Here is a 56,777-nt window from a genome sequence, read left to right as displayed (position 1 = left end):
GAAGGAGCAGGGCAACTCTTTCAAGAAGGTCGGCCTGATCGAATTTCCGCGCGCGGGGACCTGGGCGTTGGTCTTCGTCTCGACGGACGCGAAGGGCGAGATTGCTGCGAAGCTCAATCAGGACGGCGAGGAGATGGTGGCGGTCTTCCTCGCGCCGACCCCGGTGCCAACCGCCGGCTTTCTGATGTTCGTGCCGCGCAGCAAGCTGATGCTGCTCGACATGAGCCCGGAAGAGGGGGTGAAGCTCTTGATCTCGGCCGGTCTTGTCACGCCGGAGTATAAGCCGACCGTCGCGGACGCCATGGCGGCGTTTCAGGATCTCGCGGCTGACGATCCGGTCGAGCCGCCCAAGCGTGCCGGCCGTTCCTAAATACGTCTTTCCTCACCCCGCATGCAGGAAGCGGATCGCTTCGTCTCGGCGGTGGAGATACAGCAGTGTTCTGACAGCTTCTCCCCGCTCCGAAGTGAGTTCCGGGTCTCGATCCAGCAGATAGGCAGCATCCTTGCGGGCGATCTCCAGCAGGTCGCCATGATGTTCGAGGCTGGCAATCTTGAAGCCTGGCGTGCCCGACTGGCGGGTCCCCAAAAGCTCGCCTTCACCGCGCAGCTTCAGGTCCTCTTCGGCAATCAGGAAGCCATCCTCCGAATCGCGCAGGATCGACAACCGCGCCTTGCCGGTTTCCCCGAGCGGGCCCTTGTAGAGCAGGATGCAGCTCGACGCCTCATCGCCGCGGCCCACGCGACCGCGCAGCTGATGCAGCTGGGCAAGGCCAAAGCGCTCGGCATGTTCGATGACCATGATCGTCGCATCGGGCACATCGACACCGACCTCGACCACTGTGGTGGCCACCAGCAGCCGCGTCTCGCCGTTTTTGAAGGCAAGCATGGCAGCGTCCTTCTCCGGCCCCGCCATGCGCCCATGCACCAGCCCGATCGGCGCCTTGATAAACTGCGCCAGCACCGCTTGCCGCTCCTCGGCCGACATCAGCTCGCTTTCTTCGGTTTCCTCGACCAGCGGGCAGATCCAGTAGGCCTTCTTGCCTTCCGCGATTGCCGCCCGCAGACGCTCGATGACATCGGGTACGCGCTCGGTCGGTACTGTCACCGTCTGGATCGGCTTGCGGCCAGCGGGCTTTTCCGTGAGCTTGGAGACGTCCATGTCGCCGAAGGCGGCGAGCACCAGCGTGCGCGGGATGGGTGTTGCAGTCATGACCAGCATATGCGGCGAGATACCCTTGGAGGTCAGTCGCAGACGCTGATGCACGCCGAAGCGATGTTGTTCGTCGACCACGGCGAGTGTCAGGTTCTTGTAGACAACGGCGTCCTGGAAGAGCGCATGGGTTCCGATAACGATCTGTGCTTCGCCGGATGCAATCCGCTCCAGGATCGCCTCGCGCTCCTTGCCCTTGGTGCGGCCGGTCAGCACCTCGATCCGGAGGCCAGCCGGCGCGCCGAGCTTGGCAAGGGTCGCATGATGCTGGCGCGCCAGGATTTCCGTCGGTGCCATCAGCACGGCTTGTCCGCCGGCCTCGACGGCGGCTGCCATCGCGAACAACGCCACAAGCGTCTTGCCGGCGCCGACGTCGCCTTGCACCAGGCGCAGCATACGCTGGTCGGAGGCCATGTCCTTCAAGATATCGTCGATCGCCGCCAGCTGGCTGTTGGTCGGCGTGAAGGGCAGGGTGGCGCGGATCTTGTCGCTGATCTCGCCCGTCGGCTTGATCGGCGTGCCCGGCACCCGGCGCAGCTTCTGCCGCACCAAGGCGAGCGACACCTGGCCGGCGAGGAATTCATCATAGGCGAGCCTGCGTCTGGCCGGCGCTTGCGGGTCGATGTCCTTCTCGTCGCGCGGATTGTGGAGCGCAACCAGGCTCTCGCGCACGCTGGCGAAACCCTGTTTCGTCACAAGCGGCGCATCCGCCCATTCCGGCATATCCGGCATGCGCTCGACAGCCGCCTCCACGGCCTTGCGCAGCACCTTGGGGCCGAGCCCTGCGGTCAGCGGATAGACCGGCTCGACCAGTGGCAGGTTTTCGGCCTCGCTTGCCTTCACCATCAGGTCGGGATGGACCATGGAGGCGCGGCCATTGAACCAGTCGACTTTCCCTGAGACCATGACGATCTCGTCGATCGGCAGTGCCTTTTCCAGCCAGTTGCCCTTGACCCGGAAGAAGGTGAGCGCCAGTTCCCCCGTCTCGTCATGCAGCATCACGCGGTAGGGCAGGTTGCTCTTGCCCGGCGGCGGCGGCATGTGGCGGTCGACCCGGCCGGTGATCGTTACCAGCGAGCCTTGTTGTGCATAGGCGATGCCCGGCTGGTGGCGTCGGTCGATCAGACGGTGTGGGGCGAGGAAGAGCAGGTCGACGACCCGCGTATCCTCGGCATCCTCGCGCCCGAGCAGCGTGGCGAGAAGTTGGGCGAGCTTGGGGCCCACTCCGCTGAGCGAGGCGACGGAGGCGAACAGGGGATCGAGAAGATGGGGACGCATGATCAGGGCAAAATGCCTCGTTATTTGCCCCTTTGGCAAGCTGACATTTGTCGGACGCTGCTCTATAGAAGCGCAAGAATTGGAAGGATGCCAAGATGACTGGACTGGTGAAAAGCAGTGCCGACCTCGATCCGCGCCGTCGGCGCATCCTGTTCCGCTGCTGGCATCGCGGCATCCGGGAAATGGACCTGATGCTCGGCCAGTTCTGCGAAGCCCATATCAGCGAGCTCTCAGACGAGGAGCTCGACGAGCTGGAGCGCATCATGGTCGAGGAAGACAATGACCTCGTCCGCTACATCACCGGGGCCGAGCCCGTGCCGGCCCATCTCCAGACACCACTCTTCGAACGCATTGCCGCCCTGCGCCCGGATTTCTCACCGGTCACGGGCGATGAATACGCTGCAAAGTAACTGATATGCCTCTGATCGATGTGAAGCGGATTGTCGGCGCACAATCCGCGCTGACGCTTTCCCATGTGCCCGACGGCATGGATGCCTTCATCCTCGCCGAACTGGCGCGTGAGGGGAAACCTGTCGCCTATGTGGTATCCGACGGGCAGCGGCTGCAGAATCTCGAGCAGACACTGAGCTTTGCAGCGCCCGACATTCCGGTCTTAAGCCTGCCGGCCTGGGACTGCCTTCCTTACGACCGCGTCTCGCCGTCCGCAGATGTTTCGGCCCGGAGATTGGCGGCACTGTCGGGTCTGATTGCGCTTTATCTCAATCCGCATCCTGCCATCGTGCTGGTGACGGTCAATGCCATGCTGCAGAAGGTGGCACCAGCTGATGTGATCGACAGCCTCGGCTTTTCGGCCAAGCCCGGCAATCAGGTGCGCATGGATGACATTGCCGCACGTCTGGAGCGCAACGGTTTCGACCGGGTTGCGACTGTGCGGGAGGTCGGTGAATTCGCCGTGCGCGGCGGCATTCTCGATGTCTTCGTGCCCGGTGCGGAAGAGCCCGTGCGTCTCGACTTCTTTGGCGATACGCTCGAAAGCATCCGCTCCTTCGATCCGGCAAGCCAGCGCACGATCGCCCAGGTCCGTTCGCTTGATCTCAACCCGATGAGCGAGGTGACACTGACGCCGGAGAGCATCAGCCGGTTTCGCAAGAGCTATCTCTCGCTCTTCGGCGCCGCCACCCGCGACGACGCGCTCTATGCGGCGGTCTCGGAGGGGCGCCGCTATGCCGGCATGGAGCACTGGTTGCCCATGTTCTACGACAAGCTGGAGACGACCTTCGATTATCTGCGCGGCTTCCGTATGGTCACCGACCATACCGTGCGTGAGGCAGCCGAAGAGCGCGCCAAGCTGATCCGCGACTACTACGAGGCGCGCCTTAACTCGGCGACGCCCGGCAAGGGCCATCTCGCCCAAGGCACGCCGTACAAGCCGGTTCCGCCGGAGCGGCTCTATCTCGGTGCCAGCGAGTTCGGCGCCAACCTCGACGCTTTCGACCCGATCCGGATCACCCCCTTTGCCGAACACGGGGGTGAAAGCCGTGTTGTCATCGAGGTGGATGCCCGGCCGACGCCGCGCTGGGCAAAGAGTGCCAACGAAGCCAGCGAAGACGGCAATCGCGCCAATGTCTTTGGCCAGGCGGTCACCTATATCGCCGACAAGCGCGCTGCTGGCGCCAAGGTCGTCGTCTCCGGCTGGTCGGAAGGTTCGCTCGATCGCCTGCTGCAGGTGCTCAATGAGCACGGCCTGGAGCGGCTTGTGCCGGTCGCGGCCCTCAAGGATGTCGACAAGCTGAAGAAGGGCGAGGCGGGCACCGCCGTCCTCAGCCTCGAAGGCGGCTTCGAGACCAACGGGTTCGTCATCATCGGCGAACAGGACATTCTCGGCGACCGCATGGTCCGCCGCTCCAAGCGCCGCAAGCGCGCCGCCGATTTCATCTCTGAAGTTGCGGGCATCGATGAAGGTTCGATCGTCGTTCACGCCGAACATGGCATCGGCCGTTTCGTCGGTTTGCGCACCATAGAGGCCGCCGGCGCCCCGCATGCCTGCCTCGAACTGCAATATGCCGATGAGGCCAAGCTCTTCCTGCCGGTCGAAAACATCGATCTGCTCTCCCGCTATGGCGGCGAGGCGACGGAAGTGCAACTCGACAAGCTGGGCGGTGGCGCCTGGCAGATGCGCAAGGCGAAGCTCAAGAAGCGCCTGCTCGACATGGCAGGCGCCTTGATACGCATTGCCGCCGAACGCATGACACGGACGGCTCCGGTATTGACCACACAGGAAGGTCTCTACGACGAGTTCGCCGCCCGTTTCCCCTATGACGAGACGGAAGATCAGGAGACCGCGATTGAATCCGTCCGCTCGGACCTCGGCGCCGGCCGTCCCATGGACCGCCTCGTCTGCGGCGATGTCGGATTCGGCAAGACGGAAGTGGCGCTTCGTGCCGCCTTCATCGCCGCGATGAACGGTATTCAGGTCGCTGTCGTCGTGCCGACCACGCTACTGGCCCGCCAGCATTTCAAGACTTTTTCCGAACGTTTCCGGGGGCTGCCGATCCGCGTCCAGCAGGCCTCGCGTCTTGTCGGCACGAAGGAACTGAACCTCGTCAAAAAGGAAGTGGCCGAAGGCAAGACCGATATCGTCGTCGGCACCCATGCGCTGCTCGGCTCTGGCGTCAATTTCGCCAATCTCGGGCTTCTCATCATCGATGAGGAGCAGCATTTCGGCGTTAAGCACAAGGAGCGCCTGAAGGAGCTCAAGTCGGACGTTCACGTCCTGACCCTTTCCGCCACGCCCATCCCGCGGACGCTGCAGCTTGCCATGACCGGGGTGCGCGAACTCTCGCTGATCACCACGCCGCCGGTCGACCGCATGGCAGTGCGCACCTTCATTTCGCCCTTCGATCCGCTCGTCATCCGCGAGACGCTGATGCGCGAGCATTATCGTGGCGGACAAAGCTTTTATGTCTGCCCGCGCCTTGCCGATCTCGCGGATGTGAAAAGTTTCCTCGACGAGAACGTGCCGGAACTGAAGGTGGCGATCGCCCATGGCCAGATGGCTGCCGGCGAGCTCGAAGACATCATGAACGCCTTCTACGAGGGCCGCTATGACGTGCTGCTCTCGACGACCATTGTCGAATCCGGCCTCGATGTGCCGACAGCCAACACGCTGATCGTCCACCGTGCCGACATGTTTGGCCTCGCCCAGCTCTACCAGATCCGTGGCCGTGTCGGTCGCTCCAAGGTCCGCGCCTTCGCGCTCCTGACGCTCCCGGTCAACAAGGTGCTGACGGCGGGTGCCGAACGGCGCCTGAAGGTCCTGCAGTCGCTCGACACGCTCGGCGCCGGCTTCCAGCTTGCCAGCCACGACCTCGATATCCGTGGCGCCGGCAATCTGCTCGGCGAGGAACAGTCCGGCCATATCAAGGAAGTCGGCTTTGAGCTCTACCAGCAGATGCTGGAAGAGGCGGTCGCCGAGGTGAAGGGTGTCGATGAAGTGGTCGATACCGGCTGGTCGCCGCAGATCCAGGTCGGCACCTCGGTCATGATCCCGGAAAACTACGTGCCGGATCTGCATCTGCGCATGGCACTCTATCGCCGCCTCGGCGAGCTCGACGACCTCAGAGAGATCGACGGATTCGGCGCCGAATTGATCGACCGCTTCGGTCCCATGCCGATCGAGGTCCAGCACCTGTTGAAAGTCGTCTACATCAAGGCGCTGTGCCGTACGGCCAATGTCGAAAAGCTGGAAGCAGGCCCCAAGGGCGTCGTCGTCCAGTTCCGCGGCAAGCAGTTCCCGAACCCGGCGGCGCTGGTCGGCTATATCGCCAAGCAGGGCAGCATGGCCAAGATCAGGGCAGACCACTCGGTGTTCCTCACCCGCGACCTCCCGACGCCGGAAAAGCGGCTTTCGGGGGCCGCGGTGGTGATGACGCAACTGGCGGAACTGGCGAAAGCTGTTTGAGACGAGGGAGGGGCCATAGCATCTATCAGGCCACTCGACTGCTGATGACCGAACGACATGCGGCAATTCATGCGGGGCAACCTAAACGTTGGCCAACATATCATCTCCGTCGCTGTCGAACGACGCAGACCACTAGGACGATCGCGAATAGCACGACAATGGCTACCGTGCCGTTTGCCTCCGCCTGAAGGCCCCAGAGATTAAGCTTAAGTATGTCAGGAGATTGCATAGGCGCACCTTTCACCAAAATGAATCGGTGCTGCCTGCTGCCGCATTAGAGCGCGAATAGTGGGAAAAGCAAACGCGAAGGCCTCTCAATCAACGTAATTCGGATCAGCCGCCGAAAGGGCCTTCGCTAGCTTGGGATAACCGGGGTAACTATCATCTTCGAGTCTTAGTACAAAATTCGCGGCAATACGGGGTATACTGCCAATATTCGCTCAGTTTGTATCGATTTAAACGGTTGTTCTATCTGAAAGCATTGCTGCTCGCAGGTGATTGAACAGTGCGATTGCATCAGAATGGGCGCATTTAAACGAAAGCGTTGCAATAGCTCGAAAACGATGTAGCAGCCGAAAACGGCACTGATTCTCTCGGGGATCAGTCTTCAGGCCTGATCGCCAGTGCCGCATCCGTCTTGCCGGCCACCGGTGGCGGAAGCGGCGTGTCGCGTTTGCGCTCGCGGATCAGCGTCAGGAGCCCTGACCCTACGATCAGCACGATTCCGATGCCCATCGGCCAGTCGACCTTGTCGCCGAAGACGAGATAGCCCAGCAGGATGGCCCAGAGCATCTGGCTGTACTGGATCGGCCCGACGATTGGGGCAGGGGCATAAAACGACGCCAGCATCATGAAGATATTGCCGACGGCGGCGAGCAGGCCGAAGGCGGCAAGAAGCATCAGGTCGTAGCTGTCGGGCGCCTGGAAGTCCGGCAGCGAGAAGGCCGCGCAGATGATGACGCTGCCGAGCAGACCCGCACCATAGAGCGAGATGTTCTTCTCCTGCGGGCCCATGGCGCGGAAGATGATGATCGTGACGGCGCCGGCAAAGCCTGAGATCAGTGCTGCGAGGTGCCCGATTTCCAAATCGCGAAAGCCCGGACGCAAGACCACCAGCACGCCGAGGAAGCCGATCAGGACGGCTGCCCAGCGCTTCATGCCCACCTCTTCCTTGAGGAAGATCACCGACATGATCGTTGCAAAGCTCGGCAGGAGGAAGATCAGGCAGAAGGCCTCGGCCATGGAAAGCTGCGTGAAGGCAATGATACTGCCGACGGTGCCCACGGCAGAACAGACGAAACGCAGGCCCCAGAGAGGCCAGTTCGTGCTGCGCACCAGATCCGTATAACGATCACCGCGCTTCATCAGGAAGGGGATTGCCAGGAAGCCGAAGAGGCTGCCGATGAAGCCGGCCTCGAAGGCAGGCACGCGGCCTTCCACCATTTTCACGGCAGCATCACTGAAGGAATAGGCGGCAAAGCAGATGAAGGCGAAGATGACGCCTTTGAAAGTGGTGTCGGCGGACAAGGTGATGATCCCGGGGAGGAGGTTACCTCACCGGGATACGAGTGTTCGTTACAACCGTCAATTCAGATCGCGCAGCGCCTCGGCCTTCGCCTTGGCGATTTCGCGCAAGGCATTGGCAAGTTCCGCCGGCGGCTGGGCACCGCTGACGGCATATTGCTGGTCGAAGATGAAGAAGGGCACGCCGTTCACGCCCATTTGCTTGGCGGCTTCCACCTCTGAGAGCACATGGTTCACATCGGCATCGCCTGCCAGCAGCGATTCGATCACCGGACGCGACAGCCCGGCTTCGGTCGCGATGTCGAGCAGCGCGGCGGTGTCGCCGATATTGCGGCCCTGTTCGAAATTCGCCTTGAACAGGAGATCGACCACGCGGGCCTGGGTCTCCCGGCTTTCCTGGCCGGCCCAATGGATCAGCCGATGCGCATCGAGCGTGTTCGGGCCGACCTTGATGGCTTCGAAATCAAAGGCAATGCCGACCTCGGCGCCGAGCGACTTCAAATGCGCATGCGCCTGCTCCATCTTGTCCTTGCCGCCCAGCTTCTTCGCCAGTTCGATCTGCTGGTCGACACCTTCAGGCGGATAGTCGGGGTTGAGCTGGTAGGGCCGCCAGTTGATGTCGACGCTGACTTCGTCCTGCACTTCGGCGATCGCAAGCTCAAGCCGCGCCTTGCCAAGATAACACCAGGGGCAGACCACGTCGGATACGAGGTCGATGGTGATGCGGTCCATGGTGTCATCCTTTTCTGGCATTCGTGTCGATCGTCCTTAAAGCAAAGCAGGCCGGAGACAAGCTCCGGCCCGGAAACACAGCGTCAAACGCTTGGGGGTTATTGCATCCGTGCGTCGAACCATGTGGAGCGCTGGTAGCCATAGAGTGGGGCTGCGTCGGGTCGTCCGATATGCTTCCAGCGGGCGACCCACTGCTCGCCGATATGATAGAGCGGCACAACATAATGGCCGGCAACCAGGAGCCGGTCATAAGCGCGCACGGCTGCCTGGAAATCGGCCGGGTCGCGGGCCTGCAGCAATGCCTCGATCATGCGGTCGATGTCGGGGTCGGCCACGCCAGCATAGTTGAAGCTGCCCTGGGCATCTTTCGCTTCGGATGCCCAACGATTGACCTGCTCAGCGCCGGGCGAGAGCGACGAGGTGTAAGCCTTGATGATCATGTCATAGTCGAAGCTGTTGGAGCGCGCCTGATACTGCGCGTCATCGACGGTGCGGATCGCCATGTCGATGCCGATCATTTTCAGCGTCCGCTGAAACGCGATGGCCATCTTCTCCTGACCTTCGTTCTGGGTCATCACCTCGAAGGCGAGCGGCTTGCCGGCGGCATCGATCATCTTGCCGCCCTGGATCTTGTAGCCCGCTTCCTGGAAGAGCCTGACGGCCGTGCCGAGCGCCTTGCGATCACCGCCGGATCCGTCCGTGGCCGATTGGCTGTAGGTGCCAGCGAGGATCTCCGGCGACAGTTTCTCTTTCGCAGACCCGAGCAGCGCCAGCTCCCTCTCGTCTGCGGCATTGCCGAAGGCGCCGAGTGCCGAATTCTGCCAATAGCTTTGCGTGCGGGTGAAGGCGTTGCCGAAGAGGGTCTTGTTCATCGCTTCGAAGTCGAAGGCGGTGCTGATGGCCTCCCGGACCTTGACGTCCGCAAAGATCGGGCGTCGCGTGTTGAAGACGAAGCCCAGCATGCCGGAGGGGAGCCCAGGCTTGAAGGCTTCCTTCACGACATCGCCATTCTGCGCGGCCGGGAAATTGTAGGCCCGCTGCCAATGGTTCGAATCGCCATCCGGATAGATGTCGATCTCGCCCTTCTTGAAGGCTTCGAACAGCGTTGCCTCTTGGAGGAAATAGGTGACGCTGATTTCGTCGTAATTGTCGAAGCCGACCTTCGACGGAATGTCCTTGCCCCAATAATCGGGATCACGCGCCCAGGTGACCTTCTCGCCGGGTTTCAGCTCCTTGATCCTGTAGGGGCCCGAACCGATCGGGATGTTGAGCCCGCCCTGATCGAAGGTTTCCGGATCGATCGCGTGTTTCGGCAGGATCGGGGTCGAGTTGGCGAAGATCAGCGGTGTCTCGCGGTTGGCCTTCTCGTTGAAGGTGAACTTGATGCCGTGCTCGCCGACCTTCTCCATGCTGGCGACTGCATTGAGCCGGCCGTTGAAGGGCGGGCGTCCCTTGTCGCGCAAAAGCTCGAAGGTGAAGATCACATCTTCGGGAGTGACCGGCTTGCCGTCATGCCAGCGCGCTTTGGGGTTGAGATTGAACTGCACATAGGTCCGGTCCGCATCCCATTCGACGGTTTCGGCAAGCAGGCCGTAGAGCGTGAAGGGTTCATCGGCAGACCGGGACATCAGCGGCTCGTAGAGCAGATTGCCGAATTCCGGATCCCAGACGCCGCGCGCCGTGGTGCGCATGCCCTTGAGGACAAAGGGGTTCAGCGCGTCATAGGTGCCGACCACACCGTAATTGACCTTGCCACCCTTTTTCACCTCCGGATTCACGTAGCGAAAATGCGTGTAGTCTGCGGAGAGGGCAGGCTCTCCATGCATGGCAATGCCGTGCATGGGTTCTGCCGCAGCGACAGAGGCGAAGGGCAGCAGAAGCAGAGTAAACAAGAGACGGCGCAAGGCGGCGATCCTCCTCGAATTAGAATCTCGAACGTGCCGGGACGCTAGCACACTCACCATAAAACCAACACAAGCGGGTGAGAATGAGGAGATGTGAGTCGATCCGGCGTCAAAGAAACGCTGGATATTCTGGCCGCCGCGATGTAACAGGTGAGCCAGATCGCAGGGTCATGTATTTGCCTCATTTGAACGACAGGTGGGGGCTGACAAGACCGGTGAATGACGCGGCAAAAAAGTCTGCGCGACAGGGGTTTTCAGGAGACGGAATACGTATGATGTTCAAACTTAGCAACGCAACGCGGACGGCTGTGTCTGCAATCGCACTGTCCTTTGCGGCAACCGCCATGCCGGTCGTCGCCCAGGCACAGGAAGCCGCCGCGCCTTCCGAGGCGAAGTGGTTCAAGACCTGCGCCAAGCAGGAAGAGTCCGACGTCTGCGTCGTCCAGAACCAGCTCGTCGCCGCAAACGGTCAGCTGATCACCGCGGTCGGCCTGATCACGGTCGAAGGCAAGGTCAACCGCAAGCTGCTACAGGTCACGGTTCCCTCGGCCCGCCTCATCCCGCCGGGCGTGATGATGCAGATCGATGGCGCTAAGGGCACCAAGCTCGACTATGCCGTCTGCCTGCCGGACCGCTGCACCGCCGAAATCCCGCTGACGGACGCGATCATCGCGAGCCTGAAGAAGGGCAACGAGGTCGTCTTCACCTCGATCAACTTCCGCCGCGCGCCGAACCCGATCAAGATCCCGCTGACCGGCTTCACCGGCGCCTTCGATGGCGAAGCGATGTCGCAGTCGCAGGCCGAAGAGCGCCAGCGCATGCTGCAGGAAGCCATGCAGAAGAAGCAGGAAGAGCGTAACAAGGCGATCACCGACGCCCAGAACGCTGCCAAGCAGGGCAACTGATCCCCCGCGATCAGCTCTAGATACAAGAAGCCCGCGTCATCAGACGCGGGCTTCTTTGCATTGAGGTATCAGGTGGCTTAGTGGGCGAAGTTCATCTTCGGCTTATAGCGGCCCGTCTGCTGCGGTTCGAAGATCTGCTGGATCTGCGGATTACGCAGGGGCTCCTGGCTCTGATCCCGCTCCAAATTCTGCTCGGAGACATAAGCGACGTATTCCGTTTCGGAATTCTCCGCGAGCAGATGGTAGAAGGGCTGGTCCTTGTGGGGCCGGACCTCGGCGGGGATTGCATTCCACCACTCCTCGGAATTGGCAAACTCCGGATCAACATCGAAGATCACGCCGCGGAACGGAAAGAACTTGTGCCGTACGACGTCCCCGATACCAAATTTAGCGCTTCGTTGTTTCATGGTTTGACTTCCTTTCCCTGTCATATTTGGGAAGAAAGCCCGGCAAAATCAAGGGATGGTGTGTGACAGTGTGGCCAACTGCCAGACCTAGGCCGTTTTTCGGCCCGGTGCTGTTGCAAGGACGAGCCCGCCGGTGACCAGAACTATGCCGATGGCGTGATAGTGCTCGAAACGTTCGCCGAGGAAGACGACCGCCATCAAGATCGACATCGGCGGCATGAGGTAGAGGGTCATTCCGGCGATCCCGGGCCCGAAGACCTGGACGGCGTGCTGGAAGCAGTAGAAGGCGGCAAGGGACGCAAAGAGGATGATCCCGGCGAGCTTGGCGAATTCCATCCAAGTATCGGGCAGGGGGGCTCCCGAGGCCATTTCGATCAGTCCCGGCGGGATGAGAACGACCGCGCCCGACAAAGCCAGCAAGGCGAACAGAGGCAGCGGCGGCATCGCGCGGACGGAAGGGCGCCGCAGCAAGAGGGAGTAGGCGGCAAAGGCAATTGCAGCCACGAGAATTGCGAGATCACCGATGTTGAAGGTGAGTTCAAGAAGCGCTTCGGGATGCCCCTTCAGGACGATTGCGACGACGCCGCCGAAAGCGATGATCATGCCGAGAAGTTCGCGACCGGTGATGGCGCGCTTCTGAAACAGCCACTGGAACAGGATGATGAAGAGCGACGAGGTCGTGTAGATCAGCGTCGCGTTCGATGCGGTGGTGAGGGTCAGCGCCCAGTAGACCACGCCGCCGCAAATGCCCATGCCGAGAATGCCAAGCGTCAGCCAGAGGGCGGTGTGTTGCCGGACGAAGGCAAGGCAGGCCTGGCGCTCGCGCCAGATGAAGGGCGACATCAGGAGCGCGGCTCCGACCCACCGCAACAGCGCAGTCGTGAATGGCCCGACCTCGCCTGATATCCCTCGACCGAAGATCAGGTTCGAGGAAAAGAACAAGGGCGCCAGCAAGAACAGCAGCCAGTCGTAAAGGCGCGGATCGGTGGTCTGGTGTGGAGCGGGCATGGGGATCGCTATCGGCGGAGGGAAAGGACTGTCCAAGTGCTAACGTGCGGCCATCCTGGGCGAAAGCGGCATTTCTTCGAAATGGTACCGAGACAAACGAAAAACGCCGGCGGATCTCTCCGCCGGCGCTTCTGGTCGGCAAAACCTGATGATCAGGCCGAGTAGTACATGTCGTATTCGACCGGATGCGGGGTCATTTCAAAGCGCATGACTTCCTGCATCTTCAATTCGATGAAGGAATCGATCTGATCGTCGTCGAACACGCCGCCAGCGGTCAGGAACTTACGATCCTTGTCGAGGCTTTCAAGCGCTTCACGCAAGCTGGCGCAGACCGTCGGGATCTTCTTCAGCTCCTTCGGCGGCAGGTCGTAGAGATCCTTGTCCATGGCCTTGCCCGGATGGATCTTGTTCTTGATGCCGTCGAGGCCGGCCATCAGCATGGCAGCGAAGGCGAGGTAGGGGTTCGCCATCGGATCCGGGAAGCGGACTTCGACGCGCTTGGCCTTCGGGTTGGTGCCGAAGGGAATACGGCAGGACGCTGAGCGGTTGCGGGCCGAATAGGCCAGCAGGACCGGGGCTTCGTAACCCGGGACCAGACGCTTGTAGGAGTTGGTCGACGGATTGGTGAAGGCATTGAGTGCCTTGGCATGCTTGATGATGCCGCCGATGTAGTAGAGGCAGCTCTCGGACAGGCCGGCATATTCGTCGCCGGCGAAGGTCGGCTTGCCGTCCTTCCAGATCGACTGGTGCACGTGCATGCCCGAGCCGTTGTCGCCGAAGATCGGCTTCGGCATGAAGGTCGCGGTCTTACCATAGGCATTGGCGACCTGGTGCACGACATACTTGTAGATCTGCATCTTGTCGGCGTTGCGCACCAGGGTGTCGAACTTGATGCCGAGTTCGTGCTGAGCAGCTGCCACTTCGTGGTGGTGCTTTTCGACGACGACGCCCATTTCGCCGAGGACCGTCAGCATTTCGGAGCGCATGTCCTGCAGGCTGTCGATCGGCGGAACCGGGAAGTAGCCGCCCTTGACGCGCGGACGGTGGCCGAGGTTGCCGGTTTCATATTCGGTGTCGTCGTTCGACGGGAGCTCGGTCGAATCGAGCTTGAAGCCGGTGTTGTAGGGGTCGGCCTTGTACTTCACGTCGTCGAAGACGAAGAATTCCGCTTCCGGACCGACGAACACGGTGTCACCGATGCCCGATGCCTTGAGATAGGCTTCGGCCTTCTTGGCGGTGCCGCGCGGGTCACGGTTATAGGCTTCGCCCGAAACCGGATCGAGGATGTCGCAAAGGATGACCATCGTCGACTGTGCGAAGAAAGGGTCCATGTGGACGGTTGCCGGATCCGGCATCAGCACCATGTCGGACTCGTTGATGGCCTTCCAGCCGGCAATCGAGGAACCGTCGAACATGACGCCATCGGCGAACATGTCTTCGTCGACGCAGGCAATGTCCATCGTGACGTGCTGCAGCTTGCCCTTCGGATCGGTAAAGCGCAGGTCGACGAACTTGATGTCGTTGTCCTTGATCTGTTTCAGGATATCGTTTGCGGTCGTCATATTCTTATGTTCCTCGCGTGAGCTGACGATTTAAACCCAACCTCCCTTGGTGTCGGGTCCGATTAGATGGCGTCGATACCGGTTTCGCCGGTTCGAATGCGGACGACTTCTTCGACGTTCGAAACGAAGATTTTGCCGTCGCCGATGCGGCCCGTCTGGGCTGCATTGCGGATGGCGTCGATGACGGCCTCCACGTTTTCGTCGGCCAGTACAACTTCGACCTTCACCTTGGGCAGGAAGTCCACGACATATTCGGCGCCGCGATAGAGCTCGGTATGGCCCTTCTGGCGACCGAAACCCTTGGCTTCCGTCACGGTGATACCCTGCAAGCCGACTTCCTGAAGGGCTTCCTTCACTTCGTCGAGCTTGAAAGGCTTGATGATCGCTTCGATCTTTTTCATGAGAAAATTTCTCTCCGCTTCCTCAGTAAAGCAGGATGAGCCCCGCCCGCCGGGCTGGATGCAGGGAATGTGCCAGTTTTTCGCGAAAATCGCGCGAAAACCGACGCCTCCTCCGTCCGACAGGGCAAATCTCCTGCAAAATGACCGGAAAAGCCAGCCCGTTTCCTACAAAATATCGATTTTCGCCAATCTTTTTTCGGGCGCAGCGAAATCACTAAGCCGCTGGCCTCCTTGCGCAATTTGTTATGCGCAAGCCTTCAAAATAGGCATTTGCATAGAAAGACATCAATCTTCTCTGCCTAAAATCGTGCAGCGTTGCGCAAGGCGTGGATTGTGCTCTAACCTTGACCCATGACCCGCCCCAGCACCCAGCTCCACCCCGAGATCCTCTTGCCACCGGATGCCATGGCCCGCGTCGACGCGGCGGCCGCAAACTCGGGGATCGATAGCTTCGGGTTGATGTTGCGTGCGGGTGAGGCGGTCGCGGCAGCGGCACTTCGCCACTTTCCCGGGGCTCTTCGTTTCGTGATCCTGTGCGGGCCAGGGAACAATGGCGGCGACGGATATGTCGCGGCGTCAGCCTTGGCACGGGCAGGCGCCGAGGTCTGCGTCTACAGTCTGGTGGAGACGGCGGCGCTCAAGGGAGATGCCGCGCGCGCCCAGGCCGCTTGCAAACTTCCGGTGATGGCGATCGAGCGGTTCGAACCGAAAGCGGGCGAGGTGATCATCGATGCGCTGTTCGGTGCAGGACTGGCGCGTGAACTTCCTGCTACCGTGCAGGCACTCATCCGCACGATCGGCGAGGCGGGGCTGCCGGTGCTGGCCGTTGACCTTCCCTCCGGTATCGATGGGGCAACGGGAGAGAGCAGGGGCGAAGCCTTCGAGGCAAGTCACACTGTGACTTTCATGACCAGGAAGCCCGGTCATGTGCTGCTGCCCGGACGACTTCATTGCGGGAGCCTCGAGGTTTTCGACATCGGTATTCCCCGGAGGATCGTCGGGGCTGAAGCTCGTTCGCTCTGGATCAACGGTCCTGCGATCTGGGCGGGGCATGCTCGACACAGTTCGGCGCATGACCACAAATACCGCCGTGGCCATGTGACTGTGTTTTCCGGTCCGCAGACGGCGACGGGGGCAGGGCGCCTTTCTGCGGAGGCTGCTTTGCGGGCTGGAGCTGGACTGGTGACGCTCGCATCCCCATCGGAGGCGCTCTCGACCAATGCCGCCCACTTGACGGCGGTCATGCTGAGCGCGATCGACGATGCGGGCGATTTTTCGGAATGGGTGGCCGACACGCGCCGCACCACGTTCGTGCTTGGCCCGGGTTTCGGTGATCGGCAGCGTGCCCGCGCGTTTGCGGAGATGATCGGCGAGGCCGGACGCAAGCTTGTCCTCGATGCCGACGGAATTACTGCTTTTGTGGGTGCTGCCGAACGGTTGAACGCCATCTTCGGTTCCGATGAGCCGCGGCTGGTGGTCACGCCGCATGAGGGCGAGTTTTCACGTCTTTTTCCGGAGATTGCAGCGGACCGCAGCCTGGGCAAGGTGGAAAAGGCACTCGCGGCGGCGAGGGCACTAGGCGGCATAGTCATCTACAAGGGAGCGGATACCGTGATTGCCGCACCGGACGGGCGCGCGGCCCTCGAGGAAAAGGCGCCAGCGACTCTGGCAACGGCAGGATCGGGTGACGTGCTTGCCGGCATCATTGGTGCGAGGCTGGCTAATGGGATGCCGGCTTTCGAGGCGGCCTGTGCCGCTGTCTACCAGCACGGTCAGGCAGCGCTCCGTGCCGGTCGCACGCTAACGGCCGAAGACCTGATCATCCATATCCAGCCTGACTAGGCGTTAAGGACCCCCACCTCAGCGTTCAGAGCTCGGCCGGCTGCATGAGTCGGTTGCGCCGCAACATGCCTTCGCCCTCGAGAAGAGGATAGGCGATCGAGACGAAGAGGGAATTGATCTCCTTCAGATCGCGCATGGTGTCGATATGCAGCGAGCTCGATTCGAAACTTGCGGCATTGCCCTGACGCAGGCGCTGCAGATGACTCTCCTCGCTGATCTTCACCAGATTGCGGATCGCTTCCTTACGGGCGACAAGCTGGCGCGCATGCTCGAGATCGCGGGTGACGAGCAGGTTGAAGGCGAGATGGGCGTTCTGCACCACCTCGTTGTGCATGGCGCAGAGCTCTGCCCAGCCCTCGGCCGAGAAAGCGACGTTTCGCTCCTTCTTCTTGCGGGCGCGGGTCAGCATGTTCTGCGAGATGATGTCGGCTGCCTGCTCGATCTTGATCGTCGCGCCCAGGAGGTTCTGGCATTGCGCGGCCGAGGTCTGGTCGAGGGCCGTTGCGGAAATGCGGGCGAGGTAGAACTTGATGTCGCGATGGATCGTGTCGATCTGGTCGTCGAGCGTTTCAATCCGCTCCATCTTCTTTGGATCCCAATGCTCGAAGAGATCGAAGATACCGTCCAGCATGACTTCGGTCTTGTCGCAGACGGCCAGAACTTCGCGGGTCGCATTGGAGATCGCCTGCTGCGGATTGCCGAGATCCATAACGTTCAGGGCCGAAAGGCGATCGTCATTGGCCGGGCGCTCTTCGCTGCGGGCGAGCATGCGCTCCAGAAGGCGTGCCACGAGGCCGGCAAAGGGCAGGCCAAGGACCAGAACAGCGCCGTTCATCGCCAGATGCACCATGACGACGGCATCTCCGGGAAGGGCGGCAAAGACCGTCGGGCTGATCGCAAACACAAACTGGGCCGCGAGCGCGGTCAAAGTCATCATCCCGCGGATCACGACATTGCCGAGCGGCACGATCCTGGCATTCGGCGCGGCATTCTTGGTCAGCAGTGCCGCGATAATGGCGGCGCCGAAATTGATGCCGAGCACCAGCGGAATGATCAGCGCATCCGGCAACAAATGCTGGTCAGCGAGCGAGGCGACCAGAAGGACGGCGGCGACGCTGGAATGAAAGGCCCAAGCGAGCAGTGCCGCGAGCGCAAAGGCACTGATCCAGTCGCTGGCGAGATAGTTGAAAAGAACGGGCAGGATCCGGCTCTCGCGCAGTGGTTCCGACGCCTCGCTGATCAGTCTGAGGGACAGGAGCAGCAGGCCGAGACCGAACAGGATGCGGCCGATCTGTCGCCAGCCGCGCGCCTCGGATGTCCGGAAGGCGACGGTGCCCGCGAGAAGCAGAACGGGAACAAGCAGTGAGAGATCGTAGCGCAGAATGCGCACGACAAAGGCCGAGCCGAAGTCGGCACCAAGCAGGGTCGCGACACCCATGGCCGGCAAAACATAACCCGCCGCCGAAAAGGACGAGACGATCAATGCGACGGCCGTTGCGCTTTGCAGCGCCACGGCAAAGAGAAAGCCCGCGAAGGCAGCCGAAAAGCGGTTGCCGACGGCATGCCGGAGCTTGTCCTTCAACACGCCGCCATAGGCGCGCTCGATCCCGGTGCGCACCATGCGGGTCGCCCAGAGAAGCAACGCAACGGCGCCGGCGAGATGAATGAAGACGGCAATGCCCGACATGAATGTGCCCCGAAAATTCGCAATGATGGACGTGCACGTCCAAAACGGGAAGCATGCCGGCCGAAGTCGCGGTCTTGTCCGCGACTCTGCGACCGAGCCTAGTCCAAATTCGCCATTGTCACAAATCGATGCCTGTCAGTCGGCTGGAGCAATCAGCCGAACTTCTTTTGCAACTCCATCGCGCCGCGTGGTGCATTGACCTTGCCGCCGGAGATGAAGAAGGCAAAGACGTCACGCGGTTTTTCCTCTGACTTCTGGTCTTTCGCAATCAGCGGGAGATCGTCGGGCACACCGCCTGCCGCGTAGGTCTTCAGCCGTTCAGCCCAGGCATCGAGTTCCGCCGACGGGTAACAGGTAGGGGTCTCGTCCGTGCCCTCTTGCAGCCGTGCATAGACGAAGTCGGCGGTCGGATCGGCGAACATCGGATAGTCGTGATGATCGGCACAGACGGCGGCCACGCCATGGCGCCTCAGCATCTCGATGAATTCCGGTACCTGGAAGGAGGCATGACGCGGCTCGACGACATGGGTAAGGGCGCGGCCCTCCAGGGTCTTCGGCAGAAGCGCCAGAAATGCCTCGAAATCCTCGGGCTCAAACTTCTTCGTCGCCATGAACTGCCAGAGGATCGGCCCCAGATGATCCCCGAGTTCGGCAATGCCCTGGTTGACGAATTTCTCGATCGACGGACCGGCCTCGGCCAGCACCTTGCGATTGGTGCAATAGCGGCTTGCTTTCAGCGAAAAGACGAAACCATCCGGTACCTCCGATGCCCATTTGGCGAAGGTGGCCGGCTTCTGGCTGGAATAGTAGGTGCCGTTGACCTCAATCGCGGTCAGCTGACGGCTGGCATAGTCGAGCTGTCGCTTCTTCGGCAGATCGGAGGGGTAAAAGCTGTCGTCCCAGGGATCGAAGGTCCAGCCACCGATGCCAGTGCGGATCGTACCTGACTTTGTCATGGCTTGAATGCATCCTGTTCAGTTTCGCCAAATCCCGCGGTCTGGCCGACATCTTGAAGGATCAAGCGATAAACCCGGCCTTCACGCGCGGCGGCAGGCAGATCCCCACGTCGCAATGCCTCTCTCGCACGATCGAGTTTGCGGATCTCATCAAGGCCAACAGACAGCCCCCATGAACCGGCTGCATCATCCATCGTGACTAAAACCTCGACCGCGAAATCTCCCTCCCGCACCATCTGTAGCGTCGTTGTCATCTCACGATCCTCCGCGAAAAATGATCCGTCCAACGATCCGGATCGGGACGATAGGCTGTCACCAGAACGGCAGGCTCTTGAGCGCCTGCCGGGAGGCCCCAAACCAGATGAATAGGCATTCCCTGTGTGTCGAACTGCAAGACCAGCACAGCAGGTCCCTTGAAATAATCAGGATAGTCCTCGACGAGGATAGCCTCTGAAATCCCTTCGATCAGTGGCTCAATCAAAATACCATCGGCAATCAGCTTCTGTAACGCATGAGCAGAAACCCTTAGCTTTCTGTCGCCGATGAGGCTGACGATGCGCTGAAGTGTTTCGCTCATCCGTTACTCCGCTGCCTGCACCTTCTTCATCGGGCGCCGCTCCAGCAGCTCCTTGAGGAACTGCCCCGTATAGGACGCCTCGACCTTCACCACCTCTTCGGGCGTGCCCTGGGCGACGATCTGGCCGCCGCCATCGCCACCTTCCGGACCGAAGTCGATGATGTAGTCGGCCGTCTTGATGACCTCGAGATTGTGCTCGATGACCACGACACTGTTGCCCTGGTTCACCAGCTCCTGCAGCATTTCCAGAAGCTTGGCCACATCGTGGAAATGCAGACCGGTGGTCGGCTCGTCGAGAATGTAGAGCGTGCGGCCGGTCGAGCGCTTCGACAACTCCTTGGCGAGCTTGACGCGTTGCGCTTCGCCCCCGGACAGGGTGTTCGCCTGCTGGCCGACCTTGATATAGCCGAGGCCAACATCGAACAGCGCCTGCAGCTTGTCGCGCACCGCCGGAACCGCCTGGAAGAATTCGACGCCTTCCTCGACCGTCATATCCAGCACGTCGGCAATCGACTTGCCCTTGAAGGTTACGTCGAGGGTCTCACGGTTGTAGCGCTTGCCATGGCACACGTCGCAGGTGACGTAGACGTCCGGCAGGAAGTGCATCTCGATCTTGATCACGCCGTCGCCCTGGCAGGCCTCGCAGCGTCCGCCCTTGACGTTGAACGAGAAGCGCCCGGCCTGATAGCCGCGTGCCTTGGCTTCCGGAAGCCCGGTGAACCAGTCGCGGATCGGCGTGAAGGCGCCCGTATAGGTGGCCGGGTTCGACCTCGGCGTGCGCCCGATCGGTGACTGGTCGATGTCGATGACCTTGTCGATGAACTCGAAGCCGTCGATGCGCTCGTGCTCAGCCGGATTTTCGCGCGCACCCATGACGCGACGGGCCGCTGCCTTGTAGAGCGTCTCGATCAGGAAGGTCGACTTGCCACCACCGGATACGCCAGTGACTGCGGTGAACACGCCGAGCGGGATCGCCGCCGTGACGTTTTTCAGGTTGTTGCCTTTGGCGCCAACGACCTTGATCTGCTGGCCCTTTTTCGGCTTGCGCCGCTGAGCAGGGACACTCACACCCATTTCGCCGGTGAGGTACTTGCCCGTCAGCGATTTCGGATTGGCCATCACGTCCTGCGGCGAGCCCTGAGCGATCACCTGGCCGCCATGAATGCCGGCTGCCGGGCCGATATCGACGACATAATCGGCGGTCAGGATCGCATCCTCGTCATGCTCGACGACGATCACGGTATTGCCGATGTCTCGCAGATGTTTCAGCGTGTCGAGCAGTCGCGCATTGTCACGCTGATGGAGGCCGATCGATGGCTCGTCCAGCACATAGAGGACACCCGTCAGGCCGGAGCCGATCTGCGATGCCAGACGAATGCGCTGGCTTTCGCCGCCTGACAGCGTACCGGAATTGCGCGACATCGAGAGATAGTCGAGGCCGACGTCGTTGAGGAAGCGCAGGCGCTCGCGGATCTCTTTCAGGATACGTACGGCGATCTCGTTCTGCTTGTCGGTCAGCTTGGCCGGGAGGTCCTCGAACCACGAGCCGGCATTGCGGATCGCCATCTCGGTTACCTGGCCGATATGCAAGCCATTGATCTTGACGGCGAGTGCCTCCGGCTTCAGGCGGAAGCCGTTGCAGGCCGGGCAGGGGGCGGCCGACATGAAACGCTCGATCTCCTCGCGGGCCCAGGCGCTGTCGGTCTCCTTCCAGCGCCGCTCGAGGTTCGGCACGATGCCTTCGAAGGTCTTCGTCGTCGTGTAGGACCGTGCGCCGTCGGCATAATGGAAGTCGATCTTCTCTTCCGTGCCGTGCAGGATCGCCTTCTGCGCTGCTTCCGACAGGTCAGACCATTTCGAGGTCAGCTTGAAGCCGAAGGCCTTGCCCAGCGCTTCCAAGGTCTGGTTGTAATAGGGCGAGCTGGATTTGGCCCAGGGCGCGATCGCCCCGTCGCTCAGCTTGCGATGCACTTCGGGAACGATCAGCGCCTCATCGATCTTCTGCTGCGACCCGAGACCGTCGCAGGTCGGGCAGGCGCCGAAGGGATTGTTGAAGGAGAAGAGACGCGGCTCGATTTCCGGAATGGTAAAGCCGGAAACGGGGCAGGCAAATTTCTCGGAGAACAGGACGCGTTCGTGCGTTTCGTTCAGCGACTTGTTGGCCGAACCGCCGGCCGACGTTTCCTCCGGTGGCAGCGGCTTGTCTGCAAACTCGGCGACCGCCAACCCGTCGGCGAGCCTGAGGCAGGTCTCCAGACTGTCGGCCAGTCGGCTCGCGATGTCAGGGCGCACCACGACACGGTCGACCACCACGTCGATGTCGTGCTTGTATTTCTTGTCGAGCGTCGGCGCCTCGGCGATCTCGTAGAACTGCCCGTCGATCTTGACGCGCTGGAAACCCTTCTTCATCAACTCGGCGAGTTCCTTTTTGTACTCGCCCTTGCGACCCCGGATCATCGGCGCGAGGATGTAGAGACGGGTGCCTTCCTCGTAAGCGAGGATCCGGTCGACCATCTGGCTCACCGTCTGGCTCTCGATCGGCAAGCCCGTCGCCGGCGAATAGGGAACGCCGACACGCGCAAACAGCAGGCGCATGTAGTCGTAGATCTCGGTGACCGTGCCGACCGTCGAGCGCGGGTTGCGCGAGGTCGTCTTCTGCTCGATCGAGATCGCCGGCGAAAGACCCTCGATCTGGTCGACGTCGGGCTTCTGCATCATCTCGAGGAACTGGCGGGCATAGGCCGAGAGGCTCTCGACATAGCGCCGCTGCCCCTCTGCATAGATCGTGTCGAAGGCGAGCGACGACTTGCCTGAGCCGGACAGCCCGGTCATCACGATCAGGCTGTTGCGCGGCAGATCGAGGTCGACGCCCTTCAGATTGTGCTCGCGCGCACCACGGATGGAAATGGTCTTGAGTTCGCTCATGTCAGGCTCTGATCGGCAAAGGGAAGGGGACTGTCCTTGGGAGAACTGTCCTTATGTAGGCAACCGCGCCCTTGAGTCGAGGCACAAGGCGCACCGGCTGTGGAATTTCGATTCTGTTGACAGGATCATAGAGAAATACTAGAACAAATAAAGAACATTTTCGCTGTGGATTTAGCCGCCTGTTCTCCCACTCGCGGGAACGGATGGGATAAGGTGGCATTTGATTGGATTTTGAACGCCGCGGCGGCGCGGCAGTAAGGTGAGTGTCATGGCTGGTAGCGTCAACAAGGTCATTCTGATCGGCAATCTCGGTGCCGATCCCGAAATCCGCCGGACCCAGGACGGACGGCCGATCGCCAACCTGCGCATCGCGACTTCGGAAACCTGGCGCGACAAGAACAGCGGCGAACGCAAGGAAAAGACCGAATGGCATTCGGTCGTGATCTTCAACGAAGGTCTCTGCAAGGTCGCCGAACAGTATCTGAAGAAGGGCTCGACCGTTTACATCGAGGGCCAGCTCCAGACCCGCAAGTGGCAGGACCAGAGCGGTGCCGACCGTTATTCGACGGAAGTCGTTCTGCAGGGCTTCAACGGCAATCTGACCATGCTCGGCGGTCGCGGTGATGGCGGCGGAGCCTCGCGTGGCGGCAATGACTTCGGCGGTGCCGATTACGGTGGCGGCGGTGGTGGCTATGACGGCGGTTACGGTTCGCCGGCGCCTTCGCGTGGCGGCGCGTCGGGCGGCGCAAGCCGTGGCGGCAGCGCTCCTTCCGGCGGCTTCTCGCGTGACCTGGACGACGACATTCCGTTCTGAGAACCAGAGCGGACTTGATGAAAAATGGGGGCTACGGCCCCCATAATCATTTGCGGTCAATACTGGTCTGCAAGTCGCCTGTCCGAAGGTGGGTCGGCAATTGGCGAATTGCCTTCGGGGCCTGTCAGCCAGCGAAGGCGGACTTCACGCCATCGACGACAAACTGGACCGAAAGCGCGGCCAGCAGCACGCCCAGCAGACGCGTCAGCAGCGCGCGGCCAGTCACGCCGAGGAACTTGTTCAGTCTTTCGGCGAGGTAGAGCGACACCAAGACCAGGCCGAGCACCACGGCGATGACGGCAATCAGCTGCAGCTTGCCGATCCATCCGTCCATCGTGCCTGAGATCAGCACGGTGGCCGATATGGCGCCGGGGCCTGCGATCAGCGGAATGGCGAGCGGAAAGACCGCGAGGTTGTGGATGTGATCCTTGGTGATGGCATCGCCTGTCGTCTTTTCCTTCCGCTCGTTGCGCTTCTCGAAGATCATCTCGAAGGCAATGGCAAACAGCATCAAGCCGCCGGCGATGCGGAAGGCGCCCATGGAGATGCCGAGCGCGCCGAGAATGGTGGCGCCGAACAGCGCAAAGACGGTCAGGATGGCGAAACCCATCACGGAGCCGCGAATGGCGACCTGCTGGCGCTGCGCGCGGGTCATGCCCTGGGTGAGGCCGAGGAAGAGCGGGGCAAGCCCCGGCGGATCGACGGTGACCAGCAGGGTCGTCAGCGCGCTGATCATCGTTTCGGTCATCGCCATGGTGTATCTTTCTCCTGTCCAAGCATGCATAAAGCCGAAGCGCTGGTAGGCTTGCAAGCGGCGCACCCAAGATATTGAGGAAAATGCCTTTCCCAGGCCGTAAAAGCCTGTTTATAACCGGGCTCGAAATTGGCGCTTTCGCGTATGTTCCGCTATAGATTTCCCAGTGATTCCGAACAGAGATCGTGACCTGATTTGACTGAGCAAAGCACTCCCGGCGGCGGCAAGTTCCCGCAAGGCATCGAGCCTATTTCCATCATGGAGGAAATGCAGCGGTCCTATCTCGATTACGCGATGAGCGTCATCGTGAGCCGCGCACTTCCCGATGTGCGTGACGGGCTCAAGCCCGTGCACCGCCGTATCCTTTACGGCATGAACGAGCTCGGCCTCGACTGGAACAAGAAATACGTCAAGAGCGCCCGCGTCACCGGTGACGTCATGGGTAAGTATCACCCGCATGGCGATGCTGCGATCTATGACGCGCTCGCCCGTATGGCGCAGCCCTGGTCGCTGCGCATGCCGCTCATCGACGGCCAGGGCAATTTCGGCTCTGTCGACGGCGACCCGCCGGCCGCCCAGCGTTACACGGAATGCCGCCTTCAGAAGGTCTCGCACGCGCTGCTCGACGACCTCGACAAGGAAACGGTCGATTTCCGCGACAACTATGACGGCACGATGTCGGAGCCGGTCGTCGTTCCCGCGAAGTTCCCGAACCTTCTGGTCAATGGTGCGGGCGGTATCGCCGTCGGCATGGCGACGAACATCCCGCCGCACAACCTGGTTGAGGTTCTCGACGGCTGCACGGCACTGATCGACAACCCGGCGATCGAACTGCCGGAACTGATGCAGATCATTCCGGGTCCCGACTTCCCGACTGGCTCGATGATCCTCGGTCGTTCGGGCATCCGGTCTGCTTATGAGACGGGCCGTGGCTCCGTGGTCCAGCGCGGTGTCGCCCGCGTCGAGCCCATGCGCGGCGACCGCGAGCAGATCATCATCACCGAGATTCCGTATCAGGTGAACAAGTCGACGATGATCGAGAAGATGGCCGAACTCGTGCGCGAAAAGCGCATTGAGGGCATCTCGGACCTCCGCGACGAATCCGACCGCGACGGCTACCGCGTCGTCATCGAGTTGAAGCGCGACGCCAATGCCGATGTCATTCTGAATCAGCTCTATCGTTACACTCCGCTGCAGACGTCTTTCGGCTGCAACATGGTGGCGCTGAATGGTGGTAAGCCGGAGCAGCTGACGCTACTCGACATGCTGCGCGCCTTCGTCAACTTCCGCGAGGAAGTCGTTAGCCGCCGCACGAAATACCTGCTGCGCAAGGCCCGCGAACGCGCGCATGTCTTGGTCGGTCTCGCGATCGCCGTCGCCAATATCGATGAAGTCATTGCGCTGATCCGCAAGGCGCCGGATCCGGCAACCGCGCGCGAGCAGCTGATGACGCGCCGCTGGCCGGCTCATGACGTGGAATCGTTGATCCGCCTGATCGACGATCCGCGTCACCGGATCAACGAGGATCTGACCTACAATCTCTCGGATGAGCAGGCCCGCGCCATTCTCGAACTTCGCCTCGCTCGCCTGACGGCACTTGGACGCGACGAAATCGATGAAGAGCTGAACAAGATCGGCGCCGAGATTTCGGATTATCTCGACATCCTGTCGTCGCGTATCCGCATCCAGCAGATCGTCAAGGATGAATTCAAGGCGATCCGCGATGAATTCGGCACGCCTCGTCGCACGCAGATCGTCGATGGCGGTCCCGATATGGACGACGAGGACCTGATCGCCCGTGAAGAGATGGTGGTCACCGTTTCGCATGCCGGCTACATCAAGCGCGTGCCGCTCACGACCTACCGTGCCCAGCGCCGCGGCGGCAAGGGTCGCTCTGGTATGGCGATGAAGGACGAGGATTTCGCGACCCGCCTGTTCGTCGCCAACACCCATACGCCGGTTCTGTTCTTCTCGTCGCGCGGCATCGTCTACAAGGAAAAGGTCTGGCGCCTGCCGATCGGCACGCCAACCTCGCGCGGCAAGGCGATGATTAACATGTTCCCGCTGGAGCCCGGCGAGCGCATCACCTCGATCATGCCGCTGCCTGAGGACGAGGCAAGCTGGGGCAATCTCGACGTCATGTTCTCGACGACCCGTGGCACGGTTCGCCGCAACAAGCTTTCGGACTTCATCCAGGTCAACCGCAACGGCAAGATCGCGATGAAGCTCGAGGAGGAGGGCGACCAGATCCTCGGCGTGGAGACCTGCACCGAACATGACGACGTGCTGCTGACGACGGCGCTTGGCCAGGCGATCCGCTTCCCGGTCGACGAAGTGCGCGTCTTTGCCGGCCGCAACTCGATCGGCGTGCGCGGCCTGACGCTGGCCGATGGCGACCGTCTGATCTCGATGACCATTCTTGCGCACGTCGATGCCGAACCATGGCAGCGTGCGGCCTATCTCAAGCGCTCTGCCGCCGAGCGTCGCGCCATGGGCGTTGATGAGGACGATATCGCGCTCGTCGGCGAAGAAGTCGGCGCTGAGGGCGAACTTTCGGAAGAGCGCTATCAGGAGCTCAAGGCCCGCGAGCAGTTCGTGCTCACGGTCTCCGAGAAGGGCTTCGGCAAGCGCTCCTCGTCCTACGATTTCCGCACCTCGGGCCGTGGCGGCAAGGGCATCCGCGCCACCGACACGTCGAAGACTGCGGAGATCGGCGAATTGGTTGCGGCCTTCCCGGTCGAGGAGACAGACCAGCTTATGCTCGTCTCGGATGGCGGACAGCTGATCCGCGTGCCGGTCAATGGCATCCGCATCGCCAGCCGCGCCACCAAGGGCGTGACGATCTTCTCGACTGCGAAGGATGAGAAGGTTGTTTCGGTCGAGCGGATCACCGAGCCGGAAAGTGACGACGAGATCGCTGAGGCGGCAGAGAACGCCGAGGTTGACGCCGAGAGCACGATTGCTCCGGCTGAAGACGCAAGCGGCGAGGGCGGTAGCGAGACCCCGACGGAATGATGTTAAGCCGGCCCGCAAGGGCCGGTTTCTCCATTCGTCAATCGACAAACGAAAAGCCCGCCGGAACTTGGATCCGAGCGGGCTTTTTGCTGGAGGTCTGCATCAAGTTCGATGCGGTCTTATTTTGGGGCCGGCGTGTGGATCCACCGACTGTGACCGCTTGGGATCGGTCTCAGAATGCCTTGCGGCGCTCCATCATGGCCCGGAAATCGTCGTTTTCGCGCTTCAGTGCCGTGATCGCAGAGGCGACTGAGGCTACGAACATGCCGCTGATCAAAGCAGCCAGAACGGACAGGGTGATAAACATGTCATTCCTTTCTTTCTCAGCGTGGCGTTGCGTTTCTAGCGGCGAAAACTCACTTCCGATTAATGGCCGAAGCTATGGTAACGGGCCGTCATCGGGGGGCCGTAGAATGCAGCGTCACTGCTGTCCTTGACGTAAAAGGTTGCAGAGGTGGCAACCATGGCAGTCATCATCATCATCCATACGAGGTTGATCAGGGTAACCTTGTCATGCATTGCTTTAGTCCTTTGAATGCCGGCATTCGCTGCCGTAAAATGCTTGCGTGCGGAAATAGTTCCCGCACAGTGTAGGAAGAGGTTTATCGGGCGATGCCTGAAGTCCTCTTGAACGTCCTGTTCATCTGGCGTTCATCTTCGCAATCCAGCGGCGACTGCTCCATCCAGTCCCGTGCAACCATCAGTCCAAGTTCGATAAGCAGAGACGCAGCGATGGCGGAAGCGATCAGAAGAGCGAGCATGGGGACGTCCTTGGTCTGTCTCGGTTTGGTTGACGATACAAACCTATCGCGATTGGCCTGAAGCGCCCTTGAATGGCGTGTTCATCTGCGGTTCAGCGGTCTGGCCGGGTGCCCGGGTCGATGAAGGCGTGACAAAGGCCCGCTCTCAGAGTGCTTGCGATCAGCCGGCTTCCGTGACAAAAGGCGGGCGAAACCAACAGACGGGTTCTCATGGCGACCGCATTTTATCCTGGCTCTTTCGATCCGATGACCAACGGCCACCTGGACGTACTCGTTCAGGCGTTGAACATCGCCGATCGCCTGGTGGTCGCGATCGGGACGCATCCGGGAAAGACGCCGCTGTTCGCCTATGAAGAGCGCGCCGATCTGATCCGTGAATCACTGGCCGCGGTTCTGCCTGACAGGGCAGAGGACCTCGAGGTGGTGTCCTTTGCGGATCTCGCAGTCGATGCCGCCCGCCGGCATGGCGCGCGCATCATGGTGCGCGGCCTGCGCGACGGGACCGATTTCGACTACGAAATGCAGCTTGCCGGCATGAATGCGACCATGGGGCCCGACGTGCAGACCGTCTTCTTGCCGGCGGCCACCGCCTCGCGGCCCATAACGGCCACATTGGTTCGCCAGATCGCCGCAATGGGTGGCGATGTCGGTGCCTTCGTACCCGCGCCGGTGCTTGCCGCCCTCAATTCCAGATACGGCCGCTGAGCCGCAATTTTTAGAACGGGAGTGATCATGAAGCTCGTCCAACTCGCAACCGCATTTCTCCTGGCTGTAGCCGGCTTCGGCTCCGCCCAGGCTCAGTCCAACGAGGACTTCCTGACCATCCAGCTGAAGGACGGCCCGGTCTTGATCCAGCTGATGCCTGACGTTGCACCGAAGCATGTCGCACAGATCAAGGAACTCGCTTCCAAGGGCGAATACGACAATGTCGCCTTTCACCGCGTGATCGAGGGCTTCATGGCCCAGACCGGTGACGTACAGTTCGGCGACATGGAAAACGGCTTCGAGCCTGGTCGTGCCGGCACCGGCGGTTCGAGCCTGCCCGACATCGAAGCTGAATTCTCGAGCGTTCCCTTCGAGCGCGGCACGGTCGGCATGGCGCGCAGCCAGGACCCGAACTCTGCCAATTCGCAGTTCTTCATCATGTTTGCCGAAGGCGGCTTCCTGAACGGCCAGTACACGGTCGTCGGCAAGGTCGTGTCCGGCATGGAATATGTCGACAAGATCAAGCGCGGCGAAGGCGGCAACGGCGAAGTCACTGATCCGGACCGCATGGTCAAGGTCACTGTCGGCCGCAATTGATATCAAAAGGGCTCAACGCCCCAATCCAAGGAGAAACACCATGGCCGAGATCAAGGATCCGGAAAACACCATCCTGATGGAAACCACCAAGGGTAAGGTCGTCATCGCGCTCTTCCCGGATCTGGCCCCTGGCCATGTCGCCCGCATCAAGGAACTGTCGCGTGAAGGCGCCTATGACGGCGTTGTCTTCCACCGCGTCATCCCTGACTTCATGGCGCAGACCGGCGACGTGAAGTTCGGCAAGAAGGGCGGCTCGGACTTCAACCCTGGCCGCGCCGGCATGGGCGGCTCGGACAAGCCGGACCTGAAGGCCGAATTTTCGGCCACGCCGCATGTTCGCGGCACCTGCTCCATGGCGCGCTCGCAGAGCCCGAACTCGGCCAACTCGCAGTTCTTCGTCTGCTTCACCGATGCACCGTGGCTGAACAAGCAGTATTCCGTCTGGGGCCAGGTCATTGAAGGCATGGACGTCATCGACCAGATCAAGAAGGGCGAGCCCGTCAGCGACCCCGATTCAATCGTCTCGATGAAGGTTGCCGCCGACGCCTGATCGGCTTAAAGCCACACGAAGCCCGCCTCGGTGCCTGGCACCTGGGCGGGTTTTCGCGTTCAGATATTCCACCCACACTCTGACAGACAGCGATGCGTGTAGACTTCTTCGACTTCGATCTTCCGGACGACAACATTGCGCTCAGGCCCGCAAGCCCGCGGGATCATGCACGTTTCCTTGTTGTCCGGCCGGAGGCTGAGCCAGTTCTGGAAGACCACCATGTTTACGACCTGCCGTCGTTCCTGAGACCTGGCGATGCGCTGGTCTTCAACGACACAAAGGTTATCCCGGCCCAACTCGAAGGCATCCGCCATCGTGACGGCGCGGAAGAGATCGCGGTCTCCTGCACGCTGCATATGCGGGTTGGTGCCTCCAGATGGAAGGCCTTTGCCAAGCCCGGCAAGCGCATCAAGCAGGGTGATCGCATCGATTTCGGTGTGGGGCAGGGCGACAGTGCCGCATGCCTCGCGGGAGCGCTGGTTGCGACCGTCGCCGAGAAGGGCGAAGCCGGTGAGATCGACCTCGCCTTCGACCTCTCGGGCCCCGATCTCGACCAGGCGATTGCCACCGTCGGCCATATCCCGCTTCCGCCCTACATCGCCGCCAAGCGGCCGGAGGACGGACAGGATCGCACCGACTACCAGACCATTTATGCCCGCGAGGAAGGGGCGGTTGCGGCCCCGACCGCCGGCCTGCATTTCACGCCCGATCTGTTCGCGAAACTCGACGCCTCCGGTGTCGAGCGCCATTTCGTCACGCTGCATGTCGGCGCTGGCACCTTTCTCCCCGTCAAGGCGGATGATACCGCCGAACACAAGATGCACGAGGAGATCGGCTATATCTCGCCTTCGACGGCCGCCGCGCTCAATGCCGTGCGCGCCCGAGGCAACCGCATCATCGCCGTCGGCACCACCTCGCTGCGCCTGCTCGAAAGTGCAGCGCTCGACGATGGCACCATCCCCGCCTGGTCCGGCGCCACCGGCATCTTCATCACGCCCGGCTATCGCTTCAAGGCGGTGGACCTGCTGATGACCAATTTCCACCTGCCCAAATCCACGCTCTTCATGCTGGTGTCCGCATTTGCCGGCCTCGACACGATGCGCCAGGCTTATGCCCACGCCATCGAGACCGGCTACCGCTTCTACTCCTATGGCGATTCCAGCCTTCTCTTCCGGAAAGACGACTGACCGATGTCCGAGAATTTTACCTTCAATCTCAAGGCCACCAGTGGCAAGGCGCGCCTCGGCGAGATCACCATGCCGCGCGGCACGATCCGCACGCCGGCCTTCATGCCTGTTGGAACCGTCGGCACGGTCAAGGCGATGTATCTTGATCAGGTGAAGGAAGGCGGTGCCGACATCATCCTCGGCAATACCTATCACCTGATGCTGCGCCCCGGCCCGGAACGCGTCGCCCGCCTCGGCGGCCTGCATGAACTGATCCGCTGGCCCGGCCCGATCCTGACCGATTCAGGCGGCTTCCAGGTCATGTCGCTGTCGGGCCTGCGCAAGCTCGATGAGCAGGGTGTCACCTTCAAGAGCCATGTCGATGGCTCGCTGCACCACATGTCGCCGGAGCGCTCGATCGAGATCCAGGGCCTGCTCGACAGCGACATCCAGATGCAGCTCGACGAATGCGTGGCGCTGCCGAACGAGCCGCGCGAGATCGAACGCGCCATGGAATTGTCGCTGCGCTGGGCCGAACGTTGCCGCGTCGCTTTCGGCAACCAGCCCGGCAAGGCCATATTCGGCATCGTCCAGGGCGGTGACCAGCCGGCACTGCGCATCCGCTCGGCAGAGGGCCTGAAGCAGTTGGATCTCAAGGGCTATTCGATCGGTGGTCTTGCCGTCGGCGAACCGCAGGCCGTCATGCTCGACATGCTGCGCATCACGCTGCCGGTGCTTCCCACCGAAAAGCCGCGTTACCTCATGGGCGTCGGCACGCCTGACGATATGCTGAAATCGGTCGCCGAAGGCATCGACATGTTCGACTGCGTCATGCCGACCCGCTCCGGCCGCCATGGTCTCGCCTTCACCCGACGCGGCAAGATCAATATCCGCAATGCCCGCCACGCTGAAGACATGCGCCCGCTCGACGAGCAGTCGTCCTGCCCGGCGACCCGCGACTACTCGCGCGCCTATCTGCATCACCTCGTGCGTTCCAATGAAGCGCTCGGCGGCATGCTCTTGTCCTGGAACAACCTCAGCTACTATCAGGAACTGATGCAAGGCATCCGCCAAGCGATCGCGGAAGACCGCTTCGAGGACTTCAAGGCGGAGACTATCGAGATGTGGGCACGCGGCGATATCGACCCGGTCTGATCTACGTCAGGGCAAGGCGGTCATGCCGCCCACCCATCTGTCAGATCAGATCCCCTGACTGTTGGTTTCGCGTTTGATGCGGACACCGTTGATGGCGAACTGCCCATCGCGCTGCCGCTTCAGCTCGTAATAGACGGCCCAGTCCTTGCCGTCAGGCGCCGAGATCAACACTTCCTGATAGGCGACCGTACCGTCGGGTGAGACCTGGTTACGGCCAAAGGCGTAGTTGCCGGGCCGATAGACCGGGCCATAGCTCTTCTTCACCATTTCGAAGAAGCGTTCGGCATTGGGAAAGACCGACTTGATCTCCGGCGAGGCAAAGGAATAGGCGGTCGTCGCGTCATCGTTGAGGAAGGCTGCGATCTGCTGCTCGATCACATCCTTTGCGAGGCCTGCGACCTCGGTTTTCACATCCTGCTGGGCAATGGCCGGGGCAGCGAGCAGGCCGGCCGTGAGAAATAGGGCAACTCCAATCCGCATGCGCATCATCATCCCCTTGTTTCAGGAAGTCCGAAATAAAAGGATAGGCCGATTCGCCGGGACGAAAAGGCCTGATGACAATTTGATGTCGCTTATCGCGATATCGTGAGTAGAGGCGCACGGTTCACCCTGCCCAAGGCTGGACAAGGCACGCCGAAAACCGCTTTAAAGCAGAACAGATAACCGCGGTTGCAACGTGGCCGCGAGCAATACTGACTGCTTAGCGTGACGAGGAGCCTTGCGATGATTGACGACCTGCTCGACCAGATGACACTCGAAGAGCAGGTTGCACTGCTGGCGGGCGCTGATTTCTGGACCACGGTTGCTGTCGAACGCCTCAGCATTCCCAAGATCAAGGTGACCGACGGCCCGAATGGCGCACGCGGTGGTGGATCGCTGGTCGGCGGCGTCAAATCCGCATGCTTCCCCGCAGCCATCAGTATCGGCGCCAGCTGGAACCCCGAGCTGGTACGCGAAATGGGCGTGGCACTGGCTGAAGAAGCGAAGACAAAGAGCGCGCGGGTCCTTCTCGCGCCGACCGTCAACATCCACCGCTCTGGCCTCAATGGCCGCAACTTCGAATGCTATTCGGAGGACCCGATGCTGACCTCGGCGCTGGCGGTCGCCTATATCGAGGGTGTGCAGTCACAGGGCATCGCTGCCACAATCAAGCATTTCATCGCCAATGAAAGCGAGATCGAGCGGCAGACCATGTCGTCGGATCTCGACGAGCGCACTCTGCGCGAGATCTACCTGCCGCCCTTCGAGGCGGCTGTGAAAAAGGCCGGCGTCTGGGCGATCATGTCCTCCTACAACCGGTTGAACGGTGTCTGGACAAGCGAAAATCACTGGCTGCTGACCGAACTGCTGCGCGAGGAGTGGGGCTATGACGGCATCGTCATGTCCGACTGGTTCGGCTCGCATACGACAGAAGCCTCTGTTATCGGCGGGCTCGATCTCGAGATGCCCGGTCCGGCGCGCGATCGCGGGGAAAAACTGGTGACTGCCGTCCGCGAGGGCAGAGTGCCGGCCGAAACCGTCAAGGCCGCCGCGCGCCGCGTTCTGTTGCTGCTTGAGCGCGTCGGAGCATTCGAAGACCCGAAGATGGAAGAAGAGAAGGCCATCGATCGCCCCGAACACCGCGCGCTCATCCGCAAACTTGGCGCCGAGGGCATGGTTCTCTTGAAGAATGACGGCATCCTGCCGCTCGACAAATCCGCCCTCGACCATATCGCGGTGCTCGGCCCGAACGCCGCCGAACCGCGCGTCATGGGCGGCGGCAGCGCCCAGATCAACGCGCATTACAAGGTGAGCCCGCTCGGGGGCATTCGCACAGCCTTGTCGGGTACCAATCGGGTCATGCATTTGAAGGCTTGCCGCAACAATCGCCTAACGCAGATGATCAGGGGCGAGGTGTCCGTCGACTTCTACCATGGCCGTGACTGGTCCGGCCCGGTCGTGCAGCGCTCCACGGCCGAGGAAAGCCAGTTCTTCTGGCTCGACATGCCGGATGCATCCCTCGACCCTCGGAATTTCTCGGCGCGCATCACCACGCGCTTCCGCCCAGAGGAGACCGGCAACCATATCTTCGGCCTGACCAATGCGGGCTTTGCCAAGCTCTATGTCGACGGTGAACTTGTGGTGGATGGCGAGACCGGCTGGGCGAAAGGCGACAATTTCTTTGGTCTCGGCAATTCGGAAGTCCGCGTCGAGAAGGTCCTCGACTTCGGGGACACCTATGAGATCCGCGTCGATTACCGCGCCATGCCCGAGGGTCATGAGGGCATCGAGATCCGTGCCCTGCGCTTCGGCGTTGAACTCCCGACGTCCGATGCGGCGATCGCGGAAGCCGTCGAGCAAGCCAAGGCCTGCGACGTCGCCATCCTCGTCGTCGGGCGGGAAGGGGAGTGGGATACCGAAGGCCTCGACCTGCCCAACATGCGCCTGCCCGGACGGCAGGAGGAACTGATCGAGAAGGTCGCAGCCGTCAATCCGCGCACCGTTGTCGTCCTCCAGACCGGCGGCCCGGTCGAAATGCCATGGCTCGACAAGGTGTCGGCCGTCATCCAGGCCTGGTATCCGGGTCAGGAGGCCGGCAACGCGATCGCCGACGTGATCTTTGGCGATGCCGAACCTGGCGGGCGCCTGCCGCAGACCTTCCCGCAGCGTCTTTCCGACAATTCCGCCATGACAGGTGATCCCAGAACGTATCCGGGTGAAAACGGCCATGTCGTCTACACGGAAGGCCTTGCGGTCGGCTATCGCCACCACGATGCTGATGGCGAAAAGCCGCTCTTCCCATTCGGTTACGGCCTGTCCTACACGACATTCGCCTGGTCCGTGCCGCGTGCCTCGAGCGTCGATATGGGGGCCGACGGCGTTGCTATCGAAATCGAAGTGACGAACACAGGCGACCGGGCAGGGGCCGAACTGGTCCAGCTTTACGTCAAGCCAAAGGCGTCGCGCCTGCTGCGTCCGGTCAAGGAACTGAAGGCCTTCGCCAAGTTGCATGTCCCGGCCGGCGAGACTGCGACGGCAAGGCTTTCGGTCGCCGTCCGCGACCTCGCTTACTTCGATCCGCAAGCCCGCGCCTGGATTGCCGAAGCCGGCGAATACGAAATCGTCATTGCCGCCAATGCCGAGGATATCCGCGCCACGCTGCCGCTGACATTGGCCAGCGAGTGGCGGGAAGGGGTGTCGGCCCCGCCTCTGCCTGCGGTCGTCGACTAAAGCGACACGCGATGCGGCGCAGAGATCGAGCGCTCCGCCGTCTCTTGCCGTGCCGTGAAATTCAATTAGAAGGCTATCATGTCTTCGAAATCGCAGCGGATCCCATGAGTATGCGCCTCTTCCTCGGATCCGATTTTCACGTCGATTACCGTCACAACCTCGACTGGCTGCGAGCGCTGTCCCGCGCCGATTTCACCGATGACGTGCTCATCGTCGCCGGCGATCTCTCCGACGAACTGGATCTCGTCAAAGCCAGTTTCGACGAACTCGTGCCGCGCTACGGCAAGATTCTCTTTCTCCCCGGCAATCACGATCTGTGGACGGCGCGAAGCGGGAAGGGGCCGTCCTTCGAGAAATTCGAAACGCTGAATGCCCTCTGCCACGGCTACGGTATCGAGACCCGGCCGGTCGCCATCGGCAAGACCCTGATCGTGCCTCTGCTGGCCTGGTATGACTATTCCTTCGGCGAGCCAGGCCCGACCATCCGCCGCGGCTGGATGGATTTCTACAAGTGCAATTGGGAAGGCTTGCAGCCGCCCGAGGTCGCGGCCCGTTTCGACGCGATGAATGTGATCCCGGACACATCGGGCTTCGATGCCGTCTACAGCGTCTCGCATTTCGTGCCGCGCATCGACCTGATGCCGGCTCGTTATCCCGAGAAGCACAAGGCGCTGTTTCCGGTGCTCGGCACAGACCGCCTGGAGCGCCGCATTCGTTCGCTTGGATCTTCGAAGCATTTCTACGGCCACAGCCATCTGAACCGCAACAAGGAGATCGATGGCGTCACCTACATCAACAGTGCCTTCGGCTATCCCAAGGAAACCGAGATCTCGGCAAAGACCATCCTGCAGGTCGCTGATCTCTGAGCGCGGGGGAAAGCCAGACCGAGCGCCTCAACCATACAAACAAAGATCGCATAAGATAGATTATGGAACTAAAGCATGTATGGAAGCGGGGCCTAGACTGGCCACAATGCATTGAATATCGCTGCCTCGCAGCGAACTCAGCATCTCAGAAAACTCAGATATCCAATTCAAATTCCACGGCAAACTGGTCATAGCCTGGCTCGACATGCGGCGGCGTCTCACCCATCACGGTTTCATAGTCGAGCGGCGTATGCATATGCGTGAGAACCGCATGTTTCGGCGCCAGGCGCTCGATCCAGCCGAGTGCCTGTTCGAGCGATAGATGGCTCGGATGCGGCCGGTACTGCAGCGCGTCGATGTAAAGCAGCTCAAGGCCTGATAGCTTGGCGACCGTCTCTTCGGGAAAGTCAGAGACATCGCAACAATACGCCACATTACCGATGCGAAACCCAAGCGATATGATGTCACCATGCTGCTGTACGAGCGGCATGAGCTCGATCGGTCCACCGGCGCCATCTATGACGATAGGCTGGTCCATATCGTCGACAATGACCGGCGCAACGATCGGCGGATAGCTGCTGCCGACCGGGGTCTTCAGGCAATAGCCGAAACCTTCCTCGATACGGGCCATCGTCGCGGGTTCCGCATAAATCGGGATCCGGTTCTTTTGGGTGATGAAATAGCCTCTGACATCGTCGATGCCATGCAGATGGTCGGCATGCGCATGGCTGTAGACGACGGCATCGAGACGCTCTACCTTGGCGCGGATCATCTGCTCGCGAAAATCCGGGCCTGTGTCGACGACGACGGTCGTCTTGCCGCCATCGGGCCCGATCTGTTCGATCAAGAAGGACGCGCGTGTCCGCCGGTTGCGCGGATTTTCAGGGTCGCAATTGCCCCAGTCGCCGTTGATCCTGGGGACACCGGGAGACGAGGAACAACCGAGCAGCGTGAACCGGCGCGTGACCTGCATCAGGGTTCCCTCAGCCCAACCTGGGCATCTTGGAAAAGCAGCGGAAGGCGTTCTCTGTCGTCACGTCTGCCATCTCCGCGTAGCTCACGCCCTTGACCTCGGCCAGAACCTCCGCCGTGTTGACCACATAGGACGGTTCGTTGCGTTTTCCACGCCAACGCTTCGGCGCGAGATAAGGCGCGTCGGTTTCGACCAGCAACCGGTCCATCGGCACCGACTTTGCGATCTCGCGCAGCTCCTCCGACTTGGGGAAGGTGACGATGCCGGAGAAGGAGACATAGCCACCAAGCGCTACGCCGGTATCCGCAAGCGCCTGACCGGACGAGAAGCAGTGCAGGATAAAGGGGAAGGCGCCCTTCCCTGTTTCTTCGGTCAGGATGGCAGCCATGTCCTCGTCGGCACTGCGGCTATGGATGACGAGCGGCAGCCCCGTGCGCCGTGCCGCCTCGATATGGCGGATCAGGCCCGTCTTCTGGTCCTCGGGCTTCTGCGTGTCGTAGAAATAGTCGAGCCCGGCCTCGCCGATCGCCACGATTTTTTCGTGGCTTTCCGCCAGTCGCACCAGCTCGTCCGCCGTCACGTCCAGCTCTTCATTGGCATTGTTCGGATGCGTGCCGACCGAGCAGAAGACGCTGGGATAGCGCTCGGCCAGAGCCAGCAGCGTAGGAAGCTTGCGAACCCGCGTGGAGATCGTCACCATCTGTTTCACGCCCGCCTGATGCGCCCGCGTGACAAGCTCGTCACGCTCGCTGTCGAAGTCGGCGAAGTCCAGATGGCAATGGGTATCGATCAGCATCGTCTCACGCCTTGCCCGCGTCCGGGGCGACATAACGCGGATAGACCGGCGACGGTGCCGGCAGTTCCGTGCCTGGCTGCAGCCGACCGGCGGCACCAAGCTTGGCGAAGACGCGGTTTTCCTCGGCCACGGCGACCAGATCGAGGATCTTTGCCGAGGTTTCCGGCATGATCGGCTGGAAGAGGATCGCGATCTGGCGAACGACGTCTGCCGTCACATAGAGCACCGTGCCCATGCGCGCCTCATCGGTCTTCTTCAGAACCCAGGGTGCCTGTGCTGCGAAATAGCGGTCGGCCTCGTTGACGATGTTGATGATGGCGGCGACCGCCTTGTGGATCTGCTGCTTACCCATTTCCTCGCGGCAGATGTCGATCGCCTCGTCGGCAATCTTCAGGATTGCCTCGTCTTCAGCGGTGAGCGGACCGGGTGTCGGCACCCTGCCCTCGCAGTTCTTGTTGATCATCGACAGGGAGCGCGAGGCGAGATTGCCGATGCCGTTTGCGAGGTCGGCATTGATACGTGTGCCGATGCCATCTTCCGAATAGCTTCCGTCCTGGCCGAAGGAGACTTCGCGCAGGAAGAAATAGCGCACCTGGTCGAGACCGAAATGGTTCACGAGATTGACAGGATCGACGACATTGCCGAGCGACTTCGACATCTTTTCACCCTTATTGAGCAGGAAGCCATGGGCATAGACGCGCTTCGGCAGCGGCAGGCCCGCCGACATCAGGAAGGCCGGCCAGTAGACGGCGTGGAAGCGGATGATGTCCTTGCCGATGATATGCACGTCAGCCGGCCAGTATTTGGCACGCGGGCCGTTCTGATCTTCGACATACCCGGTCGCGGTGATGTAATTGGTGAGCGCATCGACCCAGACATACATGACATGCTTGTCGTCGCCGGGCACCTTGATGCCCCAGTCGAAGGTCGTGCGTGAGATCGACAGATCCTTGAGGCCCGACTTGACGAAGGAGATCACCTCGTTGCGGCGTTCGTTCGGGCCGATGAAATCCGGCTGGTCTTCGTAAAGCTGGAGTAGCTTGTCTTCATAGGCCGAGAGCTTGAAGAAATAGCTTTCCTCTTCCACCCATTCGACTGGCGTGCCCTGGGGACCGTAACGCACGCCATCGGCGCGCAGCTCGGTTTCCTCTTCCTGGTAATAGGCCTCGTCGCGCACCGAATACCAGCCGGCATAGCCGCCCTTGTAGATGTCGCCATTCTTCTCCATGCGGCGCCAGACTTCCTGCACCGTCTCATGATGGCGCTTTTCGGTCGTGCGGATGAAGTCGTCGTTCGAGGAATTGAGGAGCTTGCCCATCTCGCGGAATTCGTTGGAGTTCCGCTCGGCAAGCTCTTCCGGCGAAATGCCCTCGGCGCGTGCCGTCTGCTGCATCTTCTGCCCGTGTTCGTCCGTGCCCGTCAGGAAGAACACATCCCGGCCGTCGAGCCGCTGAAACCGCGCCATGGCGTCGGTCGCGATCAGCTCATAGGCATGGCCGATATGCGGCTTGCCGTTCGGATAGGAGATGGCAGTCGTGATGTAGAAGGGATCGCTCATGGCTTCTTGTTGTCTTTTCGTCGGTTGCGATTGTCGTGTGCTGTTGTCTCGGAGCCTGACCTTGGCGGCGCGGAGCGGCCTGCCATGAACGGCGAAAACAAATGGGGTCCAACGCTCTTAAAACATTCCTCTGGCTTTAGGAACATCCGTTTTGCTGCAGTGCCATGAAGACGGTGGTCGCGCCGGTCAGCGCACGATCGCTGCGAGCACGTCGAGCATGGTCTGCTTGCGATCGAGATTGTAGGCCGAGGCAATGCCGAGCTGCTGATTGATGACGGACGAAAGCCGCGCATAGTGTTCGGCGCCGGACAGATCACCCGCCAGCGCAAGGCTTCTTGCGGTCTCGGCGAGATGGTCTCCCAGATGCTCGATGAAGAAGCCGAAGGCGACCTCACTGTCCTTGCCCGAGAGCGCATCGGCGATCTTGAACATCATCTTGCGCTGCGCGGGGCCGGATGCAGCCAGCATCTGCTCAAAGGCATCGAGAATGTCGGCGCCGCCGTAATTGACGAGCTTCAACGCGCGCGCGACGCTGCCCTTGGCGAGCGTCAAAACGGCTTCGCGCTTTTCGGCCGGGATCGTGAGACCCAGTTGCCCGAGCGCCTGATCCATCGCCTGCGGCGGCAATTCGTGCAGCCGGAGCGGCAGGCAACGCGAGCGAATGGTCGGCAAGAGCTTTCCCGGCGCGTGGGAGAGCACCAGGAACATCGCCCGCTTCGGCGGCTCCTCGAGGATCTTCAGGATCGCGTTGGCCGCATTGCGGTTCAAATCGTCGGCCGGGTCGATGATCACGATGCGCCAGTTTCCGGTGCCCGAGGTCTGGGCGAAGAAGTGCCCGGCCTTGCGGACCTCGTCGACGGTAATTGCGGTCTTCACCCGTCCGGACTTTTCATCGACTGGTCGCGACAGATGCAGGAGATTGTGACTTGCCCCGGAAGCGAGCTGACGGGTCACAGGATGCTCCGGAACCGGATCCGAGATGACCTCCGGTGCGCCTGTGGGATCCGGATGGCGCAGGATGTGGTTGGCGAAACGAAAGGCGAGCGTCGCCTTGCCGATGCCTTCCGGTCCTTCGATCAGGATGGCGTGGTGGCCCTTGCCCGAGCGGTAGCTGCGCGCAAGAAAGGCCTCTGCAGCTTCGTGACCGAAGAGATGCGGATTGCTGACGGGGGGAATCGCCCCGTCGAGAAGCCCTGCCCTCTCTTCGCTCATGGGCGCGCCGCCTGTCCGCCATCGGCGCCAGTTGCCGTCTTGCGCGCAATGACCTCGACCACCTTGGACAGAATATCGCTGGCGATCCGTCCCTGGTCCAGCGACGCGTCGATGACGCGGCAGCGTTCCGGCTCACGGCTAGCAATATCGAGGAAGCCCTGTCTGCGCTTCTCGTGGATCTCGAGCTTTTCCTTTTCGAAGCGGTCGGGGGCGGCGGTTGCTGCTTCTTCCCCTGCCCGTCTGCGGGCGCGCTGCAGGCCGACATCGGCCGGGAGGTCGAGAACGAGCGTGACATCAGGCATGGTCGAGCCGATCGAGACGCGCTCGAGGGCGGCCATCAGTGGCGGCTCGATATTGCCGGTGACACCCTGATAGACGCGGGAGGAATCGACGAAGCGGTCGCAGAGCACGATATCGCCGCGGGCGAGTGCCGGGCGGATCACGCAATCCAAGTGATCGGCACGGGCGGCGGCAAACAGGAGCGCCTCCATGCGCACACCGAAGGCCTCGGCGGCGCCGGAGAGGAGCACATGGCGCAGCGCTTCAGCACCTGGCGATCCGCCCGGCTCGCGTGTGGTGATGACCGTATGCCCCTTGGCGCGCAGGTTATCGGCGAGAAGACGGATCTGGGTCGACTTCCCGGCCCCCTCGCCTCCCTCGAAACTTACGAACAATCCGCGCGCCGTCGCCAATGCCTTGCCTATTTCCCGCCTGAAGCGTTTCAGAACCTGCCCTTAGGGCTCGACTACGGCTCTAAACCAAGATGGCACCCCGGGAAACCGTTGATCACAGGGCCGCTCCAAATTTTCCGTCAGATCCAGAAGAACATAAGTTCGATCAAGGCATCCCATGCCCGCTGGCGAAGCGTTCCAACCTCGACGGCTGCTGCACTTTTCAAGGGTACGCTGACCAGCGGCCGCTCGCCGGACAAGACATTGAGCGTGGCGATTTCGGCATCGGCTGCGACCGGTGGATCGAGCGGCCAGCGATAGACGATGCGTGCCTGCAGACGTTCGGGATTGTTGATCGGGACATAGACTTCGACCGGCTGGGCCGCGACCAGCGGGACCTTCGATTGCGCGCCGCCATAGACGCTCGCTTCGCCGATGACCTCACCTGCCTTGAACAGCGTGCGCATCTCGAAGCTGTCGAAACCCCAACTCAGCAAACGCCGCGCCTCTTCGGTCCGCTCCTTGTCGGTTGCTACGCCGCTCAGCCCCAGAAACAGCCGCCGCCCGTCGCGCTCCATCGAGGCGACAATGGCAAAGCCGCTGCCTTCGGCAAAGCCGGTCCCGAGCCCGTCGGCACCGAAGGACAGAAGCGGATTGCGGTTGCGCTGCAGGATCTTGTTCCACTCAAATTCCGGCAGGCCGAAGGTCTGGTAGAGATCGGGATAGGTCGCGACCAGATGGCGCGAGAGCTTCACAAGATCATAAAGAGTCGATCGGTTGTCTGGATGTGGCAGTCCTGTGGCATTGCCGAAGCGGCTGTCGGCAAGCCCGAGTTCGGCCGCCCGCGCATTCATCCGCTCGACAAACTTCGCCTCGGATCCCGCCAGGCCTTCGGCGATGATGAGGCAGCCGTCATTGGCCGTCTGCACCGCGATGCCCTTGATCAGATCCGCGACCGGCACTTGGCTTTTCACGGCCGCGAACATCGTCGAGGTCCGAGACGGTGCGCCGCCTGTCCGCCAGGCATATTCCGAGACCGGATAGATCGTATCCGGCCTGATTTCGCCCTTCCTGAGCGCATCGAAGGCCACTTCCAGCGTCATCAGCTTGGCGAGCGATGCCGGGGCAAAGCTCTGGCGCTCGTTCTTGGCGAGCAGAACCGTGCCGGTCGACGCCTCGACCAAATAGGCCTGGGCCGCCTTGGTTTCGATCAACTGCGGCGTCGGAACGGCTTGAGCGCGTGCGACTGGCGAAAGCAGGCCGTGCGGCGAAAGCAATGCCAGCAGCAGAAAGGCGGAAAGGATAAGACGCATGTTCACACTTCGGCTGGCTGGCTCAACAGTGATGCGTCTGTTCTCGCCCTGTCGCTGCGGGTTCAGCGCCCGCTGGAGAGCGTGATCCCGCCCTTTGCGACCGAGGCGAGAATCGAACGCTCGGTGAGACCCTCATTGCGCACGAGAATGGCGTCGAAGGCAAGCGCGTCGGCTTCCGCACGCTCCGGTGCATAGGCTGCCGCATAGCCGGAACCGTCGTAACCGTCGATATGGTGAGGACGCGGCGTCGGCGTGGGGCCGAAGTCCGGAAGGGCTGCAAAGCTGTCGCCCAAGAGGACGGCACCCGGGGCGGCTGCGCCCGTCTGCATCAGCACTTGTGCATCGAGCGTCTGCGGTGCTGCACCTCCGCTCGGTGTCGAGCCGCTGAGTGCCGTCTGGTAGACCGGATCGACGGTCGGTCGGAACTGCGGCGTTGCGACATCGTTGGACGCGACCATGACGCCTGATGCGATCTGGCCGCCCGGATCGATGACCGGTCCGCGCTCACCCTTCCTGATATACGATGCCATCAGATAGGGCATGTCATGCCCGTCCATGCGTGCCGGCCCGATGTACTGGACGCGGACCTCGCCGGTACCACTGCGCTTCATGTCGAGCATGTCAGCTGTCTTGCGCGACAGATCGATGATGCGCCCCTGGTGGAACGGACCGCGATCATTGATGCGCACGATGACCGAGCTGCCGGTGTTGAGATTGGTCACGCGCGCATAGCTTGGCAGCGGCAGTGTCGGATGGGCGGCCGACAGATGTTCCTTGTCGTAAAGCTCGCCATTGGCGGTCAGTCGACCGTGGAATGCATCGCCGTACCAGGAGGCGACGCCCACCTTGTCGTAGCGGGGGTTTTCCTTGGGCACGAAGGTCTTGCCCTTCACGACATAGGGCTTGCCGACCATATAGCGGCCACCGCCCTTCGGGACCGGACCACTCGCCACCAGTCTCGGGCTCGCCTTCACGCCATAGACCGACTCGGCGAAATATTCCTTCGAACGCTTCGGCTTTTCGGCGGTTTCCTTTGTGGTCGAACAGGAGGCGGTGAAGGCACAGAGCACCGCAAGCGCCAGCCACTTCCCGGAATTGGCCACGAGGCCGCGCGTCGTCAGATGCATGTGTCCCACTTCAGATCGCGGACGCTGATCATCTGCGCCCTGTCTACGAGGCCCCCATGCCTCTGCTCGCTTGCGCGCAATCTAGGCCGTGCAAAAATGGCCAAAATGGGAAAAGTCACAATTTGAACGATCGCAGCGGCGGAGTTCTGCAAACATGGTTAACGCACGGTTGCCACTCGGCAATGTCGGAACCGGTCACGAGCCCCCGCATGGACCTCGCTTTTGTCGGACAATTTGCTCAGCCGCACCCTTGCCAAATCCCGCGGCTTTGCGCATAACGCAGCCGTCCGGATGGGTGTCCGAGTGGTTTAAGGAACCGGTCTTGAAAACCGGCGTGCGGGAGACCGTACCGTGGGTTCGAATCCCACCCCATCCGCCACAAGCACAATTGTCCATTCCGCAAACATCCGTGATCGCACGCGCCGGATCCCCAGTGCCCGCCCCCCCAACCTGAAGTATGCCCTAGTGCGATTGCCCTGCGGAGCTGCTCGAAAGATTTGGCGTGCCGCGCCAGGGCGGAACCCTGTTTTTCGAGAGATCGATCGGATTGTAGCGACTGATTTAGCCGATCACCAATGCCCGTGACCTATTCTGATCCAGAGCAGGCTGACAGGATTGGTTTCATGCGTGTGACGGTGGCCCTGATGATCGCAGCGGTATTCAGCATCCTGGCGATCAAGTATTCCGACAACTCTCTTGGCGGTGGACGGCTGACTGCGTCTGCGAGCGATGTTGCTGCGGGTTGATCGCCCTCATGGCCAAGATTGTGGCTTTTCAACAACAGATACTTCAGTTCCTTCCGGTTTCCGGCCGGAATACGCCCATGGAGGAACTGCTTTTGCCGCAATCTCGTTGAGGATCCACAGGCAGGAGCAAAGACCATGAGATACATCTTCATCCTGCTGATCGCCTCGGTGCTCAGCATACTCGCCTTCAAATATTCGAACAATTCGCTCGGCGGCGGCGAACTGATGGCATCGCCGATGGACGTGTCACAGGAAACCTGATTGCGGCGCATCCGGCGGGTCGGCCCGGCTGCTTTTCGTCAGCCGAGCAGTGTGTCCAGCCATTCGCGTGACAGGCGCGTTTCCAGTTCCGTCGCCAGATCGTCCAGACCGGCGTCTACACTTTCCCGGTAGTTGGTTCCACCGCCTGAGACGCCGAAACTCTCCATGAGCTTGCGTCTGTAGGCGTCACTTGAAAACAGACCATGCAGATAGGTGCCAATGACGCGCCCATCGGCGGAGGCTGCGCCGTCAGCGCGACCCTCAATCCGGATCGGTGGCCGAAGCGTGTCCGGCCCTTGCGTCACCCCGAGATGGATCTCGTAGCCCGACAACGGCACGTCATATTCTAAAGAATGCGCCTCGCTGTTGCGAACGGTCTTTTCCGGCGCCATGACGGTTTCGATATCGAGCAGCCCAAGCCCTTCGACCGTGCGTAGTGAGCCTTCGAGGCCAAGAGGATCTGAGACCTGTCGACCCAGCATCTGATATCCGCCACAAATTCCGATCACGCGTCCGCCGCGTCTCACATGCATCGCAAGATCGCGGTCCCAGCCGTGATCCCGTAACTCCTCCAGATCCGCGATCGTCGACTTCGAGCCAGGCAGGATCACCAGGCCAGCATCGACAGGCAGCGGGTTGCCGGGGCGGACATAAACCAGATCGACCTCCGGTTCGGCTGCAAGCGGATCCAGGTCGTCGAAGTTTGCTATGCGCGAGAGGACTAGGACAGCAACCTTCAAGGCGCCGCCGGTCCCCTGGACCAAGCGCTCCAGGACGACCGAATCCTCTGCCGGCAGGCGCGCAGCCGCCTTCAGCCACGGAATGACGCCGAAGCAGGGCCAGCCGGTAAAGGCGCCGATCGCCGAAAGGCCATCATCGAAGAGGCTGACATCGCCGCGGAACTTGTTGATGATGTAGCCGATGATCTGGGCACGATCCTCCTGTGGCAGGATCGTATGGGTGCCCACCAGCGAGGCAATCACCCCTCCCCGATCGATATCACCGACGAGGACCACCGGCACGCCGGCGCGGGTGGCAAAGCCCATATTGGCGATATCGCCCGCCCTCAGGTTGATCTCTGCGGGCGAGCCGGCGCCTTCGACGATGACGATGTCCTTGCCGGCGGAAACGGTCTCGAAACTCTCGAGGACGGCGCCCAGCAGCTGCGGCTTCAGCCGCTGGTAGTCGCGCCCCTTGGCCTGGCCGAAGACCTTGCCCTGGACGATGATCTGGCTACCGGTTTCGCTTTGGGGCTTGAGCAGCACCGGGTTCATATGCACGGAGGACCGCGTGCGGGCCGCAAGCGCCTGGAGCCACTGCGCGCGGCCGATCTCCCCTCCGTCATCGGACACGGCAGCATTATTGGACATGTTCTGAGGCTTGAAGGGGGCTACCTTCAGCCCCCTGTTCGCAGCCAGACGGCAGAGACCGGCCACCAGTATCGTCTTTCCGACATCCGATCCTGTCCCCTGCAACATGATCGCTCTTGTCATCGTGCCCTGTCCTGTTTCCGCCCCGGCATTGTCTGCCTATTTTTCATGATCTTGCAGCGATTTCGCCGTCAAGGTTGATGCAAATGCGACACTGCGGCAGCCTGTCGCGGCCGATAGCTCTGCAGTTTATCATTTGCGACATTCAATGACGGTTTGCGCGCTGGTGCGGAGACTTCGCAGTGATTATCTGCGGCTCGAAACTAGCGCCCTCAAGAGCGCGGCAATCTAGGAAACACCCATGCTCTACATCCTGCAGAACCGCAATAGCCTGGCGATCGCCTGGAACGGCCGTGCGCCGCAGCACAAGACCATCGCACGCTGGGAAATTCGCAATCCCATCTCGTTTCGCAAGGCTTGATTCTCAGCATGCGGCCGATCGGTGACTGCGCCTATTGCGAAGTCACTCTAACTATCAGTCGGACCTGAAAACAAAACGCCCCGGGACGCAATACTCGATCCGGGGCGCAACCGACAGTAACGCGTCGGTGCTTCCATCTACCGCTTTAGATGTTACCGGATCGTTAGCCCGACGCCTCGGGCGACAATTTTTCAATTTTTTTTGTGCTTGCACGAGCGCGCCTTCGCGCCTGTCATATTGACGCAGTTGGGACACGTTAGGTCTCACGTTGGATTGCAGCCAAACGCCGCTTCTGTTCCGCCTGATGCAACTGCTCGTCCGTTGGGCGCATTGACCTCGCGCGGAGGCCGAAATGCGGCAAAATCAGTCGCAACAATAGCTTGGGTCCAGCGCCGCCGCGCATGGCCGGGGTCGCAAGAGGTTGATTTTCGGAACCAAAGACGTAGGCTTATAGTCGTGACACGAGGTCGACAGGGCAGCAACGCTCCTTACGACAAGACCTGGTCCACTCGATGACGCACTGGGCTGACGCGTCCGGGCGCTCATACGCATGATGACAAAATTGGCAATGCGGTCTGCAGTAGCCGCCTCTGCCCGTCCCGATGAACGCTGCAAGATAAGACTGGGAGGTCTTAACTCCATGAAGAAGCTGATTGCTTCCACAATTCTCGCCGCGGGTCTCTACGCAGTTGCCGGCTCTGCCCAGGCTGCCGAATGCGGTGATGTCTCGATAGCCGAAATGAACTGGGCGTCGGCCGGTGTCGCCGCCTATGTCGACAAGATCATCCTGGAAAGCGGTTATGGCTGCAAGGTGACCGTGGTTACCGGCGATACCATGCCGACTTTCGCCTCCATGAACGAAAAAGGCCAGCCGGACATGGCACCGGAGTTCTGGGTGAATGCCGTGCGCACCGCCCTGGACGAAGCCATTGCCGAAGGCCGTCTGATCCAGGCTGCTCCGCTTCTCTCCGACGGCGGCGTGGAAGGCTGGTGGATCCCGAAGTTCCTGGCCGACGAACATCCTGAGATCAAGACGGTCGAGGATGCGCTTGCCCGTCCGGAACTTTTCCCCGCACCTGAAGATGCGTCCAAGGCTGCCGTCACCAACTGCCCCTCGGGCTGGAACTGCCAGGTATCGACCGCCAATCTCTATCGCGCACTCGGCGCCAAGGAGAAGGGTTTCGAACTGGTTGATACCGGCTCGGCCGCTGGCCTTGATGGCTCGATCGCCAATGCCTTTGAAAACAAGAAGGGCTGGCTCGGCTATTACTGGGCTCCGACCGCGATCCTCGGTAAGTACGAGATGGTGAAGCTGTCGTTCGGCGTCGAGCATGACAAAGCGTCCTGGGATGCCTGCACCGCCGTTCCGGATTGCCCGGATCCGAAGGTAAATGCCTATCCGGTTTCCGACGTCTACACCGTCGTCACCAAGGGCTTTGCCGAAAAGGCCGGTGTTGCCATGGATTACGTGCAGACCCGCAAGTGGGACAACGCAACCGTCGGCAAGGTTCTCGCCTGGATGGAAGACAACCAGGGCACCAATGAAGACGGCGCACGCCACTTCCTCGAAACTTATCCGGAAATGTGGACCACTTGGGTCGCTCCGGACGTCGCCGAGAAGATCAAGGCGGCTCTCTGAGCGCAGCTTTCATTGCGAACATGCGGCGGGCCTTGTTGCCCGCCGCGCTTTCTGCGAAGCGGCATGCCGCATCACGCCATTCAACGACTCCCGACGTCGCAGACGGCATGAATTCCCTTCCGGAACTCGACTAGCCTCTTGCCTCGGGAACATGGCATCGCCGTAAAGGCCCATCGCAGCGTCTCGGACGTCACAACGAGCGGGGGTCGACAAGGGGAACGAGATGGCTTCGACTTTATGTAATTACCTGCCGGAAATCATGTGCAAGTTTCCGGCGATCGACGGCACAACAATGCGTGTCGCGCGCAAGAGTATCGACGACAGTTTCAAGGGCTTCGTGCGTGCCTATGGCAATGTCATCGACGCGGTGACGCCTCCACTACAGCTCTTCCTGAACTGGCTTGAGGCGCTGTTCGTCAGCACACCCTGGTTCGTCTTTCTGGCGGTCATGGTCCTCATTGTGTACTACGCCAGCCGCAACTTGCGCATCGTGGCTTTGACGATCATCGGCATGTTGTTCATTGGCTTCGTCGGTCTCTGGGAGGATACGATGGTCACGCTGGCCATCGTCACCGTATCGACCCTACTTGCCATCATCATCGGCATCCCATTGGGTATCCTGATGGCGCGATCGGACAGAGCCCAATCCATCATCAATCCGATCCTCGACGTCATGCAGACCATGCCGAGTTTCGTCTATCTCATTCCGGTCGTCATGGTCTTCGGAATCGGCAAGGTTCCAGGCGTCATTGCCGTTGTTATCTATGCCGTTCCGCCGATGATCCGCCTGACCAATCTCGGCATCAGACTGGTCGATCGCGAAGTGCTGGAAGCTGCAGACGCCTTCGGGTCCTCACCGCGGCAGAAACTGATCAACGTCCAGATCCCGCTCGCACTGCCGACCGTGATGGCCGGGATCAACCAGACCATCATGATGTCGCTTGCCATGGTCGTCGTTGCCTCGATGATCGGTGTCGGTGGCCTCGGCAAGAATGTTCTCCAGGCTATCTCTAACCAGTTCCTGACGATCGGGTTCCTCAACGGTTTTGCACTCGTTGCCATCGCCATCATCTTCGACCGCGCCAGCCAGGCCTATGGCAAGCGCCTTCAGCGCCACACGGAGGTGGTCCATGGCTAGTCACGACATCGAGATCCGCAATCTCTACAAGATCTTCGGCCCCAATGGCGGTGCCTTCATCGACCAGGTGAAGGCCGGCATGTCGAAGTCGGAGCTCAACGAGACTCATGGCCATGTGCTTGGCCTCAAGGATATCAACATCGAAATGCCCGGCGGTGGTATCACAGTCGTGATGGGGCTGTCTGGCTCCGGCAAATCGACGCTGATCCGCCACATCAACCGGCTGATCGAGCCAACCTCCGGCGAAGTCCTCTACGACGGCGTCGACGTCTGTCAGATGAGCCCGTTGGAGCTTCGGGAATTCCGTCGGCACAAGACGGCGATGGTGTTCCAGAAATTCGCATTGCTGCCACACCGGACAGTGCTCGAAAACACAGTCTACGGCCTCGACATCCAGGGAATCCCGCGCTCGAAGAGCGAGGAGATCGGGCGCCGCTGGATCGACCGCGTCGGGCTCTCGGGCTTCGAGGGGCACTACCCGAACCAGCTCTCAGGCGGCATGCAGCAGCGTGTCGGGCTTGCCCGAGCGCTCTCCAACGATGCCGACATCCTGCTGATGGACGAGGCCTATTCGGCGCTCGACCCGCTGATCCGCGTCGACATGCAGACGGTCCTGCTCGACATTCAGCAGGAGCTGAAGAAGACCGTCGTCTTCATCACGCACGATCTCGACGAGGCGCTGCGCCTGGGTGACAAGATCGCGATCCTCAGGGATGGCGAGGTCATTCAACAGGGCTCCGGGCAAGACATCGTGCTGCAGCCGGCCGACGATTACATCTCGGCCTTCGTCAAGGAAGTGAACCGCGGCCGGGTCATCCGGCTCGATACGATCATGGGTCCTTTGACCGGGACAGCCGAAGGGCTCGCCATGCCGGGCGCAACGGTCCTGGAGGCTGCAGCCCGCACCATGACGGATGCGCGGCAATCGAGCGCAGTCGTCACCAATGACGGCGGCACGCCAATCGGACGCGTCGATCTGCAGCAGATCATTGCCGCCATGGTCACGCCGAAGAGTCACGAAGACAACCAGATTGCCGCCGAATAGCGACGATACTGAACGATGTCTTCTGCAATACGGCCCCGTCTCTCGCGGGGCCGCTCTCTTTTTCGAGATTGAAACGATATAAAGATTTCTTTATATGATTGGCATGTCAATCAAAGGATCCGCCATGGCAACCCCTTCCAATCCGCTCTCCGAACTTCTGGCCGAAAAGGGCGTGCTGCTCGCCGACGGCGCGACTGGCACCAATCTCTTCGCCCAGGGACTCGAGGCCGGTGAGGCGCCAGAACTCTGGAACGAGGCGCAGCCCGAAAAGATCGTCAAGCTTCATCAGGATTTCGTCGATGCCGGCGCCGATATCATCCTCACCAATTCCTTTGGCGGCACGCGGCATCGCCTGAAGCTGCACCATGCCCAGGACCGCGTGCACGAATTGAACAAAAAGGCTGCGGAGATCGCCCGTTCGGTTGCCGACAAGGCCCCGCGCAAGGTGATCGTTGCTGGATCCGTCGGCCCGACCGGCGAGTTGCTGATCCCACTCGGTGCGATGTCCTACGAGGATGCGGTCGCGGCCTTCGTCGAGCAGATGGAAGGCCTGAAGGCCGGCGGTGCCGACGTTGCCTGGATCGAGACCATGTCGTCGCCGGATGAAATCCGCGCGGCTGCCGAGGCTGCCGTCAAGGTCGGCATGCCCTATACATTCACCGGGTCCTTCGACACGGCCGGCAAGACCATGATGGGCCTGCACCCGAAGGACATCCACGGGGTCGCGGGCGATATCGGCTCCGGGCCGCTTGCGGTCGGCGCAAATTGCGGCGTTGGCGCATCCGACATCCTGCAGAGCCTGCTCGACATGACCGGTGCAAACCCGGAGGCGACCGTGATCGTCAAGGGCAATTGCGGTATCCCGGAATTCCGCGGAACCGAGATCTTCTATTCGGGCACGCCGCCACTGATGGCCGACTACGCCCGCCTCGCCCGTGATGCCGGTGCGAAGATCATCGGGGGCTGCTGCGGGACGTCCTGCGATCATCTCGCTGCCATGCGTAAGGCGCTCGACGACTATACGCCCGGCCCGCGCCCGACTCTCGACGTCATCGTCGATCGCATCGGGCCGCTGCGCAACAAGACCGCGGACGAGAGCGGCGCGCAGGAAAGCAGCCGTCGCCCCCGCCGCCGCGGCAACTGATCTCTCTGGAGAGCAACAACGAAAAAGGGCGCCCGGTGGCGCCCTTTCTGTTTCCGGAATACATTCGAGGTTCAGCCGACGAAGGCTCGCTCGATGACGAATTCCGCCGGCTTGTTGTTGGCGCCTTCGGTGAGGCCTGCCTGTTCAAGCAGCGCCTTCGTATCCTTCAGCATGGCGGTCGAGCCGCAGATCATGCCGCGATCGATGGCGGGATCGAGCGGCGGCACGCCGAGGTCGGTGAACATCTTGCCGTTTGCGATCAGGTCCGTGATGCGGCCCTGGAAGGGATAATCTTCACGGGTGACCGTCGCATAGTGCTTGAGCTTGTCGCCGACGAGGTCGGCGAGGAATTCATGGTTCTTGATCTCGTCCACGAGGTCGAAGCCGTATTTCAGCTCGGCGACATCGCGGCAGGTATGAGTGAGGATGACTTCCTCGAATTTTTCATAGGTCTCGGGATCGCGGATCAGGCTGGCGAAAGGCGCGATGCCGGTGCCGGTCGAGAACATGTAGAGACGTTTGCCGGGAGTGAGCGCGTCGAGCACCAGCGTGCCGGTCGGCTTCTTCCGCATCAGCACCTTGTCACCCGGCTGGATGCGCTGCAGGTGCTGGGTGAGCGGGCCGTTCGGCACCTTGATCGAGAAGAACTCGAGTTCCTCGTCCCAGGACGGGCTTGCGATTGAATAGGCGCGGTAGATCGGCTTACCCTCGACCATCAGGCCGATCATCGCAAATTCGCCCGAACGGAACCGGAAGCCGGCCGGTCGCGTCATGCGGAAGCGGAAAAGATGGTCGGTGTAATGCGTAACGCTCAGAACCGTTTCGGCATAGACGCCCTCGGGCACGATCAGTTCGGCATTGTCGGTCTTTACGGGTGCATTCATAGGCTGTCGGTCCTATCGTTCAGTCGATTGGGAAGAGCCTATAATCCAGACCGCCCCATTCCACAATTCAGCCGGCATGCAGATTTCGCAGCCGAGATATCCATGAAAGCGAAGGCGGCATCCTTGACCGAGGTCAATTCGCCGCCTCCACATAGCGATTTGTTGATGTCTCAGGCGCCAGTGGAGCCAAGACGACGCCAGCTGAAACCGCCGACGACCTCGGAATCCCGAGCGGTCGGCTGGTAGCGCTGGGCTACGCCTGTGAGACAGTTTTCGGCAAGCCGGCGCTGGGCGACCGGATTGGTGACGGCAAAGCTGTCAAAGCCGGTGCGCAGCATCAGCGGCACCTGGTCGATCAGCACATCACCGACCGCGCGCAGTTCGCCAGCATAGCCGAGACGTTCGCGGAGCAGCGTTGCATGGCTGAAGCCGCGGCCATCGTTGAAGGCCGGGAAGGCGACGGCAATCAGCGCGATACGGTCGAGATGCGGCTCGAGCTTCTTCACGTCATCGGCGGGGGCGATGAACACGCCGAGGCCAATGTCGTTGGTTTCGGCGGTGGCTTCGAGGAAAGCGTCCAGCGAAAGGAGGGCCTTCTCGCCCTCGCCTGCCTTACGCTCTTCCGTTTCGGTTACCCAGATGTCGCCCTCGACGAAGCCGGTTTCTTTCCAGATCTTGGTCATAATTCTTCCAGTCTCACGCGGCTTCAGCTGAAGCGTTGCCGTAAAGCGCGTCCTTGAACGGCTTCGGGCCGACACGGCGATAGGCTTCGAGGAAGGTCTCCTTTGGATCCAGGCGCAGGCCGAGATAGGTATCGACGATCGTCTCGACCGCATCCGTCACCTTTTCCGGCTCGAAACCGCGACCGATGATCTCGCCGATGGAGGAGTTCTCGTCACCGGACCCGCCAAGCGTGATCTGGTAAAGTTCGGCTCCCTTTTTCTCGACACCGAGCAGGCCGATATGGCCAACATGGTGGTGACCGCAGGCGTTGATGCAGCCGGAGATCTTGATCTTGAGCTCACCAATCTCTTCCTGGCGGGCCTGGGAGCCGAAGCGGGTCGAGATTTCTTGCGCGAGCGGTATGGAGCGCGCATTGGCAAGCGCGCAGTAGTCCAAGCCAGGACAAGCGATCATGTCAGTGATCAGGTTGGAATTGGCCGTCGCCAGCCCAGCCTTCTCAAGCGCCTGATAGAGCGGATAGAGGTCGCCCTTGGCGACATGCGGCAGGATCAGGTTCTGTTCGTGGCTGACGCGGATTTCGTCGAACGCATAGCGCTCAGCAAGATCGGCCACCAGATCCATCTGTGCATCCGAAGCGTCGCCCGGCGTGCCGCCGATCGGCTTCAGCGAGATCGTCACCATGGCGTGGTCCGGATGGCGATGTGCTTGAACGTTCTGCTTGACCCAGGCGGCGAAGGCCGGATCGGCCTTCTGCGCACGGGCCAGTGCTTCCCAGCCGTCCGGACGGGCGGTGAGTGCCGGCGGGGCAAAATAGGTCTCGATGGCGCGGATATCGCCTTCCGGCAGCTTCAGTTCGCTGTCCTGGATCTCGGCGAATTCGGCTTCCACCTGACGCGTCAGTTCTTCGACACCGGTTTCGTGCACGAGGATCTTGATGCGGGCCTTGTACTTATTGTCGCGGCGGCCATGCAGATTGTACACGCGCACGATCGCGGTGATGTAGGTCAGAAGATCGGCTTCGGGGAGGAAGTCGCGGATCTTCTTGGCGATCAGCGGGGTGCGGCCCTGGCCACCGCCGACATAGACGGCAAAGCCGAGTTCGCCTGATGCGTTCTTCTTCAGATGCAGACCGATGTCATGCACCTGGATCGCGGCGCGGTCCTTTTCTGCGCCGGTGACAGCGATCTTGAACTTGCGCGGCAGGAAAGAGAATTCCGGATGCAGCGAGGACCACTGACGCAGGATCTCGGCATAGGGGCGCGGATCGGCGACTTCGTCAGCGGCCGCACCAGCGAAATGGTCGGCGGTCACGTTGCGTATGCAGTTGCCCGAGGTCTGAATGGCGTGCATCTCGACGCTTGCGAGATCTTCCAGGATAGCCGGCGTATCAGACAGTTTCGGCCAGTTGTACTGAATGTTCTGGCGGGTGGTGAAATGGCCATAGCCGCGGTCATATTTGCGGGCGACATGGGCCAGCATGCGCATCTGCTTCGAATTCAGCGTGCCATAGGGAATGGCGACGCGCAGCATATAGGCATGAAGCTGGAGATAGACGCCGTTCATCAGGCGCAGCGGCTTGAATGCGTCTTCGGCAAGCTCACCCGACAGGCGGCGGGCCACCTGGTCGCGAAACTGCTCTACGCGCGCCGATACGAAGGCGTGGTCGAATTCGTCATAACGATACATGTCTTACCTCAGGCCTCAAGCCGCAATGAATGCCGGGTCGGCATAACCGTGACCCTCGGCATATGCAATGGTCGGGCCTTCCGCCCGGATACGTTCGCGCAGGCGCAAGGGGCGCAGCTTTCCGTCTTTCTCCTCGATCTCGATGACGTTCACATCGACGACGAGATTGCTGGCAAAGGCCTGCTTGCCGGCGGTTTCCAGCGCTTCGACAGCCTCGGCATGGCGGGCAACGAAGGCTTCCTGCAGCCGCTCGGTCCACTGGCCGCTGGCGTCCAGCCAGACGGCGATGCCGTCGGTCAGGCGGTTTGCTGTCAGAACCTTGTCTACCATGTCAATTCCTCTGCGTTTCCAGTTCAGCCGTCACGCGCGCGCCCAAGGGTTCGGAGCGGCTGAAATCGGCGCCGGCGACGGCGTCGCCGATAATAACCATGACCGGACCCGTCAGCTCCGTGCTAGCCTCCAGTCCAGGCAATTCCTTGAGGGTACCGTGCAGCAGGCGGCTGTCGCGGCGCCCGGCATTTTCGACGACCGCAACGGTCGTGTCCTCGGCGAGGCCGCCTGCCATCAGGCGTTCGGCGACGGAGGCCGCCACCGTGCGGCCCATATAGACGGCGACTGTGGCACCCGATAGCGCAAGACGCGCCCAATCCGGCAGGACGTTGCCCTGCAAATCGTGGCCGGTGGTGAAGACCAGCGACGAGGATACGCCGCGCAGGGTCAGCGGCAGTTCGAAGTCGGCAGCGGCAGCAAGTGCCGAGGTCACGCCGGGGACGATCTCATAAGGAATTCCTGCATCGCGAAGTGCTGCCATCTCTTCTCCGGCACGACCGAAGACCAGCGGATCGCCCGACTTCAGACGGACGACACGCTTGCCGGCAAGGCCAAGCTCGACGAGGAGCGCGTTGATCTCACCTTGAGACTTCGAATGACAGCCCTTGCGCTTGCCGACCGGGATCCGCTCGGCATCGCGGCGGCCCATGTCGACGACTTCGCGCGGGACTAGCGCGTCATAGACGATCACGTCGCATTCCATCATCAGGCGATGGGCACGCAGCGTCAGCAGATCTTCCGCACCCGGGCCTGCACCGACGAGGAAAACGCGACCTTCAACGCGATCGGCAGCAACGCCCTTCAACAAGCGGGTGGCTTCGCGGCGGGCCAGGCTGATCTCGTCCGCCTCGACGTGATCGGCGACCTTGCCCTTGAAGAAATCGCGCCAGAACAGGCGACGCGGAGCGCCACGAGGGACGAGGCGGTCGACGGCGCGGCGATAGGAATTGGCAAGGCGACCGAGCTTGCCGAGCGAACGCGGCAGAAGACGGTCGATATCGGCGCGGATCATTTGCGCGAGAACCGGGCCTACGCCTTCGGTGCCGATGGCGACCGCAATTGGGGCGCGATTGACGAGAGCGGGTGTGTAGAAATCGCAATAGTCGGGCTGATCGACGGCATTGGCGGGGATGCGGGCAGCGCGGGCGGCGGAGACGATCTCGCGGTCGAGAGCGCCCTCACCCGTTGCGGCAAACACCAGACGGGCACCTTCGACCTGCGAAGGATCGAATGGCGCGGCGATCTGCTCGATACCATTCGCTGCGAGGAAGGCAGCGTAATCCTCT

General features: G+C 61.3%; 50 protein-coding genes, 1 tRNA gene and 1 pseudogene (2 of these 52 running past the window's edge). 21 read left to right on the top strand and 31 right to left on the bottom strand.

Annotated features, from left to right (window positions below; all coding sequences use genetic code 11):
* Window positions 1–370 carry the 3' portion of a DUF502 domain-containing protein gene (locus ACQKP1_RS10370; RefSeq protein WP_427275154.1) on the top strand. The gene continues 359 nt to the left of window position 1, outside the view, so 370 of the gene's 729 nt are visible here — the last part of the coding sequence; the start codon falls outside the window, past its left edge; the stop codon is at window positions 368–370.
* Window positions 371–382: 12 nt separating this feature from the next.
* On the opposite strand, the gene recG is transcribed toward ACQKP1_RS10370, so the two are convergent.
* Window positions 383–2,488 (bottom strand): ATP-dependent DNA helicase RecG, encoded by a 2,106-nt coding sequence (recG, locus tag ACQKP1_RS10365; RefSeq protein ID WP_427275153.1) that lies wholly within the window; start codon window positions 2,486–2,488, stop codon window positions 383–385.
* Between the two features lie 95 nt (window positions 2,489–2,583).
* On the opposite strand from recG, the gene ACQKP1_RS10360 reads away from it, so the two are divergent.
* Together ACQKP1_RS10360 and mfd are read left to right on the top strand one after the other, a co-directional pair.
* A complete protein-coding gene (locus tag ACQKP1_RS10360; RefSeq protein ID WP_006727727.1) occupies window positions 2,584–2,898 on the top strand; it encodes a succinate dehydrogenase assembly factor 2 in 315 nt (104 codons plus the stop codon).
* 5 nt (window positions 2,899–2,903) lie between these two features.
* Window positions 2,904–6,410, top strand: a complete 3,507-nt coding sequence (gene mfd / locus ACQKP1_RS10355) for a transcription-repair coupling factor (RefSeq protein ID WP_427275152.1) — start codon at window positions 2,904–2,906, stop codon at window positions 6,408–6,410.
* A gap of 600 nt (window positions 6,411–7,010) precedes the next feature.
* Here mfd and ACQKP1_RS10350 read toward each other — a convergent pair.
* The 3 genes from ACQKP1_RS10350 to ACQKP1_RS10340 all read right to left on the bottom strand — a co-directional run bounded on the left by ACQKP1_RS10350 (window position 7,011) and on the right by ACQKP1_RS10340 (window position 10,630).
* Complete coding sequence (locus tag ACQKP1_RS10350) at window positions 7,011–7,937, bottom strand: DMT family transporter (RefSeq protein ID WP_427275151.1); 927 nt, start codon at window positions 7,935–7,937, stop codon at window positions 7,011–7,013.
* A gap of 57 nt (window positions 7,938–7,994) precedes the next feature.
* Window positions 7,995–8,666: a DsbA family oxidoreductase gene (locus ACQKP1_RS10345; RefSeq protein ID WP_427275150.1), complete on the bottom strand. Its 672-nt coding sequence runs from the start codon at window positions 8,664–8,666 to the stop codon at window positions 7,995–7,997.
* 98 nt (window positions 8,667–8,764) lie between these two features.
* A complete protein-coding gene (locus ACQKP1_RS10340; protein ID WP_427275149.1) occupies window positions 8,765–10,630 on the bottom strand; it encodes an extracellular solute-binding protein in 1,866 nt (621 codons plus the stop codon).
* A gap of 212 nt (window positions 10,631–10,842) precedes the next feature.
* Here ACQKP1_RS10340 and ACQKP1_RS10335 point away from each other — a divergent pair, with 212 nt between their 5' ends.
* Window positions 10,843–11,475 carry an invasion associated locus B family protein gene (locus ACQKP1_RS10335; RefSeq protein ID WP_006727721.1) on the top strand — a complete coding sequence of 211 codons (633 nt, stop codon included), beginning with the start codon at window positions 10,843–10,845 and terminating at the stop codon, window positions 11,473–11,475.
* 77 nt (window positions 11,476–11,552) lie between these two features.
* Here the strand turns inward: ACQKP1_RS10335 and hspQ are convergent, their stop codons facing one another.
* The 4 genes from hspQ to ACQKP1_RS10315 all read right to left on the bottom strand — a co-directional run bounded on the left by hspQ (window position 11,553) and on the right by ACQKP1_RS10315 (window position 14,853).
* A complete protein-coding gene (hspQ, locus tag ACQKP1_RS10330) occupies window positions 11,553–11,882 on the bottom strand; it encodes a heat shock protein HspQ (RefSeq protein WP_006727720.1) in 330 nt (109 codons plus the stop codon).
* Between the two features lie 87 nt (window positions 11,883–11,969).
* On the bottom strand, window positions 11,970–12,890 hold the full coding sequence (locus ACQKP1_RS10325; RefSeq protein WP_427275148.1) for a DMT family transporter: 921 nt from the start codon (window positions 12,888–12,890) through the stop codon (window positions 11,970–11,972).
* 152 nt (window positions 12,891–13,042) lie between these two features.
* Window positions 13,043–14,452: a type I glutamate--ammonia ligase gene (gene glnA / locus ACQKP1_RS10320; protein WP_006727718.1), complete on the bottom strand. Its 1,410-nt coding sequence runs from the start codon at window positions 14,450–14,452 to the stop codon at window positions 13,043–13,045.
* Window positions 14,453–14,514: 62 nt separating this feature from the next.
* Complete coding sequence (locus ACQKP1_RS10315; protein WP_006727717.1) at window positions 14,515–14,853, bottom strand: P-II family nitrogen regulator; 339 nt, start codon at window positions 14,851–14,853, stop codon at window positions 14,515–14,517.
* A gap of 351 nt (window positions 14,854–15,204) precedes the next feature.
* Between ACQKP1_RS10315 and ACQKP1_RS10310 the strand changes: the two genes are divergently transcribed.
* Window positions 15,205–16,695, top strand: coding sequence for an NAD(P)H-hydrate dehydratase (locus ACQKP1_RS10310; protein WP_427275147.1), 1,491 nt, complete (start codon window positions 15,205–15,207; stop codon window positions 16,693–16,695).
* A 25-nt stretch (window positions 16,696–16,720) separates the two neighbouring features.
* Here ACQKP1_RS10310 and ACQKP1_RS10305 read toward each other — a convergent pair whose 3' ends face one another.
* The 5 genes from ACQKP1_RS10305 to uvrA all read right to left on the bottom strand — a co-directional run bounded on the left by ACQKP1_RS10305 (window position 16,721) and on the right by uvrA (window position 22,840).
* A complete protein-coding gene (locus tag ACQKP1_RS10305) occupies window positions 16,721–18,382 on the bottom strand; it encodes a Na/Pi cotransporter family protein (RefSeq protein ID WP_427275146.1) in 1,662 nt (553 codons plus the stop codon).
* Between the two features lie 152 nt (window positions 18,383–18,534).
* The gene (locus ACQKP1_RS10300; RefSeq protein WP_427275145.1) at window positions 18,535–19,338 is read right to left on the bottom strand and encodes a DUF72 domain-containing protein; all 804 of its coding nucleotides are present in this window, start codon (window positions 19,336–19,338) and stop codon (window positions 18,535–18,537) included.
* Window positions 19,335–19,592, bottom strand: a complete 258-nt coding sequence (locus ACQKP1_RS10295) for a hypothetical protein (protein ID WP_427275144.1) — start codon at window positions 19,590–19,592, stop codon at window positions 19,335–19,337. Before ACQKP1_RS10295 ends, ACQKP1_RS10300 begins: the two co-directional genes overlap by 4 nt.
* Window positions 19,589–19,915 (bottom strand): DUF4258 domain-containing protein, encoded by a 327-nt coding sequence (locus ACQKP1_RS10290; protein ID WP_427275143.1) that lies wholly within the window; start codon window positions 19,913–19,915, stop codon window positions 19,589–19,591. The genes ACQKP1_RS10295 and ACQKP1_RS10290 overlap by 4 nt, the downstream gene beginning before the upstream one ends.
* Before the next feature lie 3 nt (window positions 19,916–19,918).
* The gene (gene uvrA / locus ACQKP1_RS10285) at window positions 19,919–22,840 is read right to left on the bottom strand and encodes an excinuclease ABC subunit UvrA (protein ID WP_203016161.1); all 2,922 of its coding nucleotides are present in this window, start codon (window positions 22,838–22,840) and stop codon (window positions 19,919–19,921) included.
* Between the two features lie 268 nt (window positions 22,841–23,108).
* On the opposite strand from uvrA, the gene ACQKP1_RS10280 reads away from it, so the two are divergent.
* On the top strand, window positions 23,109–23,654 hold the full coding sequence (locus ACQKP1_RS10280; protein WP_006727710.1) for a single-stranded DNA-binding protein: 546 nt from the start codon (window positions 23,109–23,111) through the stop codon (window positions 23,652–23,654).
* A 124-nt stretch (window positions 23,655–23,778) separates the two neighbouring features.
* Here ACQKP1_RS10280 and ACQKP1_RS10275 read toward each other — a convergent pair whose 3' ends face one another.
* A complete protein-coding gene (locus ACQKP1_RS10275) occupies window positions 23,779–24,408 on the bottom strand; it encodes a MarC family protein (RefSeq protein WP_427275142.1) in 630 nt (209 codons plus the stop codon).
* A gap of 195 nt (window positions 24,409–24,603) precedes the next feature.
* Between ACQKP1_RS10275 and gyrA the strand changes: the two genes are divergently transcribed.
* Window positions 24,604–27,423, top strand: coding sequence for a DNA gyrase subunit A (gene gyrA / locus ACQKP1_RS10270; protein ID WP_427275141.1), 2,820 nt, complete (start codon window positions 24,604–24,606; stop codon window positions 27,421–27,423).
* A 172-nt stretch (window positions 27,424–27,595) separates the two neighbouring features.
* Here the strand turns inward: gyrA and ACQKP1_RS10265 are convergent, their stop codons facing one another.
* The 3 genes from ACQKP1_RS10265 to ACQKP1_RS10255 all read right to left on the bottom strand — a co-directional run bounded on the left by ACQKP1_RS10265 (window position 27,596) and on the right by ACQKP1_RS10255 (window position 28,184).
* Window positions 27,596–27,730 (bottom strand): hypothetical protein, encoded by a 135-nt coding sequence (locus tag ACQKP1_RS10265; RefSeq protein ID WP_006727707.1) that lies wholly within the window; start codon window positions 27,728–27,730, stop codon window positions 27,596–27,598.
* Between the two features lie 59 nt (window positions 27,731–27,789).
* Window positions 27,790–27,942 carry a hypothetical protein gene (locus ACQKP1_RS10260; RefSeq protein WP_157790736.1) on the bottom strand — a complete coding sequence of 51 codons (153 nt, stop codon included), beginning with the start codon at window positions 27,940–27,942 and terminating at the stop codon, window positions 27,790–27,792.
* 83 nt (window positions 27,943–28,025) lie between these two features.
* The gene (locus ACQKP1_RS10255) at window positions 28,026–28,184 is read right to left on the bottom strand and encodes a hypothetical protein (RefSeq protein ID WP_203016157.1); all 159 of its coding nucleotides are present in this window, start codon (window positions 28,182–28,184) and stop codon (window positions 28,026–28,028) included.
* 210 nt (window positions 28,185–28,394) lie between these two features.
* On the opposite strand from ACQKP1_RS10255, the gene coaD reads away from it, so the two are divergent.
* From coaD to tgt, 5 genes are all read left to right on the top strand, one after another.
* Window positions 28,395–28,889 (top strand): pantetheine-phosphate adenylyltransferase, encoded by a 495-nt coding sequence (coaD, locus tag ACQKP1_RS10250; RefSeq protein ID WP_427275140.1) that lies wholly within the window; start codon window positions 28,395–28,397, stop codon window positions 28,887–28,889.
* Window positions 28,890–28,916: 27 nt separating this feature from the next.
* A complete protein-coding gene (locus ACQKP1_RS10245) occupies window positions 28,917–29,486 on the top strand; it encodes a peptidylprolyl isomerase (protein ID WP_427275139.1) in 570 nt (189 codons plus the stop codon).
* Between the two features lie 40 nt (window positions 29,487–29,526).
* Window positions 29,527–30,036, top strand: coding sequence for a peptidylprolyl isomerase (locus ACQKP1_RS10240; RefSeq protein ID WP_427275138.1), 510 nt, complete (start codon window positions 29,527–29,529; stop codon window positions 30,034–30,036).
* A gap of 92 nt (window positions 30,037–30,128) precedes the next feature.
* Window positions 30,129–31,223, top strand: coding sequence for a tRNA preQ1(34) S-adenosylmethionine ribosyltransferase-isomerase QueA (gene queA / locus ACQKP1_RS10235; RefSeq protein WP_427275137.1), 1,095 nt, complete (start codon window positions 30,129–30,131; stop codon window positions 31,221–31,223).
* A gap of 3 nt (window positions 31,224–31,226) precedes the next feature.
* Window positions 31,227–32,357, top strand: a complete 1,131-nt coding sequence (gene tgt / locus ACQKP1_RS10230; protein WP_427275136.1) for a tRNA guanosine(34) transglycosylase Tgt — start codon at window positions 31,227–31,229, stop codon at window positions 32,355–32,357.
* Between the two features lie 45 nt (window positions 32,358–32,402).
* Here tgt and ACQKP1_RS10225 read toward each other — a convergent pair whose 3' ends face one another.
* A complete protein-coding gene (locus tag ACQKP1_RS10225; RefSeq protein WP_246753969.1) occupies window positions 32,403–32,837 on the bottom strand; it encodes a DUF4864 domain-containing protein in 435 nt (144 codons plus the stop codon).
* A 243-nt stretch (window positions 32,838–33,080) separates the two neighbouring features.
* Between ACQKP1_RS10225 and ACQKP1_RS10220 the strand changes: the two genes are divergently transcribed.
* Both ACQKP1_RS10220 and ACQKP1_RS10215 read left to right on the top strand, forming a co-directional pair.
* Window positions 33,081–35,567, top strand: coding sequence for a glycoside hydrolase family 3 C-terminal domain-containing protein (locus ACQKP1_RS10220; protein ID WP_427275135.1), 2,487 nt, complete (start codon window positions 33,081–33,083; stop codon window positions 35,565–35,567).
* A 104-nt stretch (window positions 35,568–35,671) separates the two neighbouring features.
* Entirely contained in the window at window positions 35,672–36,433 is a 762-nt protein-coding gene (locus ACQKP1_RS10215) for a metallophosphoesterase (RefSeq protein WP_427275134.1), read from the top strand.
* A gap of 154 nt (window positions 36,434–36,587) precedes the next feature.
* Here ACQKP1_RS10215 and ACQKP1_RS10210 read toward each other — a convergent pair whose 3' ends face one another.
* The 7 genes and pseudogenes from ACQKP1_RS10210 to ACQKP1_RS10180 form a co-directional block, all read right to left on the bottom strand.
* The gene (locus ACQKP1_RS10210) at window positions 36,588–37,406 is read right to left on the bottom strand and encodes an MBL fold metallo-hydrolase (RefSeq protein ID WP_427275133.1); all 819 of its coding nucleotides are present in this window, start codon (window positions 37,404–37,406) and stop codon (window positions 36,588–36,590) included.
* A 10-nt stretch (window positions 37,407–37,416) separates the two neighbouring features.
* Window positions 37,417–38,202 carry a TatD family hydrolase gene (locus ACQKP1_RS10205; RefSeq protein WP_427275132.1) on the bottom strand — a complete coding sequence of 262 codons (786 nt, stop codon included), beginning with the start codon at window positions 38,200–38,202 and terminating at the stop codon, window positions 37,417–37,419.
* A 4-nt stretch (window positions 38,203–38,206) separates the two neighbouring features.
* Window positions 38,207–39,763, bottom strand: a pseudogene (gene metG / locus ACQKP1_RS10200) (methionine--tRNA ligase); the annotation flags it as partial.
* Window positions 39,764–39,946: 183 nt separating this feature from the next.
* Window positions 39,947–40,972, bottom strand: coding sequence for a DNA polymerase III subunit delta' (locus ACQKP1_RS10195; protein WP_427275131.1), 1,026 nt, complete (start codon window positions 40,970–40,972; stop codon window positions 39,947–39,949).
* Window positions 40,969–41,664, bottom strand: a complete 696-nt coding sequence (tmk, locus tag ACQKP1_RS10190; protein WP_427275130.1) for a dTMP kinase — start codon at window positions 41,662–41,664, stop codon at window positions 40,969–40,971. The genes ACQKP1_RS10195 and tmk overlap by 4 nt, the downstream gene beginning before the upstream one ends.
* Before the next feature lie 119 nt (window positions 41,665–41,783).
* Window positions 41,784–42,956 carry a D-alanyl-D-alanine carboxypeptidase family protein gene (locus ACQKP1_RS10185; RefSeq protein ID WP_427275129.1) on the bottom strand — a complete coding sequence of 391 codons (1,173 nt, stop codon included), beginning with the start codon at window positions 42,954–42,956 and terminating at the stop codon, window positions 41,784–41,786.
* 62 nt (window positions 42,957–43,018) lie between these two features.
* Entirely contained in the window at window positions 43,019–44,083 is a 1,065-nt protein-coding gene (locus ACQKP1_RS10180) for a septal ring lytic transglycosylase RlpA family protein (protein WP_427275128.1), read from the bottom strand.
* Between the two features lie 289 nt (window positions 44,084–44,372).
* On the opposite strand from ACQKP1_RS10180, the gene ACQKP1_RS10175 reads away from it, so the two are divergent.
* The 3 genes from ACQKP1_RS10175 to ACQKP1_RS10165 all read left to right on the top strand — a co-directional run bounded on the left by ACQKP1_RS10175 (window position 44,373) and on the right by ACQKP1_RS10165 (window position 45,090).
* Window positions 44,373–44,462 (top strand) — tRNA-Ser (locus tag ACQKP1_RS10175).
* A 244-nt stretch (window positions 44,463–44,706) separates the two neighbouring features.
* Window positions 44,707–44,829 carry a hypothetical protein gene (locus ACQKP1_RS10170; RefSeq protein WP_276307006.1) on the top strand — a complete coding sequence of 41 codons (123 nt, stop codon included), beginning with the start codon at window positions 44,707–44,709 and terminating at the stop codon, window positions 44,827–44,829.
* 135 nt (window positions 44,830–44,964) lie between these two features.
* Window positions 44,965–45,090, top strand: coding sequence for a hypothetical protein (locus tag ACQKP1_RS10165; RefSeq protein WP_276307007.1), 126 nt, complete (start codon window positions 44,965–44,967; stop codon window positions 45,088–45,090).
* A 38-nt stretch (window positions 45,091–45,128) separates the two neighbouring features.
* Here the strand turns inward: ACQKP1_RS10165 and ACQKP1_RS10160 are convergent, their stop codons facing one another.
* Window positions 45,129–46,583 carry a cobyric acid synthase gene (locus ACQKP1_RS10160; RefSeq protein WP_427275127.1) on the bottom strand — a complete coding sequence of 485 codons (1,455 nt, stop codon included), beginning with the start codon at window positions 46,581–46,583 and terminating at the stop codon, window positions 45,129–45,131.
* A gap of 998 nt (window positions 46,584–47,581) precedes the next feature.
* Here ACQKP1_RS10160 and ACQKP1_RS10155 point away from each other — a divergent pair.
* The 4 genes from ACQKP1_RS10155 to bmt all read left to right on the top strand — a co-directional run bounded on the left by ACQKP1_RS10155 (window position 47,582) and on the right by bmt (window position 51,907).
* The gene (locus tag ACQKP1_RS10155) at window positions 47,582–48,580 is read left to right on the top strand and encodes an ABC transporter substrate-binding protein (protein ID WP_006728371.1); all 999 of its coding nucleotides are present in this window, start codon (window positions 47,582–47,584) and stop codon (window positions 48,578–48,580) included.
* Window positions 48,581–48,803: 223 nt separating this feature from the next.
* Complete coding sequence (locus tag ACQKP1_RS10150) at window positions 48,804–49,718, top strand: ABC transporter permease (protein WP_427275126.1); 915 nt, start codon at window positions 48,804–48,806, stop codon at window positions 49,716–49,718.
* Window positions 49,711–50,763 (top strand): quaternary amine ABC transporter ATP-binding protein, encoded by a 1,053-nt coding sequence (locus ACQKP1_RS10145; protein ID WP_203016100.1) that lies wholly within the window; start codon window positions 49,711–49,713, stop codon window positions 50,761–50,763. The genes ACQKP1_RS10150 and ACQKP1_RS10145 overlap by 8 nt, the downstream gene beginning before the upstream one ends.
* A 124-nt stretch (window positions 50,764–50,887) precedes the next feature.
* Complete coding sequence (bmt, locus tag ACQKP1_RS10140; RefSeq protein WP_203016098.1) at window positions 50,888–51,907, top strand: betaine--homocysteine S-methyltransferase; 1,020 nt, start codon at window positions 50,888–50,890, stop codon at window positions 51,905–51,907.
* Window positions 51,908–51,978: 71 nt separating this feature from the next.
* Here the strand turns inward: bmt and ACQKP1_RS10135 are convergent, their stop codons facing one another.
* From ACQKP1_RS10135 to cysG, 5 genes are all read right to left on the bottom strand, one after another.
* Window positions 51,979–52,791, bottom strand: a complete 813-nt coding sequence (locus tag ACQKP1_RS10135) for a ferredoxin--NADP reductase (protein WP_203016096.1) — start codon at window positions 52,789–52,791, stop codon at window positions 51,979–51,981.
* A 170-nt stretch (window positions 52,792–52,961) separates the two neighbouring features.
* Window positions 52,962–53,474, bottom strand: coding sequence for a DUF934 domain-containing protein (locus ACQKP1_RS10130; protein ID WP_427275125.1), 513 nt, complete (start codon window positions 53,472–53,474; stop codon window positions 52,962–52,964).
* Window positions 53,475–53,487: 13 nt separating this feature from the next.
* Complete coding sequence (locus tag ACQKP1_RS10125; RefSeq protein ID WP_427275124.1) at window positions 53,488–55,161, bottom strand: nitrite/sulfite reductase; 1,674 nt, start codon at window positions 55,159–55,161, stop codon at window positions 53,488–53,490.
* Between the two features lie 15 nt (window positions 55,162–55,176).
* A complete protein-coding gene (locus tag ACQKP1_RS10120; RefSeq protein WP_148168994.1) occupies window positions 55,177–55,491 on the bottom strand; it encodes a DUF2849 domain-containing protein in 315 nt (104 codons plus the stop codon).
* A 1-nt stretch (window position 55,492) separates the two neighbouring features.
* Window positions 55,493–56,777, bottom strand: the 3' portion of a protein-coding gene (gene cysG, locus ACQKP1_RS10115; protein WP_427275123.1) for a siroheme synthase CysG. The gene runs 158 nt beyond the window's last position; only the last 1,285 of its 1,443 coding nucleotides appear in the window; the start codon falls outside the window, past its right edge — the gene reads right to left on this strand; it ends in the stop codon at window positions 55,493–55,495.

The sequence above is a fragment of the Allorhizobium sp. NPDC080224 genome (assembly GCF_050281005.1).
Lineage (GTDB): Bacteria > Pseudomonadota > Alphaproteobacteria > Rhizobiales > Rhizobiaceae > Allorhizobium.
Note: the sequence above shows the minus strand (reverse complement) of the source record. Positions and strands in the feature narration are given on the sequence as shown.

Bases quoted from the DNA above. Each gene is read 5' to 3' on its own strand.
- ACQKP1_RS10265 (WP_006727707.1), bottom strand. From the start codon at position 27,730: ATGTTTATCACCCTGTCCGTTCTGGCTGCTTTGATCAGCGGCATGTTC.
- ACQKP1_RS10295 (WP_427275144.1), bottom strand. From the start codon at position 19,592: ATGACAACGACGCTACAGATGGTGCGGGAGGGAGATTTCGCGGTCGAG.
- ACQKP1_RS10215 (WP_427275134.1), top strand. From the start codon at position 35,672: ATGAGTATGCGCCTCTTCCTCGGATCCGATTTTCACGTCGATTACCGT.
- ACQKP1_RS10335 (WP_006727721.1), top strand. From the start codon at position 10,843: ATGATGTTCAAACTTAGCAACGCAACGCGGACGGCTGTGTCTGCAATC.
- ACQKP1_RS10180 (WP_427275128.1), bottom strand. From the start codon at position 44,083: ATGCATCTGACGACGCGCGGCCTCGTGGCCAATTCCGGGAAGTGGCTG.
- ACQKP1_RS10280 (WP_006727710.1), top strand. From the start codon at position 23,109: ATGGCTGGTAGCGTCAACAAGGTCATTCTGATCGGCAATCTCGGTGCC.
- bmt (WP_203016098.1), top strand. From the start codon at position 50,888: ATGGCAACCCCTTCCAATCCGCTCTCCGAACTTCTGGCCGAAAAGGGC.
- mfd (WP_427275152.1), top strand. From the start codon at position 2,904: ATGCCTCTGATCGATGTGAAGCGGATTGTCGGCGCACAATCCGCGCTG.
- ACQKP1_RS10145 (WP_203016100.1), top strand. From the start codon at position 49,711: ATGGCTAGTCACGACATCGAGATCCGCAATCTCTACAAGATCTTCGGC.
- ACQKP1_RS10315 (WP_006727717.1), bottom strand. From the start codon at position 14,853: ATGAAAAAGATCGAAGCGATCATCAAGCCTTTCAAGCTCGACGAAGTG.
- ACQKP1_RS10260 (WP_157790736.1), bottom strand. From the start codon at position 27,942: ATGCATGACAAGGTTACCCTGATCAACCTCGTATGGATGATGATGATG.
- ACQKP1_RS10160 (WP_427275127.1), bottom strand. From the start codon at position 46,583: ATGACAAGAGCGATCATGTTGCAGGGGACAGGATCGGATGTCGGAAAG.
- hspQ (WP_006727720.1), bottom strand. From the start codon at position 11,882: ATGAAACAACGAAGCGCTAAATTTGGTATCGGGGACGTCGTACGGCAC.
- ACQKP1_RS10325 (WP_427275148.1), bottom strand. From the start codon at position 12,890: ATGCCCGCTCCACACCAGACCACCGATCCGCGCCTTTACGACTGGCTG.
- ACQKP1_RS10360 (WP_006727727.1), top strand. From the start codon at position 2,584: ATGACTGGACTGGTGAAAAGCAGTGCCGACCTCGATCCGCGCCGTCGG.
- ACQKP1_RS10345 (WP_427275150.1), bottom strand. From the start codon at position 8,666: ATGGACCGCATCACCATCGACCTCGTATCCGACGTGGTCTGCCCCTGG.
- tgt (WP_427275136.1), top strand. From the start codon at position 31,227: ATGTCCGAGAATTTTACCTTCAATCTCAAGGCCACCAGTGGCAAGGCG.
- ACQKP1_RS10125 (WP_427275124.1), bottom strand. From the start codon at position 55,161: ATGTATCGTTATGACGAATTCGACCACGCCTTCGTATCGGCGCGCGTA.
- recG (WP_427275153.1), bottom strand. From the start codon at position 2,488: ATGCGTCCCCATCTTCTCGATCCCCTGTTCGCCTCCGTCGCCTCGCTC.
- ACQKP1_RS10195 (WP_427275131.1), bottom strand. From the start codon at position 40,972: ATGAGCGAAGAGAGGGCAGGGCTTCTCGACGGGGCGATTCCCCCCGTC.
- ACQKP1_RS10245 (WP_427275139.1), top strand. From the start codon at position 28,917: ATGAAGCTCGTCCAACTCGCAACCGCATTTCTCCTGGCTGTAGCCGGC.
- ACQKP1_RS10220 (WP_427275135.1), top strand. From the start codon at position 33,081: ATGATTGACGACCTGCTCGACCAGATGACACTCGAAGAGCAGGTTGCA.
- ACQKP1_RS10135 (WP_203016096.1), bottom strand. From the start codon at position 52,791: ATGAATGCACCCGTAAAGACCGACAATGCCGAACTGATCGTGCCCGAG.
- ACQKP1_RS10290 (WP_427275143.1), bottom strand. From the start codon at position 19,915: ATGAGCGAAACACTTCAGCGCATCGTCAGCCTCATCGGCGACAGAAAG.
- ACQKP1_RS10275 (WP_427275142.1), bottom strand. From the start codon at position 24,408: ATGGCGATGACCGAAACGATGATCAGCGCGCTGACGACCCTGCTGGTC.
- ACQKP1_RS10165 (WP_276307007.1), top strand. From the start codon at position 44,965: ATGAGATACATCTTCATCCTGCTGATCGCCTCGGTGCTCAGCATACTC.
- queA (WP_427275137.1), top strand. From the start codon at position 30,129: ATGCGTGTAGACTTCTTCGACTTCGATCTTCCGGACGACAACATTGCG.
- ACQKP1_RS10205 (WP_427275132.1), bottom strand. From the start codon at position 38,202: ATGCTGATCGATACCCATTGCCATCTGGACTTCGCCGACTTCGACAGC.
- uvrA (WP_203016161.1), bottom strand. From the start codon at position 22,840: ATGAGCGAACTCAAGACCATTTCCATCCGTGGTGCGCGCGAGCACAAT.
- ACQKP1_RS10150 (WP_427275126.1), top strand. From the start codon at position 48,804: ATGGCTTCGACTTTATGTAATTACCTGCCGGAAATCATGTGCAAGTTT.
- ACQKP1_RS10185 (WP_427275129.1), bottom strand. From the start codon at position 42,956: ATGCGTCTTATCCTTTCCGCCTTTCTGCTGCTGGCATTGCTTTCGCCG.
- glnA (WP_006727718.1), bottom strand. From the start codon at position 14,452: ATGACGACCGCAAACGATATCCTGAAACAGATCAAGGACAACGACATC.
- ACQKP1_RS10305 (WP_427275146.1), bottom strand. From the start codon at position 18,382: ATGTCGGGCATTGCCGTCTTCATTCATCTCGCCGGCGCCGTTGCGTTG.
- ACQKP1_RS10255 (WP_203016157.1), bottom strand. From the start codon at position 28,184: ATGCTCGCTCTTCTGATCGCTTCCGCCATCGCTGCGTCTCTGCTTATC.
- ACQKP1_RS10240 (WP_427275138.1), top strand. From the start codon at position 29,527: ATGGCCGAGATCAAGGATCCGGAAAACACCATCCTGATGGAAACCACC.
- ACQKP1_RS10155 (WP_006728371.1), top strand. From the start codon at position 47,582: ATGAAGAAGCTGATTGCTTCCACAATTCTCGCCGCGGGTCTCTACGCA.
- ACQKP1_RS10310 (WP_427275147.1), top strand. From the start codon at position 15,205: ATGACCCGCCCCAGCACCCAGCTCCACCCCGAGATCCTCTTGCCACCG.
- ACQKP1_RS10340 (WP_427275149.1), bottom strand. From the start codon at position 10,630: ATGGTGAGTGTGCTAGCGTCCCGGCACGTTCGAGATTCTAATTCGAGG.
- ACQKP1_RS10210 (WP_427275133.1), bottom strand. From the start codon at position 37,406: ATGCAGGTCACGCGCCGGTTCACGCTGCTCGGTTGTTCCTCGTCTCCC.
- ACQKP1_RS10120 (WP_148168994.1), bottom strand. From the start codon at position 55,491: ATGGTAGACAAGGTTCTGACAGCAAACCGCCTGACCGACGGCATCGCC.
- ACQKP1_RS10225 (WP_246753969.1), bottom strand. From the start codon at position 32,837: ATGCGGATTGGAGTTGCCCTATTTCTCACGGCCGGCCTGCTCGCTGCC.
- ACQKP1_RS10130 (WP_427275125.1), bottom strand. From the start codon at position 53,474: ATGACCAAGATCTGGAAAGAAACCGGCTTCGTCGAGGGCGACATCTGG.
- ACQKP1_RS10300 (WP_427275145.1), bottom strand. From the start codon at position 19,338: ATGACAAAGTCAGGTACGATCCGCACTGGCATCGGTGGCTGGACCTTC.
- ACQKP1_RS10170 (WP_276307006.1), top strand. From the start codon at position 44,707: ATGCGTGTGACGGTGGCCCTGATGATCGCAGCGGTATTCAGCATCCTG.
- coaD (WP_427275140.1), top strand. From the start codon at position 28,395: ATGGCGACCGCATTTTATCCTGGCTCTTTCGATCCGATGACCAACGGC.